The sequence below is a fragment of the Anaerobiospirillum sp. NML120449 genome (assembly GCF_023051105.1).
Taxonomy (GTDB): Bacteria; Pseudomonadota; Gammaproteobacteria; order Enterobacterales; family Succinivibrionaceae; genus Anaerobiospirillum.
The window spans coordinates 1-57,671 of the sequence record NZ_JALKIL010000023.1 but is presented as its reverse complement, the minus strand read 5'-3'; the positions used below and the strand labels follow the sequence as shown (position 1 = coordinate 57,671).

Sequence of the window (57,671 nt, the reverse complement as noted above, 5' to 3'; positions counted from 1 at the left end):
GCATGGCGAATCTACTGCATTACCGCATAATGAATGCATGACTGAATACCAGTATTCCAGGGAGCTGCTCAACGCAGTACAGAGTACTGGAAACCAGATGAGGTGCAGGCCGGACCAGGAATCTGAACCTCGCCCGTGTACGGCAGCATGGTCACAAGCATATAAGGATTTAACTGCATCATAGTCAGCCATGCAGTTCAATAAGAATTTACGTCAAGCCGGCCCGTGAGAACAGAAAATCAGGCACGGCGCTGCCGCACCCGAACAATAACAGACCAGAGGCTGCACTCTTGAGGCGACAATCCATCCATCAGGAGTCCTCCTGCAAGGAAGCACCACTCGACCGCTGCAAACGAACCAGACCGTCCCGGACAATTCCCGTTTTACCCAATGTCATTCCATCAACTGTCATGCCCGTCACTGCCAGTGGCCTTGAGCATCGATATGGCATGCCATGCAATGAGCTCAGACAAGTCCCCCGATTTCAGGGCACAGGTCCCAGACGGCATGGCAACAGCACTGACTGCATGACAAATGTCACATGGCACAGCTCCTTTGGTCGCTCGTCCCGTTCACTGTGTCCTGAGGTGAAGAGCCGGATTGAACCTGCTGATTATGGTCCCTGGGCGGACTGATGCGCTGTGGTCTGATTTTTTAAGTTTAATATTTCTCTATTTGATGAGCCGACCGGGCAGCCTGAGCTGCACCGGACGACAGTCGGCCGCATATGAAGCTGATGCCCTTTTGATGGGTCCAGGCAGTTGCGGAGCTGGCTTATATCCCATGACACGGCCTCTGACTGGATGTCAGCATGTGCCCGTGTTACGGATATGCAGATTTTTCAGCCGTCCCTGAGGCTGCCCCCTGTCTGGTCATGATGACAACAAGGCAGGGCACAAAGCGCTCCGGGGCCGGGCCAACCTAGAACTTGGTATGTTGCATGTTTACTCTTAAACCTAAACCAGGTGCAGCTTCGCTTCTGCGTACACGTACCCGTAAGGCCAAGAAACTGATTCTGTCTTACGGCACCATACTTTTCATGATCTTCTCAGTATTTCTGATCGCGTCCTTATATCTGATGCGTCAGAACATTCTGTCCAATTCCAATACTGTAGGTTATGAAGTTGCGCAGCGTCTGGATGCCTCCTTACAGGTAGAGTTCCAGAAGCAGAAGCAGTTTGTCGAGTTCATTGCCCACTATGCTGATATCTTCCTGCAGGATCATGCCGATGACCCTGATGGTGGCCGTGCTGCATTCGATCTGTGGATGAAGCAGACCGAGGCTGAGCTGCAGTCCAAGCAAAAAGACTTGCGCATTGATATCTACGCCTCCATTGACGGTCAGATAGTCTCCCCTACCTACTGGGACGGAGACGCTTTCCTCATTACCGAAGCCCGCCCATGGTACAAAGCTGCCATGAAGGCCGAGCCTGGCAAAGCCGCCATTCTCGACCCTTATACCGATATCTTTACCAACACCGTAATTACCACTGTTTCTGCCCGTATTGGCAATACCAACAACGTTTTTGCCATTGACCTCTATCTGGAGAGCGCCTCCCAGTCATCATCCTTTGCCTATCTGGTATCTGAAAACTACTGTTTCTACCTTGTAGACAGCAAGGGTACGGTCATTCTCTACTACACTCCTTTCAACGCCAACTACTCCCAGATTCAGCGCTACGTGTCCTCATTCTTTGAGACCAATGTAAAGAATCACGTACCGGGAACAGAGGAGCCTATTACCGATCTCATGGGTGACAAGCGCAATGTCTTTGCCACCTACAATCCGGAGACTGGCTGGTACACCATTGCCACAACGCTGTACTCGGACATACTGTTCAACTACCACATGATTTCCAATCTCTTCCTGCTGATGGTAGTGATCTTCATCATTATCGAAGTATGGATGGTATGGCGTGAGTATCATCTCTCATCTCAGATTGAGACCACCAATGAAGCTCTCAAGGTACTGGGCAATTCCTACCAGGTAATTCTGCGTGTCAACTTCAAGATGGGCACCTTTACCACGCTCAAGGCGCCTGATCACATGCGCCTGCGCCTTGCTACCCGCAACAGCTTTGATGATCTGCTGTCCGTATTCTCAGACATGGTCATTCCTGAGAGCTGGAACAATTTCTACAAGAATTTCTCCCTGAACCACCTGCGCAATCTGGCTTCGCTGTCCATTCGCGACTTCGGTCATGACTATCAGCTCAAGCTCAACAACGATAATCACTACAAGTGGTTCAATGCCCGTATTCTCTTTGATGAGTCTCTGGACCTTGATGAGTCCATCATCTGCTTCAAGCTCATCGACGAGGAAAAGATTACTGAAATCGAAGAGCACCAGCTGCTGGCTGACGCCCTTGAGCAGGCCAAGAAGAACGAAGAGTCCAAGAATGTCTTCTTTGCCAACATGTCCCATGACATGCGTACTCCGCTCAACGGCATCATAGGTCTGTGCCAGATTGGTATTAACCATCTCAAGCAGAGTGATGTCAACAGCCTGCCAGATGTCTTCAAGAAGATGACCACAGCCTCTCATCAGCTGCTGGCTCTGGTGGACGACATTCTGGAAGTTGCCCGACCTCAGATGGAAAGCAAGCTGACCCTTGAGCCTTTTGACATTGTTCACGCCGTGCAGGAAAACATCGATGTGTTCAAGGTCAACGCTCTGTCTCAGGGCAAGCAGGTCAACCTTACCTGTGACGTCAAGCACAAGGTGGTTATTGGCGATTCAGCCAAGCTCCGTCAGATCCTCAACAATCTGGTATCCAACTCCCTGAAGTACTCTCACAGGGGCTGTGTGGTCAATATCAGCATCCGCGAGATTCTGCACCTGCACAAGCCATCATTCATGATTGAAGTTTCTGATACCGGTATTGGCATGGAAAAGACCTTCCTTGCCAAGCTCTTTGCCCCTTACGCCCGTGAGCTGCGCCTCAACTCCGTTCAGGGTACCGGCCTTGGCATGTCCATTGTGAAAAATGTGGTTACCATCATGGGTGGTGATATCAAGGTCAAATCAGCCGTTGATGTCGGTACTACCTTTACCATCAATATTCCATTCCGTCTTGCTGATGACGAAACCACAGCCCGCATCGAAAAGGATACTGAAAAGAGTGCCATGCGCAGTGACGAGCTTGAGGCCCGTGGCTCCCGCGTGGTTGAGGACAAGGCTCAGGACAGCAAGCCAGCCGTTAAGAGTACTGACAGTATCGAAGACCCGCTGGTCAAGAACTTCATCGACAATTTCAGCCTGTCCAATCTCAATATCCTCATTGTTGAAGACAATCAGCTCAATATGGAGATTGCCTGCGACATTCTGGGCATGAAGGGCGTAAACCTGACCTCTGCCTGGGACGGTGTCCAGGCCGTGGAGACCTTCACCAGCAATCCGGCCTTTACCTTTGACGCTATCCTTATGGATATGCGCATGCCTAATATGGATGGCTGTGAGGCTTCCTCACATATTCGTGCCAGCTCAAATAAGGACGCTGCAACTGTCCCTATTATTGCCTGTACCGCCAATGCTTTCACCGAAGACATTGCCGCCACTCAGAATGCCGGCATGAACGCCCACGTTTCCAAGCCGCTGGACTTCACCGTTCTGGAGCATGTCCTGGCCAAGGTTATCTCCAGCCGTCCTGACCTCAAGGAACTGTTACAGGTCCACGCAAGCCGCAAGGACGCTGCCCCGGCCCCTGCCGCACCTGCTTCCCCTGCCGCAGCTGCTGCACCTGCCGCAGCTCCAGCGGCTGCCCCGGCATCGGACGCAGCTGTCGCTGCTGCTGATGCACTCAGCGCTGAGCAGCCAGCTGCTCTGCCAGAGCAGGCCAGTGCATCCCCAGATGTCTCTGAGTCTGCCGGGGCAGCACAGGACGCTGCTCATGACGACTTGCCTGCAGCCGCACCGGCTGACTCAAATGATGCAGCACCTGCTGACCTGGCTGCAGCACCAGCTGACTCAACTGCAGCCGTACCGTCAGCCCCAGCTGCAACAGCATCGGCTGCTGAAACCGGTTCTGCCAGCGGGCTGACCAGTAACGCCGCCAGCAATGTTGAGTTCAATGAAATTGTTATCACCAGCTCCGACATGGTTCATGAGGAACACAGTCAGCGCAGTGGCAAAAACGGCGAGCCTGCAAGCCGCTATGGCCGTCTTACCAGTGAGCAGTCCGTAATCAGCAATATGGAAAAGCCACCGGTAGTGCCAAAGACCGATATCAAAAAGGTTGAAGCTGACATCCCTGAAGCATCCTCTGCTGATGACAGCGAAGGACTGACCCACGAGCAGCTGCGAGAGCAGGAAAAGCGTGAGGCTCAGGCCCTTCTTGCAGGCGAAGCATCAGGCAATGACAGCTCAGCCTCCTTACTGCCCGGAGGACCTGAACACTCTCCCAGTCAATTCCGGCCGCCGGTAGCTCCAAAGCACCCGCTCAAGATGGTGACTGATGGCCGCAACGATCTTGAGTATGACTCAGACACAACTCTGGCTCTGGACAGCGGCAGCGTCAACAGCATTACTGCTGAAGAAGAGTCCCATGCCAGCTATGAGAAGGAGAAAAAAGTCCGACTCAGTCTGGGACCGGTGCTTAAATCCTTAAGCGCCAAGGCCAGCCGCTCCAGCCGGAGTGTCAAGATGCACACCAATATCGAAAATCGCAGCCTTGATTACTCTCACCTGGGTGAGAGCACTCACTACACCAGTATCAAGCGCCGCAGCGGCGACAGGATCGATATCCGCAGCCAGCTCAACCGCAGTGATGCCAAATCTCAAGGCAGCATCACCGACACTGATAACAAATAATCCCGGCCCGGCTTCCCTGCCGGACCTTATATGCGCGCGGCCGCCTCCTGCACCTGCAGCAGCGTCTGAGGATGCAGCCGAGTACGATGCGTGCAGCCGCTGAGCAGCAGGTCCCGACTGGACCTGCTGCTATTCCGTACCTGGGAGTAATACTCCAGGCCTGAGCCAGGGCGCAGACGCTATGATAAGGTGACTGAGCTCTGGACATATTCAATATGCCATGTTGCAGAGGCAGTACGTCATGCCACTGATGCAGGTATGGCAGCGTGGTTTGTGGTCCCTGCGATATTATTTGGCGACCTGCAGTCGCGATATCCGGCCACCGGCCCTGCGGGCGTTATAATTACTGGACAAATTCATTTTTTCTTAGTCTGCTCACCGAGGGGTAAAAATGACTTTACAAGAGTTACGCAATGTCATCGACATTGATGTGGACGGTTCTCTGGCCCGTTTTGCCAATATGGAGGCCATGTATCTGAAGTACTTAAAGCGCTTCAATACTGAACCTACTCTGGACAGCCTTGATGCTGCCGTCGCTGCCAGCGACTTTGGCGCTCTTGAGACCACAGCCCACACCCTCAAGGGTATCTGTGGCAACCTGGGCCTCAATACCCTGTTCAACGGCTACAACGACATTGTCAAAGCCGTTCGTGAGCAGCGTAACGACGATGCCCTCAAGCTCGTAGAGGCCATCAAAGCCGAGGTCAGCAAGACCCGCGACGCCATCGCCCAGCTGGACTGATAAACACAGCCCCCTGCTCTCTGTCGGCAAGTGTGCGGCCGCAAGGGCGCAGCCTGCTGTAACAGCGGCGGCCTTGCCGACGGCCATGCCTGGCCGAGCCGTCCCGGACGGCTGAGCTGACTTGCTCATCCATGGCTTAGCTGACCTGCCCAGGGGCACTTATCATACAGGTAGCCGCCTGGACCCTGGTGCTGTGAACTTTGGGAGCACAGACCGGCAAATTGTCATGGCAAGCCCATAGTTAATGGCACTGGCTGAAAAGGCATCCGTCCATTTTCATATTGATAAATGACGTCTTTTTTCTAAAATTTGCTACATATGTAGTCATATCTAGGAAAAAGACTTAAAATGTCAGTTACAAGGGATTTAGACGGGATAACTGTGCCCTGATGCAAGGCAAAGATCTGAATTGTCAGATCATCGCAAAGGGGACAGAGCTTTTGTGAGCTCTGGGCCAGAACATCACCGGTTTGCGGCCATGCTGACCGGACAGCTGTCATATTGTCAAAGCAGCGCTGTTCCGGCTGGCAACATCAAAGGCTCTACGACCAGGACAAGTTTATTCACCGTTGCCGGGCGCAAGTAACATCGGCCCGGAATCAGCCGCAACCAGCCGCCCATCGGCATATGCCGGTGCCAGCCGGTTACAGACCGGTAACGGGCAGCTGCGGCACTGGCAGCAAAATTGTGCTGCCTCAATACCTGCGGGCTGACGCCTGCAGGATAATGCGAACCTTTTCTTTTACCGGTACAGGCCATGGCCTGCTGCTTTTGCAGCCCAGCCTGAGGGCGGGTACCGGAACAAGGCGGACCTGCAGAGCTGATAACTCGGCCGCTCCCGGGACGGGGAGTATGCCAGGTCCATAAATGACTCATCTGGAGGGGTGATGGACATTCAAGATCAGAAAGACACCATTCTTATCGTGGATGACATCGAGATGAATCGCGAGATTCTCGACTGTATTTTCACTAAGGACTACCACACACCACAGTTTGGTAATGGTCTGGATGCTTTTAACTATACCAGGGACCATGCTGACGAGATTGTGGCCGTACTGCTTGATATCACCATGCCGGTGATGGATGGCTATGGCTATCTGGAGAAGATCCGCGAACACAATCTGCTCAATGGTGTGCCTATCTTCCTCATTACTGCAGAAGACCGTGATGAGCAGCTTGATGCTTTCCAGTATCAGATCTCTGACATTATTGAAAAGCCATTCAATCCTGCTTTCCTGCTCAAGCGTGTGACCTCTCAGATTGAGCTGTACAAGATTCACCGCTCTCTTGAGTACAAGAATCTGCTGCAGGAACGTGAGATTGCCCGTAAGAACAAGGAATTCTCCGAAGTTAACGTACGCGTTATCTCCACCCTGGCTCTGGCCATTGAATTCCGCTCCGGTGAAACCGGCAAACACGTTCTTTCTATCCGCAACATAACTTTCCGTCTGTTAAGAAAGCTGCGTGATCTGGGCTTTGAGGGCTGTGCTCAGCTGACTGATGAGGACATCAGCAATATTGCCTATGCCTCAATTCTCCATGACATAGGCAAGATCGCCATCCCTGATGCCATTCTCAACAAGCCAGGCAGACTTACCCCAGAGGAGTTTGATGTCATCAAGACTCACACCGTTCGCGGTGCCGAGCTCATCAGCAAGATTGGCGTTGAGACCTCTGACATCCTCAAATATGCCTATGACATCTGTCTGCACCACCATGAGCGCTATGATGGCCGTGGCTATCCAGAAGGTCTCAAGGGTGACGAGCAGAGCGTATGCTCTCAGGTAGTAGGACTTGCTGACGTGTACGACGCCCTTACTCAGGAGCGCTGCTACAAGAAGGCTTTCAGCCACGAAACAGCCATGGAGATGATTTGCTCCAACCAGTGCGGCATCTTCAATCCTGATCTCATCGACGTCTTCAAGCGCGTTATCGGTGACATCCTGCGCGATGACATCCACAAACAGGATCTGCCAGGCCTGGCAATTAATTCCTAAAACTTTTATAACAGCGTTAAGCCCCATATCCGACCAGTTCAGCCGGAAGCGAGCTCAAGCTCAAGCACAACCTTAACGCTGTTGCCTATCCTGCAGCTGCCCGGCCCTGCTGGCACCGCTGCAGCCCCCAGGCCCGTTCTGGAGCGACATTCTCCTCTGTCATGGCGGCGCCGTCCCTGCCAGCCATCAAGCTCCAGCTATCAGCCCGCTGCCCTCAAGGCAGCGGGCTTTGCTCTTTATGGCCCCCTGACATTCAACTGTCCGCCCATCCAGGCCCAGGACCTCATGCCCATGCCTGCAGCCCTGCCGGCCGCACGGTCGTCCTGCGGGCATGGGCTGCTGACCTGGCGGCCCCGGCAAGCCGCATGGCAGGCCTTGCGGCCATGCAGACCGTGCCGGCTGCCCCAATGTTGTGCCCTGGGCGGCAAGTACGTATAAGTCGTACTTTTACAGGGATAGCGCGCCCTGATATGGACCATGAGGCGCGCTGGGCATGCCTATGAAAGGATAAATGCGTAATCAGGGACATTTTTTCTTTAAGTACGGGTTCATGGTTGCTAAAATAGCGCTGTTTTTTATCGGGGACATCCTTTGATAAAGCTGACTGATTCAGTCATTTATGCAGTGGGAGGCGCTCCAGGCTGAGCCTTATTGGTTTTGTGGCTTTTGGTCCAGGCGGCCAAAGGGCATGGAACGTCCAACCATCTTTTTTAGAAAACCACATTTTGGGGGAAACGACCAATGCGTTTCAAACAAATTGCTGCCTGCTGCAGCGGCCTTGCCTGTGCTGCCCTGGTGAGCGTCAGCTCCACCGCCTTCGCCGCCGAGAAGAAAGTTAATATCTGGAACTGGAGTGACTACATGGCAGAAAACACTGTCAGTGAGTTCACCAAAGACACAGGTATTGCAGCCAACTACGTAACTTTCGACTCCAATGAACTGGTAGAGGCACGCCTGCTTTCCGGCAACACCGGCTTTGATGCCATTATGATGACCTCTTACTATGTTCCACGTCTGGCTGCTGCCGGCGCTCTGGAGAAGATAGACAAGAGCAAAATCTCCAACTACAGTGACCTCGATAAAAAGCGCATGGAGCTGCTGGCTACTATCGATCCGGACAACGCCTACGCTATTCCATATACTGAGATTTCCCTTGGTATTGGCTACAACACCAAAAAGATCGAAGAGATCTTTGGCAAGGGCACCAAAATCGACAGCTGGGACTTCATTCTCAATGAGGAAAATGCCTCCAAACTTGAAAAGTGCGGTATTGCTGTTCTGGACTCCCCTGTTGAGGTAATCTCCAGCATCCAGCACTATCTCAAGAAAGATCCGGCCTCTGAAAAGCGCTCTGACTATGAAGACGCCCAGGAAGTGCTGACCCGCTTTGCCCGTCACGTAGCCTACTTCCACTCCAGCCGTTACATCAATGATCTGGCCTCTGGTGATATCTGCCTTGCTATCGGCTACTCAGGAGACATCCTCCAGGCCAATGACCGTGCCGTTGCCGCCAAGCGTGATTACAACATCAATTATGTCTTCCCTAAGGAGGGCTCACTGCTGTGGTTTGACTGCTGGATCTTGCCTAAGAACTCTGCCAATGCCGCCAATGGCCTGCAGTGGATCGACTATCTGATGCGCCCTGAGGTAGCTTCACAGATCTCAAACGAGATTCGCTACATCCTGCCTCTGAACAAGGCCATTGCCAATATTGATCCAGATCTGTCAGCCAATCCAAGCATTAACCTGACTCCTGAGCTGCTTGAAGTAGCCTACTTCCCTAAGGCCCCTTCAGCCCGTCTGTCCAAGATTCACAACCAGATCTGGAACTCAATGAAGCTCAATTCCACCAAGGAAGAAGAGGGCTCAGGCTGGGAATAACAGCCAGCAGCTCAAGGAGCCACTGGCCCACGGCATCCAGCTTCCGGCAACCACCGCCGGGCACCTGCCCACGGCATCCAGCTTCCGGCACCTGCCTACGGCACCAGACTCTGGCAACCACCGCCGGCCAGTGGCCCCAACCAGCAAAGGCATGGCATGACCATGCACGCACAGCGCTCCGGCGCTGTGCTCCCAGGGCAGGAGCAACACTCCTGCCCTGGCTTTTTTTTACCCTGTCCATTCCTACGCAGCCACCTCGCGGCCCATCGCGGGCATGTGGCCATCTCCACATCACAGCACTCTCTGCACGCAGCCGCAGTCACCTCTGGCCATAGCGCCTGCTCATGCCCACTTCGGCTCAGGCCTACCCCTGTACGACTCATCCAACCAACTGCCATTCCGCCTCAGTCATCCACCTGCAAGCCCTACAGCCGACAGCCATTCCGACTCAGTCAACTCTTCTCATAGCATTACATCAATTCATGTACTCAAACCAGGCAAAATTACAGTCGACTCTTAACTTAATTGTTAATTTTACCTTATTGCTAAAACAACAATATGTTATATAAACGCTGCAAACACACTTAGTATATACCTGAATTACTGATATTTATGAGGTTCTTGCCCACTGCCATGATAGGAGCATCAGGACTGAAAATGTCCCTGCCTGCTTTAAATCCATAAATCGGCGCTGTCCAGTGCAGTCATCGGACGCAGGTCATCGACTGGACAGTGGTCAGCATTCAGGGACTGCAGTTCAAAATGGAGTTTCAAGGTTCTTAAGGCTGGCTTTATGGCAGCTGAAAGCGGCTCTGAATTGTAGCTGCTCCAGATGGCCAGAGCACTCTCCAGGGGCCGTACAGCATGCAATGCGCAGGGGTGTGCAGTTCGCGAAGTTGTGCGGTGCTCGGGGGTGTGCAGTTTGCAAAGCCGTTTGGTGCTCTGGGCGTGCTGTGCCGACAGTGCTGTGCAGCTGGAGTGGATGGGGGCCCGGGTGCGTCCTGTACGGATTGGAACCTGATGGGGATTTGGGCGGCGCAGGCAGCACCAGTAATTGTGGCCGGCAGGCCGCTGGGCGGCGCCGGTATTGGGGGAATTGTGTGGGGGAGGTCGGCGCGCAGGCGCGCCGGAGATGAGTTTAGCGGACGATCTTCATGGCCACCAGGTATTCCATGGCCTTGAGTTCAGCCTGCTCGTGCAGGTAGATAAGACGCAGATCGTTGAGCTTGTACTTCTGAGCCACACCACGAATGTTCTGGAAGTGCAGAGTATCGATACTGTCGCCCAGAATGATGAGATCCTGCAGCACGCGCAGGAAGCTGCAGCGTGGCTTGATGAGATCCTGGGTGATCTTGAAGACCTTGTCCGGACGATGCACGATCATTGGATCGAGGCCGTGGAAGATTACGAACTCGAAAATGAGATCGCGGCAAGGAGCAAAGTAAGGATACAGCTTGCACACTGACTCAATGAAAATGGCACGGGTAATCAGACGCTTGAAGTAATCCAGCTGCTGATCGCCATTTAAATTGGTAGCGCGGTTGTACAGATCGTACTGAATCTGGGCAATTACCAGAGCTATGAGGTTACGGGCACCGTGACCGCCAAAGTGCTTGACTATGTCTTCCATGGAACGGAAAGAGGAGAACACGGTATTATCAATAGCCTTGGCCAGCACGTTAAAGGTCTGCCACATCTTGAAAGAAGTGCGCAGCAGCATATTGATCTGCTGGATATTAGGCTTAGGAGCGCACATAAAGCTCATCAGCAGACACAGCTGACGCTGCTCAAGGAAGAGTTCCTTGGTGTTGGAGTTATATGGCGGCTTGATAAGGCATGGAGGCAGAGGATTGTACTTGCCCTTGCCGGTAACCAGATGAGCACCCAGAGAGAAGGCAACCTTCATTTCCTTCTGGCTCTGGATATTGGAGAACAGCATCTTCAGACGTGGCTGAATCTGCTTTAAGCTCTGTACTGCAATAATGTCCTTGGCTATGTTAGGAGAGTGCATGTCGAGCACAACATAGTCAAAACGAGGAATCTGTTCGAGCCACTTTTCACGAATGATGGTTTCCAGATCGGTGGCGAAAGACATGCCAAAGGAACTCATCTCGCGCATCTGCTGTACCAGGGTCTGATTGACCGGCTGATTGGATGGCAGACGCACCAGCATGCGTGAATAGTTGATGTCGTGACGGAATTCGAGGAAAGTTGAGGAGAACTGAACGTTAATAGCTACGCCAGCCTTAGGGCCGACGTATTTGTCCAGCTGTGACTGCACGAGGTAACGGCGCAGGACTTCGGCTGTGTTATCAGGAGTAACTCGGGTTTTACGGTCCTGGGTAACAAAGCTGAGCTCATAATAGAAAGCCTGACTTTGAGAGTTCCAATATGGCACTGTACTCATCATCATGGTTTTGACTGGCTCAGGTTTTTTCTCCTGCTCTCCAGCTTGACTTGTATCAGACACCGTATATCTCTCCTAGAATTGGGAAGTGGATACTGCTAAACCATCGCACTGCAGATAGTCACTGAAGTGGAGTTGCCCGGCATGGTGGAAAAGCTTTGAGGAAAATACCGCAAAAACATTCACTGGCCCGGCGCAGCGTTGGTATGCACAGACATCCCAACTCCAACCGTGCACACAGTCCGTCCTCTCATAAGATCAGAGTGACCGTGCATTAACTGATGTTAAGGCAGGCAGCACTGCAAGCTTCAGGCACAGCAGGTCCTGAAATAGCTCCGGCCCGACCGGAGACATATGCCACACAGAGTGCTGTCAGGGCACTTAACGTTAAGACGAGGCAAAGCCTCTGGAAACTTGTCATTACCGCAGGCTGCAAGGTCAGTCCTGTCAGTAAATCTAACTAAACGGCAGATATTTCACTATAACGTGCTGTATTTCCTCTCCATGGAATAGAGCACTACGCCGACCGGGGCAAAGCAGTTGACTGGCTGAAAATCCTGTCAGTACGCCCGCACCTGGGAATAGTTCAGCCCAAAGTATAGCAATTAGGCCCGACAATTACAAAGCTGCCTTTGATGAAAAATGCAAATTTGTCGGGACAGTTCGCCCTTTTGACGCGCGCTGGAGCAAAATTTCTGTCGCATTGGATCAAGACTGTGCTCTCGATCTTCTGTTCAGTAATATACGTACTCCACATTTACCTATGGAGCGTTACTGCACAGATCTCGACACCACAAATGTCTATCATTTCTGCAAAGCAACATTCAGGCCATTACATGGGAGGCAAAGGCCTGAGCTCCATGCTTCGCGCTGCCCTGGCCCTGCTTTTTATCCATGAGCGCACTCTCGGCTTAAGAGGCACCTGGCAGAAAGCCATGCTCCTGCCTGCAGCCGCCTGCAGTCCCAAAGCGCCTCGCAACCCGGCACTCACACACTTGCGAGCCTCGCCCCTGATTGCCATATTTCTACCGCCCGATGCCTCTGCAGGCAAAGCCCCAGCGCAGCTTCCCCACAGCGCCTCCATCCGGGACGCCACTGCAGGCAAAGCCAATGCAGGCAAAGCCCCAGCGCAGCTTCCCCACAGCGCCTCCATCCCGGACGTCACTGCAGGCAAATCCAATGCAGGCAAAGCCCCTGCCCAGTGCCGGAAAGCGCTTCCGGTCCGGCTGCCAGGGACGCGCTGCCCAGGTCTTATTGCCAATGGACCAGCTGGCTCATGGCCCCGGAGGTGTTATGTCCTGTGGGCGCATGGTGCACAGGGCTGCCCCACAACGAATGATGCCCGCAGTGCAGCACTGCGGGCATCATTCTTATCCGGGTTCTCAGGATCAGCCTGAGAGACTTGCTGTCAGCAACAGTTGGCTACTTTGCCTCACTGTCCTTGCCATCAGCAGCTGGCTGAACAGCCGGAGCGTCGGCTGGCCGAGCAGCTGGTGCCTCGGAGGCAGCCGGGGCTTGAGCGGCAGCTGGAGCGGCTGCAGGTACAGCTGGTGGCAGGTTGTCGCCCTCGCCAATGATTTCGCGGGTGGCGTCAGCTGCGGTGGCCGCAGCGGCGGCAGCTTCTCTGGAACCGGCCAGAGAGGCAGCGGCGGCAGCAGCCTCAAGGCTCTTCTGACGCAGGATAGCTTCGGCCTTCTTCATGGCGTTACGGGCCAGGGACTCCTGAGTCTTAAGAGAGTAAATGTCACGGCTGCCCTTGATGGCCTCATCGGCAAGACGCTCGGCCTCTATGGCCTGTTCACGGGACAGTTCACCCCAGTGACGCATGGAAATCTCGTAGTTACGTTCGAGAATAACCTTTGGATGCTTGGCTGAAATAATGGTGCGGTTGGACTTGTCATAGGTGAAGTATGACCAGGCCCAGTCCATTACTGTAGACATCTTGTTCTTTACGCCCAGGATAGACATCAGGTGCACAATCATCCACAGAACCCAGGCGGTAAAACCGGTCATGTTCATGCCGAAGATATCGGCTACGGCCTTGTTACGGCCGATTGTTGCCATAGAGCCCAGATCCTTGTAGGTAAAGGCCTCCAGAGGCTCATTGCGTGACAAGTGGGTAAAGTTGCGGGCCAGATTCCTGCCCTGCTGAAGAGCAGCCTGAGCCATCTGAGGGTGTCCCTTCGGGCAGTCCTCTGTGGTCATGATGCAGCAGTCACCTACGGCATAGACACCGTCAAGTCCGGTAACCTGATTGAAGCTGTCAACGGTCAGACGGTTGCCCGGACCATAGAATTTGTCATCAATGCCCTGAATACGGCGTCCGGTAACACCACACACCCAGATAATGGTCTGAGACTTGAAAGAGCGGCCGTCGCGCAGAATAACCTCATGATCACGATAATCATGCACATAGGCCTTAAGCTGCACGTCAACACCCATCCTGGTCAGGTACTCCAGTGAGGTCTTGGAGGCCTTTTCTGACATGGCAGGCAGCAGACGGGCACCGCCCTGAACAAGGTGAATCTTGAACAGAGAGGTATCGAGATCCGGATAGTCACGTGGCAGCACGTGCTCACGCATTTCTGCCAGAGCACCGGCAATTTCCACACCGGTAGGACCGCCGCCTACTACCACAACGTTGAGCAGCTCAGCGCGCTCTTCTTCTGTGGAGCAGGTATTGGCACGCTCAAAGGTATTGAGCAGAGCATTACGCAGACCCATGGCCTCGTTGATGGTCTTCATAGGCATGGACTCTTCCTGCAGACGGCTGTTACCAAAGTAATTGGTAGTAGTGCCGGTAGCAAGGACAAGATAGTCGTAGTCGAGCTTGCCAATGGAGGTCTGAATTACCTTGTCCTCAGGATATACGGCACGCAGCTCACACATTCTGTAGAACACATTCTTGCTGCCGGCAAACATCTTGCGGAAAGGGAAGGCAATGGAGCTTACCTGCAGACCGGAAGTGGCAATCTGGTAAATGAGCGGCGGGAACTGATGGAAATTGTTCTTGTCGATAAGAACAATCTGATAATCAGTATTTTTGGCAAGAGCAGTACACAGCTTAAGACCGCCAAAACCGCCACCTACGATAACTACGCGTTTTTTGGGCGCATCAGGGATATTAAAGCTCATTAAACCAGACCTCACATTGTACCGGGCAGCCATGTTTGAGCATCGTCCGGCATTTTCTAACGTTCAGACCACATCCTGCCCCGGACCAGCACACAGGCGTGCGCTATCCGTAACTGCCGACAGGCAGTAATGACAGGACATGGAGGAATTAAAAGGACAGGCAGCCTGTACAAATCAGGCGCCGGAAAAGAATTTCTGGCCGGCTTGCGTTTCAGTAACATGAAGCTGAAACATGGGGGATAAACACCAGGCGGCGGCCACGCCTGCGGAAACCACAATAAGAGGATAAAGCGGACAGCCCCGGAGTAATTCAGACTCAGGCTCAGGCTCAGGCTCATTGCGGTCGCAGCTGCCGCATAAGGCCAGTTAACAGCACATCTGAAGACAGGGCATAATCTGCTATTTGCTAACCTGATTAATTAAATAGATTTCCTGGACATGATAAAAATGCCACTCTCTTTTGCGATCACAAGTGCTAACTTTAGCGCAAATCTGAAAAAATGATAGCTCAAAAGGCAAAACAAATCACATTTTTTTCTCATAAACTGTGCTAATCCATTAGCAAAATTAATGGATCTGTCAGTCAGTGAGCAGACCCCAGCACCAGGTACCATGACAAGGCCGCATGTCCATGGGCTTTGCCCCGTTGACCGGGCCCGGGCACCGGGGCAAAGCATGGGGCTGGTCCGGGAGCGACCTGGCCTGTGATGGACGGCCCCGCTGCCGCAAAATAAAGAGCCCCGCTGATGCGGGGCTTTGTTTTATGGTCATTGCAGAGCCTAAGGCCGGGCTGCGCCTTCAAGCGCTGCCTGTGCCTGAGCCGGAGCCGGCTGCACTTTCTGGTAGAGCTCAATACCGGTATTGGCAAGGTCCTCACCAAGGTCGCGCAGCAGCGCGCCCAGACCACGAATCTTGTAGCAGCTCTGACGGGCGCGGGCTATGTCCTCCTGATGGGCATAGTAGGACTTTACGGCCGGGGCATCACGGGGAACATTGTCCTCGGTTACCACATCAAGGCGTATCGGCGAGCCATGGACCTCGGAGAGCCTTTGCTCAATCTTCGGCAAAATGGCCTCACCCAGAGTAGAGAACTCGTCATTGCGCGAAATGACCATATGCCACAGGGACGGATCACTGCTGTCAATGCGTCGGGCCGAGCGTACCAGAGTTGAGTACTCAAGGCCATGCTGGGGATAGGCTTTGACAATAAGGGCATACCACTCATCATCACGGCCAATGACATCAAGATAGTCATCATCCACACTGCGACGCCAGCCTGGCAGCTCACCTGATCCGGCCATGCCCACAGCGGTACTGATTACGGTATCGGTACCCTCTACAGGAACAGCCTGAACAAACTCAGGATCCTGATTTAAGGCCATATCAGCAGCAAGGTTGCTGCCCTGACTCATATAGCCGTCATAGCCCTCGCCATCATCAAAGCTGCCATAGTCCATCATGACATCAGGTGGCGGGGCATAGCCTTCATCTTCATACCTGTCTTCAAAATGACTGACGAAATCAGCTGGCGGCTCCATGACCCTGCCACCAGGACCACGGCCTGGGCCACCCTGTTGTCCACCCTGTGGTCCACCCTGAGGCCTGCCTGCAGGAGGCATGGCAGCCGGATGCCCCGCAGGAGGCATGCCCACAGGTGGCTGACCTGACGGGCGGCCCACAGGTGGCATACCGGCTGGCATGGCCATGGCCCGAGCCTGGGCCGGTGGCTGGCCCATGGCCGGTGCCTGGCCCATGGCCTGGGCCGGACGAGCCGCAGGCGCTCCCTGTGGCGGCATGCCTGCAGGCGCTCCCTGTGGCGGCATGCCTGCAGGGGCAGCCTGTGGCATCTGGCCGGCACCTGGCTGCGCGGCTGCCGGGACAGGCGCAGCAGGCTGTTCGGCCGCGCAGCGGCGCTGATAAATCTCATTGAGGGCGGCGCTGGTGCCGGACATCAGGCGCAGCAGACTGAGCGGCATGAGCTCAGGGTCAGAGGTGGCCTCAATGCTTCTGCCGGTGCTGGCAATGCGGGCAGCAAAATCCTTAAAGGCCTGAGCAGAAAGCTCCTTGCGGGCTTTGGCTTCCTGGATTTTAGCCATCATTACAGCCATCAGGGCTGTGGTGCCCTCATCAGGCAGAGTCTTGCCCCAGGCATTTACCAGTGTGCCCTTGAAAATGCAGCTCTCTGCTGACTCTTCGCTCTTTTCGCCTCCTGCCATGAGGAAGTTGTTATCACTCATGCGGGTAAGCTTTTCAAGCTTTGGCCTGTGCACCTTGATCTCAGTGTCATCAATGGCAATTACCTGGCTGCGGCCTATCAGCTCCCATGGAGATGGACCGGTATTGGCGCCGGTAAGTTCTATGTTTTTGGCGATTTTGGCCTCAAGGAAGCCAAGGGTATCAAGAGCTGCCTTGCCCATGGACTGAGCCAGAGCCTGCTGCTCTTCTTTGTTGTGAGTATGACTGGCCCTGGCAGCAAGGCTGCTGAGCAGAGCAGCGGACTGCTGAGCTCTGGCATCCTCAGCTGAAACATCAGCCTTGCCATCGGCGCGCAGTACGCCACTTTCAGGATTAACAATGCTCTTATCCTGAGCCTGAGCTGCGATGTCCATGGAGGCGCCTGACTGCTGCGCCACTGCGGTATCAAAGCCGCTGCTGCCGCCCTCGGCATGATCATGGCCACCAGCCCCGTCTGTCAGATCACCAGCGGCATCAGCCATGGCGTCCGCTGCCGGAGTGATATCCGCTGCGGCTGCAGCGGCATCTTGAGCACCAGGTGCTGGAGCGGATGCGCTCACTACTGGCGCAGGCATCAGGTCGTCGCCATAGTCAGCAGCCTCGGCTGCTGCGGCCGCAAGGCTCAGAGAAACAGGCTTAACCTCGGCCATAACCTCAGCTGACAGCGCACTGCCACCGGACAGATCAGCTGACGGACGGGTGCTCTTGCCCTCTTGTGCCGCTGCCGCTATGGCAGCGCTCTTTTGCCATGCGTTCTGATCCTTAAGCAGAGTACGGCTGTCCGAATCACCCATGTGCCATGGTGGCAAGTCGCTGTCAGGTACGGTGGCAGCTGCCCCCTGCACGCCTGCTGATGCAGCTGCTGCAGCGGCGACATCAGTCACAGCCTGTAAGACAGCCTGCTTATCTGATTTTGCCGCTGCACTCAGGGCGCCGCCGTCGTCAGCGTCGGAGGCTGTCCAATGGAGCGCAGCGCCCTCAGCATTTGGAGCAATTTCCGGTGCTGATGATGCCGGAGTAATCTCACCTAATTGAGCTGCTGGTGGCTCACTGATGCTCAGGTCAGAAAAGCTGGTACCCATAATGTCATCGACAGAGGAGTCCAGCTCATCAAAGCCCTCATCGTCAGCAAGATTCGAAGCTATGCCCTTAAGGGCCTTGCGGGCATTATCGGTACGGGCAACAGTGCGCTTTGCCTTAACCTCAGGAGCTGCAGCTGCAGCAGCCTGGTTGTCCTCAGCCCCTGAGGACAGAGATACAGGGGTAAAGCCGGCCGCGATCTCCAGGGTAGCCCCGGAAGCGGAACCACTGTCAGCTGCTGCAGTGACCACCTCATCACCATGAGGCTGCTCCTCAGCCTCAGAGCGGGCAGCTTCCTTGGACGATCCGGAATCTTCGCCCCCTGCAGCTGCAGGTGCAACACTGTATGCAACTGTGCTGGCAGCATCTGCAGAAGCATCAGCAGCGGCGCCATCACCCTCTGCCAGAGCGGCATCAGCGCCGGCATCTGCCTGAGTGGCTTCACTGCCGACCTCAGCCTGAGCTTCAGCTGCAGCTTCAGCTGCAGATGCAGACTCACTGCTGTGCACCTGGGCATCAGCAATTGACTGCCCGGCAGCCTGAGCATCCTGAACAGCCTCAGCTGGCTGTGCCTGACCGGCTGCGGCGGCCTGGTCCTGATCCTCAGTGGCGTCAGTGACCGGGGCCGGGACGGCAGCAGCGGCGATGTCGGCGTCTGTTGCCTGGGCCGGAGCTGGGGCCGGGGCCGGACCGGATGGGAGCTCTTCTATGGAACCAAGGTTGCTGGCGTCATTGTTTTCAAGAGATACGGATCCGGCAAACTGAGCGCCCAGATGGTGCTCACTGCCTACCTGATAACCATGGTGGTCTACCTGATCAAATACAAAATCGTCAGCGTCATCGGCGCTGCTGTCAGCGGCCGCTGTGGCAGCGGCGGTGCCGGCTGCGGCCGGGCTTATGGACAGGTCACTGCCTGAGGCGCCCTGTGCTGCCGGGGTACTCTGAGGCAGGCCCGTGCCTGGTGGCAGGCCGTTGGCCCTGTTTTCATTAATGGTGTTAAAGCCGCTGATGACATTGCTGAGGTTGAGCAGCTCGGCATTGGTGTCCTTGACGCGGCTGTTTTTAATGGCTGTCTGGTTGCTGCGCTCATGGGAGCTGTCCAGCACAACAAAGTAATCGAGCACGCGGGCGGCCATCTCGGTATAGTGGCGGCGCTCCTCCATTTCCTGCTGGACCCTGGCCGGATCCTCAGCATGAGCATTGAGCTCAAGATAACGGGTATTAAATCCTACTCCGCCCTTGTGTATAGTCTCCAGATCACGGGCCTGATCGCTGTAATCAAAGCGTGAAGTGGTATCGATTTTCTTGCGGCCGTCAAAGCTGCCGGCCATGGCCTTACCGCCAGGCTGGCCGGTGCCGCCCTTACCATCATGGTCATCATAGTCATCAGCGCCATGATCAAGAGAGGCAAGAGCCTCGCTGTCATCGGCTGCGTCGCCGGCGGCGGCGCCGGCGGAAGCAGCGGCAGCTGCCTGCTCCATGGCAAGGCGGGTATTGGAGGCTATCAGGGCGGCACGCTGAGCCGGAGTTGGCAGGGTATGACCTTCACCCAGGCTGCCCTCGGCCCCCTGGCCCTCGTGGTAATAGCCGATATTACTGCCTATGTCCTTGCGCGGCTGGCTGGAGTTTTTATCGGGGTCTATTCCAAGGCTGTGCTGCAGCTGCTCAAGATTGCGCTTCTGATTGCTGTTATTACGCTGCCCCTGACTTAAGGAAGCACGGGCTGAGGCCACGACGGCCTGACTGGCACTGAGAGTCTGGGCCAGACGGATGATTTCCTCGCGCTGCTGAGCATTAAAGCCCAGCTGAGCGCTCAGGCTGTCAATGCAGCGCTCGCACTCCTGAGGACCTTTGGTAATAGCCTGCAGCAACATGCGGGTATCGCCCTGACCAAGAGGGCGAATGGACGGGGCCGGGGCAGCAGCGCCGGCTGCGCCAGCAGCGGCGCCAGCGGCTGCAGCGGCAGCCGGGCTGGCGGGGCCCTGGGCATTGATGGCAGCGGCCTCCTGATGAAGGGCGGCAATAGCGGCAGCTGAGGCATTTCTGGCAGAGCCGGGCATCAGACCGCCCAGTTCGCTTGCCAGCATGGAAGTGGGATCGAAAGGCGCAGCTGAGCTGCCGGTCAGGCCTTGAGCCCCCAGAGCTGCTGAAGAGATAAGGGATGAGACAGAAGGGGTGGCTACTGTGTTTAATTCACCGCGCCAGAGTTTTTTTTTTCAGGGGTAAAGGCCAGCAGACGCAGCAGTGTCATCTCAAAAGCACTGCGACCATCGGTGGCATACTGATACTCCTGAACGCCCTCAAGCACAATCTGATAGTAAAGCTGAATCTGCTGAGGGGTAAATACAGGGGCATACTGCTCAAGCAGCTGACGGTTGATGGAAAATACTTCCAGATCGGTGCGGCCAATGAGCTGATAGAGGGCCAGGTCATGAAAGGCAATGACCAGCTCATCAAGCAGTGAGCGGTAATTTGGAGCCTTCTGGCGCAGCTCTTCGAGCAAAGTGGCAAAGGTCATGTTCACGGCTGCAGCAGCATTGTCAGCCGGGGCAGCCTCGCCGCCTGCGGCAGCGTCTGCGGCAGTACTGGCTGCAGCGGCCTGAGACGGAGCGCACAGCATCTGCAGTATGGCACCGGTAAAGGAATCACCGGCTGTGCCCAGCATGGAGTAGACAGTGGCGGTCTCAAGTTTGCCATTGCCCAGGGCAACAGCCTGGTCGCAAAGAGACAGGGCGTCACGCATGGAGCCACGGGCGGCTCGGGCAATGGCCAGCACGGCCTCGGCCTCAAAAGGAATGTTTTCCTTGCCGCAGACAGATCTGATCTGACCCTGAATCTGATCCATGTTCAGAGCACGCAGCTGGAACTGCAGACAGCGTGAGAGCACGGTGGTAGGAATCTTGTGCGGATCAGTGGTAGCCAGAATGAATTTGACGTAGGCAGGCGGCTCCTCAAGGGTCTTGAGCAGAGCATTGAAGCTGCTGGTAGTGAGCATGTGCACTTCGTCAATGATGTAAATCTTGTAGCGGGCGTGAATAGGCGGGTACTGGGTATTCTCCAGCAGCTGACGGGTATCGTCCACCTTGGTCTGGGAGGCGGCGTCGATTTCGATAACATCAGGGAAAACGCCGGCGGTAATACCCTCACAGGCCTCACACTTGCCGCATGGGTGAGAGCTTACGCCCTCCTGACACTGCAGAGCTTTGGCAAAGATTCGGGCAATGGTGGTCTTGCCGATACCACGGGTACCAGTAAACACATAGGCATGGTGGGTCTTGCCACTGTCAATAGAGTGAGCCAGGGCCTTTAAGACGTGCTCCTGTCCTACCACATCCTCAAAATTCTGAGGGCGGTATTTACGGGCCAGGGCCAGGTACTCAACTTCTGATTGCATTGCCATAGAAATCCTTGGTGATAAAAGTCAGAAAAACCCAAGCCCCAAACAGCAGATTAAGACTGTTTCGGGCTTGGGGTCTCATTATGTCAGGCCCTGCCCGGCGCATATTCTGCGCCATGGGCAGGGCTTAATTGCACCGGTACAGGCGATTCTTGCCACCCGGCCGCCGCCCTGGTTTATGCCAGGGCATCGGGGCCATCCGGGGTGGCCACGGTAGCCATGGCGGCCTGGGCGGCCGAAGCCTGGTGGCGCTGACGGGGACTAGTGGCCTGGGAAATCAAGCAGGCCAAAGCTGTCTACGCCGCATTCGGCCTTGATTTTATCACAGCCCCCCAGATCGACCAAGTCGATAACAAAAGCGGCTCCTACTACCTCAGCGCCGGCTCGCTGGGCCAGTTTGATGGTGGCAATAATGGTACCGCCGGTGGCCAGCAGATCGTCTACGCACAGCACGCGCTCGCCTTCCTTGACTGAATCAACATGCATGTGCAGCTCATTGGTGCCGTACTCAAGCTGATACTCTTCTTTCATGGTCTCACGTGGCAGCTTGCCTGGCTTGCGTACCATGACAAAGCCGGCACCCAGACGGGCAGCCAGAGGAGCGCCAAAGACAAAGCCACGGGCCTCTGAGGACAGCACCTTGTCAATTTTGACATCCTTAAAGGCCTCATAGAGCATGTCAATGGTCAGACCAAAGGCGCGGGCATCTTCACACAGGGTGGTAATGTCACGAAAGAGGATGCCTGGAACAGGGTAATCCTGGATGCTGGTAATGGTCGACTTCATGTACTCAATCTTATTGTCAAAATCGCTGATACGACCACGCAGAATATTATGCATCTTTAACTCAAACCTCGTAATGTGACAGACGCCGTTGTTAAAACCACTCAGGCCTGCAGGGCACAGCAACATGACAGTCACCGCAGCCCCTGCCAGGGCAACCTCTCAGGCCGTCAGGGCGACCTCTGAGACTGCCCTGACAGCAGCCCCATCACAGGCACAGCTGCTGTGTTGCCGGCAAATAAACCTGATAAAACCGGGAAAGTGCTCTTTTCAGAGCGCAAAACACGATTATACCCCTACCATGGTCCTTTTAGAACAGTAAGCATGGCCCTCAGTCTCATATTGACGGGCCACATAGATACTTTTCCCGGGGCTGCAACCATGGCACTGCCCGGCACTGCCCCGACTGATTTGCCGGTCCATGGCGCCAGCGCCCGCACCTGCTCAAGGAGCTGTCCCTGCGCCTGCAACTTCGGCAGTCCATACGCCAGCGCCCGCACCTGCTCATGAAGCTGCCCCTGCGCCTGCAACTTCGGCAGTCCATACGACAGCGCCCGCACCTGCTCATAGAGCTGCCTCTGCGTCTGACACTGTGCAGGTACGGGCAGCTGACCTTGAGTCTGAGCTTGCACGTTCCCCGAGTGCACGGACAGGGTAAGGCCTGCGGCAGGCTCTGGGGCACGCTGGTGCGTTGAGTACCTGCCGGCTGCTGTATGACATCCCAAGGGACTTAAGGCAGAGAGCTGCATGACCGTATGCAGGCTGATAGCGGCTGCGCGCATGAGGCTGGTACCAATAAAGTCTTGTTATGGGACGCAATATTTGTCACAATCAGCCTGAGCGCCGTGACCGGTAACGTAACCGGCGGCAGACTCACTTAGCAGAGCCTTGGTTAATGGCCGGGAACAGCTCAGGAGGCCGGAAAAGCATTTCCGGATGGCCTGGGCTTTTTTCAGCTCTGAAACAGGGAAAGCCGGCTCTGGCTTGTATTTATTGATACTGCAGTTACACACTGCTGCTACCTGAGCTCAGATCTTTTTTGCACCTCGCATTCTTATCACCTCCCCTTGAGCCCGCGCTCAGAGACCATGAGAATCTTGTGAATCTGGTCCTGGGCCACACGGGGCTGCCTGCTCAGCCTGTCCTGCATGTGCTGCCTGTTCAGCCTGGCGGGCCGGCGGGTGCATGACAAGGGCCGGGGCCTTATGGCCTGTGGCTCCTGGGCTCAAGTCCTGTGGCCACGCAGGCCGCAGCCTGGTGGGCCGGGAATGGTTGAGGTGAGCCGCCAGGGGCAGCGGTGCTGAGACTGTGGATTGATTACAGGATTTTTGGCATGAGCGTATTTAATGTGGACTGGTGGGGCAATGGCTACTTTGAGGTTAATGAAAAGGGCCATGTCGAGGTCTGTCCTGATCCTGATGTCCCTGAGGCACGTGTAGACCTTGCTGAACTGGTAGCCTCACGTGAAAAGAGCGGCCAGCGTCTGCCGGCCCTGTTCTGCTTTCCGCAGATTCTCCCGCACCGCGTGCGTTCCATTAACCGCGCCTTCCGTCAGGCCCGTGACAATTATGGCTACAAGGGCGATTACTTTCTGGTTTTCCCTATCAAGGTCAATCAGCACCGCCGTGTAATTGAAAGCCTTACCCAGTCAGGTGAGCCCCTTGGCCTTGAGGCCGGATCCAAGGCTGAGCTCATGGTGGTACTGGCCCATGCCGGCCGCACCCGCAGCGTAATTGTCTGTAATGGCTACAAGGATCGTGAGTATATACGTATGGCTCTCAATGGCGAAAAGATGGGCCATAAGGTTTATATCGTTATCGAAAAACTCTCCGAGCTGCGCCTTGCCCTTGAGGAAGCCGAGCGTCTTGGTGTTACCCCGCGTCTTGGTGTCCGTGCCCGTCTGGCCTCTCAGGGTTCAGGCAAGTGGCAGGCATCAGGTGGTGAAAAGTCCAAGTTCGGACTGAGCGCCACTCAGGTACTCGACCTGGTAAAAGAGCTCAAGGATGCTGACAAACTCAACTCCCTGCAGCTTATCCACTTCCACCTTGGCTCCCAGATGTCCAATATCCGTGATATTGCCAATGGTGTACGTGAGTCAGCCCGTTTTTATGTGGAGCTGGTCAAGCTCGGCGCCCCTATTGACTGCTTTGACGTGGGCGGCGGCCTTGGTGTGGACTATGAAGGCACCCGCTCCCAGTCTGACGCCTCGGTCAACTATGGCCTTTGTGAGTACGCCAACAACATTATCTGGGCCATTGGTGATGCCTGTAAGGAACACAACATTCCTCAGCCTACAGTAATCACCGAGTCAGGCCGTGCCCTTACAGCCTATCACACCGTGCTGGTATCCAATGTCATTGGTGTGGAGCGTATCTGCCAGCTGCCAGATGTGGTGGAGCCTGCTGCCGATGCCCCAAGACCACTGCGTTCCATGTGGAATACCTGGAATCTCATGCACGAGAGCAAGCAGCACCGCTCCCTGCGTGAGTGGCTGCATGACAGTCAGCTTGATCTCAATGACGTGCACCATGGCTTTGTGGTGGGTGACTACTCCCTTGAGGATCGTTCCTATGCTGAGCAGATGTACCTTTCTATCTGCTCTGAGCTCAGGAAAATGCTCGATCCGCTTAACAAATCGCACCGCATTCTCATTGATGAGCTTGAAGAGCGCATGGCTGACAAGCTTTATGTCAACTTCTCGCTTTTCCAGTCCCTGCCTGATGCCTGGGGTATTGATCAGCTCTTCCCTGTCATGCCGCTTGAATTTCTCAATCAGCCTATGACCCGCCGTGCCGTACTGCTTGATATCACCTGTGACTCAGACGGTGCCATCAAGCACTATATGGACGGAGATGATGTGGCCAACACCATGCCATTTCCTGAGTATGACTCGGACAATCCGCCATATATAGGCTTTTTCATGGTAGGAGCCTATCAGGAGATTCTGGGCAATATGCACAATCTCTTTGGCGATACCGAGGCTGTTGATGTTTACGTCAATGAAGATGGCAGAGTGCGCCTGCGCCTCAGTGACGAGGGCGATACCGTAGCTGACATGCTGCAGTATGTTCAGCTCGATCCGTCAAAGCTGCTCAACGAATTTACCCGCGAAGTACGCGACAGTGGTCTTGATGAGAAACTGCAGCGTCAGTTCATCAATGACTTTAAGACCGGCCTGTATGGCTATACCTACCTTGAGGAGGATCAGATTTCATGAGTCAGTGCCAGCAGACTTTCCAGACCCTTGGCAATAAGGAAGACACCTCTCTGGTAGCCAACAGCTTTGGCTACCTGCGCAGCCCTCTGGTCTTTAATCCTTATGAGGCCACTGCTGACGTGGCCATTACCGGCGTACCTTTTGATATTGCCACTTCAGGCCGCTCAGGATCACGCTTTGGACCTCAGGCAATACGTGCCATTTCCACCCAGCTTGACTGGGAACACTGCCGCTATCCATGGGATTTCTGTCTCAAGGACCGTCTGAACATCATCGACTGTGGTGATCTTGTCTATTCCTTTGGTGATGCCCGCTCCATGGCCAGCGCTCTTGAGACCCACACCTTAAAGCTTCTGCAAAGCGGCAAGACCTGCCTTACTTTCGGCGGTGACCACTTTGTGACCCTGCCACTGCTGCGTGCCCATCACAGACATTTCTGCAAGGACGGCGGCAAGCTCTCCCTGCTGCACTTTGATGCCCACTCTGACACCTACTCCAACGGTTCAGATGCCGACCACGGCACCATGTTCTACCACGCACCAATGGAAGGTCTTATCGACCCTGAGCATTCAGTACAGGTAGGCATACGTACCGAGTATGACAAGTCCCTGGGCTTTAACGTACTGCACGGCGCCCTCGCCAACGACATGAGCGTTGAGGATATTGTGGCCTCCATCGAAAAGACTGTAGGCTCCAACCCTGTCTATCTGACCTTTGACATTGACTGCCTTGACCCGGCCTTTGCCCCTGGCACCGGCACTCCAGTGTGTGGTGGTCTGTCCACCGACAGGATTCTCAAGATCATCCGTGGTCTTAAGAACATCAACATTGTAGGCTACGATGTCATGGAGGTCGCCCCTGTCTACGACCACGGCGAAATCACCTCCCTGGCCGCCGCCACCCTGGCCCTGGACATGCTGTATCTGCACGCCTCAAAGCGCGCCTGATAAGCCCGCAGCCCGTCACGGCAAGGGCGCGTCCCCGGCTCCGGGGCACTGCTCAGGGCCATGGCCCTGAGGCAAGGCCCATGGCCATGGCGGGCCTCCCGTCCGGCAGCAGCCATTGACTATGGCATGGCTGCGCCGGGCGCCTCCCTTTTTGTGTCTGTCTTTGTTTTCACCTGTTGATCAAGAGCCCGTAAAGTGACTGACAAAACCATTCCCTGCCTGCACCCGCGTGCTGTAATCTTTGACCTCGATGGCACTCTGCTGGACACAGCTCCGGACATTATTGGCGCCTGTAATGCCACTCTGGAACACTTTGGCTATAAGAGCCTTGATGAAGAGCTGGCCCGCACCAGAGTAACTGCAGGCATGCGTGAAATGCTCAAGCTGGGCATACCTGAGGATGAGCACGCCAGTGCTGACATTTCAGGAGCCATGCGCTCTTACTTTGCCCAGTACTACATGGACCATATCAACGATCGCACCACAGCTTTTGAGGGCATGACCGCCCTGCTCGATGACATGAAGAAGGCAAATATCAAAATAGCCGTGGTTACCAACAAATACATTGAAATGGCCGAGAAGCTGCTCAAAAACTACAGCTTTTACAGTGATTTGAGCGTGGTTCTGGGCTGCGACAGCGTAGCGAACAGCAAGCCTCACCCTGAGCCGGTCTTAAAGGCCCTCAACATGATGAATATCGGCCCTTACGATGCTGTCTATATTGGCGATCACCTCAATGACATCATAGCGGCCAACCGGGCCCGTACCCGCTCAGCTGCAGCCCTGTGGGGTTATGGAGCCCGCGAGTGCGGCCATCCTGAAAACTGGTTTGCCCACTTCATGCTCAGGGACACAGCTGACCTGCGCGCCCTGTGCCTCAAGGACTGACGCCGTCAGCAACCGTCACCTGGGCCATGAGCATTGCCCGGGCCTGACGTGCCATGACGAGACCTACATGGCCGGACGTGCCATGGCCGGACGTGCCATGCCCGCCGGCATGGCTCCAGATACGGCGGCAAAGCACATAAGTACGCTCGAATCTGGCTGACAGTTTCAGTCGCGCGTGCTTTTTGGGGCATGGCCCTTAAATTATGGCCAATTTATTTATGCTGTGACATAATGTGACAGACTGCACAGCATCTGCATCTGATAACCGGGAGAAAGTTGGGATAGTTTTTCTTCTCAGATGCAGGCAAAAAAGCCATGATCAGCCCTGGTCTGCCCGGAGCTGAGTCTTGCTGCAGCCATATAGTTGTTGGCAGCTCCCTGTTTTTCAGGCTGCAGGTCCATTCAGAGTATTTATATGCGCTTTTCATCACTGACAGCATGTGTGCCTGGTTTATCCGTCTCCAAATGTCTTGCCACAGTTGCAGCCACTGCTGTCACCGCTTCACTTCTTTCCCCTGCCCAGGCAGCCCGTGTCTATGATCAGGAAAATGTCTCCCTTGATCTCTTTGGTCACGTCCGCACCATGGTCGTAAACGATGGTGCATGGTACGACCTTACCGGCAACAGCTTCAATGAAACCACCTCATACAGCTCCGCCCGCCTGGGTCTTGGTGCCCGCAGCAGCATTGCCACCGGTCTTGATGCCATTATGATGGCCCAGTGGGAAACCGGTGTTGATGCCAATGGCAATGAAGGCGCCCTTAACGATACTGAATATCTGTTTGCCGGTCTTGATGCCTGGCAGTACGGTACTTTAATGGCCGGTCGCGGCGATGGTGCCTACTATAATGTGGTCGGTGCTACAGACATTTTCACTGTACTGGACACAAGCGCTTCAGACTACTATATGCTCGGTAATCAGCGTCCTGCCCAGATCATGTATTCTCTGCGTGGCCTGAGCTGGGATCTCAAGTTCTCCTGGCTCTTTGCCAGCGAGCCTCTTGGTCATACTCCCATGACCATTGACCATGGTCTGGCCGCCTCCATCTCCACCAAATTTGGTGACAAGGTAACCCTTTCCTACGGTATTGACTACTACAAGTTCAAATACACTCAGGCTGTAACCCCGGCCTCTCATGATTTCTTTGCCACCATGATGCAGGCTGACGGCTATGATGCTGCCACAGCTGCCGAACGTGCCGCTCATACTTCCCCTGGAGGCAAAAAGGAATACGGTGCCTCTCTGTCATACGGCAGCCTTGGTCAGGGACTTTATGCTGCAGCCGTCTTAAGTGCCACTGCTTACGACTATCTGCATCACCACATTTATACCGTGGATACGGCAGTTAATTACAGCTTTGAAAACGGTGTCTGGCTGAGCCTTGGTTATGGACACAAGCAATATGAGTCTGTAAAAGTACTGTCAGCTCTGACCCTAGGCATGGGCTGGAATATCACCCCGGCCGTAAAGGTCTTTGCTGAAGCTCAGTTTGACCTTGACAGTGAAACTGCCCAGTTCTACGGAGCAGACCTTGCCCGCACCCTTAACTGGAATGAGGACAAGGTGGCAGCGGGCCTGCAGTATTCATTCTGACGGATGTTGCCCGATTTGCTGTCAGTATCCCTGTATGAGGACGTACTGTCTGTCCATGGGCCAGATGCCGTCCATGGACCAGATACCGTACATGGAGCAAATGCCGTCCATGGACCAAGTGCCGTCCAAGGACAGAGCCATCCATGCCATGGTATGCCTGGCTGATATCACTGTCCTCAGACATCCTCAGATAAGGCAGTGAGACCTTCCTGGACCAGATACCGTCCATGAAATGGTGTGCACACCCGGATGTCAGGTCGCGGCACAAAAGCTTTTAATACACACACGGCGCCAGAAACCACCGTATTTTAGCCATCTTAATCAGGCACTATCCTATTTGCCTTAGAACTGTGGTATCATTTCCGCGCTAAACATTAACTTTTTAGAGAACTTCAACATGTCCAAACTGGGTGCTTTACTTAAAGTCAGCGCATTAGCTGGTGCCTTAGCTTTAGCTTCAGGCGCTTATGCTGCATCATTTAAGGTTCCTGTGAATTATTCTGTAGAGCTGGTAGATGGCCAGAAGTCTGACTTCGGTTACAACCGCTTCAGCCGTACCATTACTCTCAGCCCAGGTCGTCACCAGATTGTGATGTTGTTTGAAGGCACTTTTGGCAACGCCCGTGACTCCCGTCTTTACCAGGCTGCCAATCCAATCGTTGTAGATATTGCCAACATTCCTGACAACGCCGAATACACCTTTACCTACAATATGCCACGCGACAATCGCGAGGCTGAGGCTTACACCCGCTCCCAGAAGATCAACCTGATCAATGCCAGTACCAAAGCTGCCCTGTCCCCAGAGGAGGCCAGCTACTACATCCTGACTTCTGATTCCGGTTTTGCCATCTTACGTGACTACCGTGAGGATCTGGCCTCCGTAGGCCGTCTGTACGCTCCGGCCAGGGTCTTTGCTGAAATGGCCAACGATGACCGCACCGGTGTAACCGCTGAAAACGTTCCTACCGTCAAGGCCCGCGAGGGTGGATCAGCCGCTGCCATTGCTGCAGGTGCTGCCGCTGCCGCTCCTACAGTTCAGGCCACCTCAAAGAAGGCCAACACAGCTACAGTAATGAACGCTGAATTTGACCAGCTGGTTCAGCTCTACGAGGCAGCTGACGACGCCACCAAGCTCAAGTTCGTAAAGTACATCATGTCCCACTGATAAGCACCCTGCGGACATGATTACAGCGCTGACGCGCACAGGCCCTCCCCCGGAGGGCCTTATCATTTGCGCCCCTCCGCAATCCCCCACGCACCAGCTCCCCATCGGATGCCCCTGTCATCCCGGCTATCCCGCTCATCCCGGCTATCCCGCTCATCCCGCTCATCCCGGACATCGGCTGTCATGGCCAAAAGCGCAAGCCATTCCAGCATCATCGACCGTCAGGCCGTCAATCATCCCTGCCATCAGGACAGCCATAACAGCCGCCCCGGATCTCAGTCAACGATTCTGGCTCCCCTCAATCGTCAGGAACGCAGGCTTATCAGTACCACCACGCCTCGCCCTGTTGCCACCGCTGCATCCTGCTGAACCGGCAGCCCTGTTGACCGCATCTGTACCCATCATTTTGGGCCCTGTACAGCAATTGCTTCCCAAAATTTACTACCAGAGAATTATTCCTGAATTGCCCCATATTGCACACGTTTGCAGCAAAATCATCCACATGAGCTCTGAGAGGGCATTTAATCACAGGATTATTTGAGCAAATAATTCACTTCCAGGTACTTTACCAGGCGCTCGCAGACCCCCAGGCCAATGGCAACGTTTGCCTTACAGCCAGGATACTATGCCAGCTATAGGGGGCGTTACCTCTGCCTCTATGTGGTTGCTGCCATACCATACAGCCCCCTGCATGCCGGGCTATTGCACAATGCTGCAGCTCATGAGGCAAGGAGACCAGGTAGAACATTGAGCTTGCAGCACTGTCAATGCTGGGATTAAGTCATTTGGGCCTGCAGTCATTAATCCGCTGTCTCAGCGCAGCTGAAATAAAAACTGGCTAAGGCTGCCACAGGATTCAGATCTGATGAATGCAGCGTAAACTGCTGTTCTTTGCTCTGTCGCTCCTGCCCTGTCCCTGTTCTTGCCTTTGCCGCTGTCCCTGTTCTTGCCCAGACACTGCCCCTGCTATTGGCACTGCCACAGCTCTTTCACATGCTCTTACCCTTGTTTTGCTCTTGCTCTTGCCTCTGTTATACCCCTGTTTTTGCCCTCATGGTGCTTTAGATGCGCAATAACGACTGTCCTGAGACGCCTTCTTTCAGGCAAAAGAAAGGCGGGGACCAGCCCCGCCTTGAAATAATTCGTTAAGCAAATTCTGTATTTTACTGGCCCTGACTAAGGAGGCTCAGAGCAATGGTAGGACGCTGATTGGCCTGTGCCAGAACAGTCTGGGAAGCCTGCTGAATAATGTTATTGGCAGTCAGGGCTGCGGTCTCTTCGGCAAAATCTGTGTCTCTGATTCTGCTGCGGGCATCAGCCTCATTTTCAGAGATGGAAGCCTGGTTGCGAATAGTACTTTCCATACGATTTTGGAGAGCACCCAGCTCAGCACGCTTGGTATCAACAGCCTGAATGGCCTTGTCGATATTGGCCAGAGTGTTGGTAGCAGTCTGAGCGGTAGATACGGACCATCTTACAACACTGCCGCCGGCGCCATCAGGAATGTAAAGACCATTGCCAGCATTCTTATTACCTGCAGTCAGACCGGCCTGAGCGGCAATGCCTGACATGGAGAAGCCTTTATCCCACACCAGTGACAGCACGTCACCGGCATTGGCACCTACCTGGAAAACAATCTTAGCTGCCTGGTTATTAGCACGGCTTGGAATTAAGCTGTTTGGGTTCTTGAGGTGATCCTTATTGTTGTTTGGATCACGTGGGCCGTTAAGAACGGTCTGGCCGGCAAAGGTGGTCTGACGGGCAATACGGGTGATTTCATCAGACAGCTGGGTCACTTCTTCCTGCAGAGCCTTACGGTCTGACTCGGAATTGGTGCCGTTGGCTGCCTGTACGGCCAGCACACGAATGCGCTGGAGCATACTGGTGGTTTCGTCCAGAGCACCTTCGATGGTCTGGGCCAGAGCAATGCCGTCGTTGGTGTTGCGGTTGCCCTGATTGAGGCCGTTAATCTGAGAGGTAAGGCGGTCGGAAATCTGCAGACCGGCGGCATCGTCCTTGGCAGAATTGATTCTCAGACCTGAGGAGAGACGCTGGTAGCTGGTGTTTAAAGCCAGGGTGGAGTTCGACAATTTGCGCTGGGCATTGATGGAACTGACATTGGTATTAACGTAAAGTGCCATTTGTTTCTCACTTAGTCAGGGAACTAAGGGGAGCAAAACCACATAATCCTGACTTCCAATTTCACAATCAGAAGATTAATTCTTCTCTCATTACCCCCGTAAGAGCACCAATTGTGCCAACATCATAAAATTACATTACGCCTTGCCTTTTTACGCCTTTTTTTCATCACAGCGTGCCCTCGCCGCGCTGCTTTGCCTCTTATAAAGTGTCAGTTTTTCGCACATAAAGTACCAGTCTCCCATCTCACCAGATAATAAAGGCGGGTCATCCCCGCCTGATGCGCACGGCTGTGAGCGCCATATGCTTTCTAAAACCAGCCTGGCAGCACCTGGTAAAACCAGGAAGTTTCGGCCATAACCTGCAGCTGCCCTGCCTGTGTCATAACAATACAGCAAGGGCACTGTGTATCCCCTTTAGTAAAGTGCCCCTGCATGGAGCCCCACCTGCGTCGGCAACAGCATCATGCCCCTCATGCTTATGAGTGCTTTGCACTTATGTAAAGCCTGTCAGGCTGAGACTTATAACCACAGGTGCAGCAGCGCCTGCACACCTGGACGTTCTTAAGGCCAGCATATGCCTGATAGCCCGGCAGCGCAGGCATGGCACTGATAAAGGGGCGGCCGGCCTGGCAACCAGAAAGCAGTTTAACGCTGCTTACCGGTCTGTCGTGGCCCGGCGCCGGTGGCTTCATACCTGGAAGCGGCACAGTGCCGGTGCCGGGCGCAGTGCAGGCGTCAGGCCTGCGCTGCGCAGAGCGCTTACGTCAGCCGTGCAGCTCGTTGTAGATATGCTCGGCCATTTTGGGGCTGATGCCCGGGACCTTGCACAGCTCTTCGACACTGGCGCGCATCACCTCCTGCATGCCGCCCAGGTGCTTGAGCAGAGCCTGGCGGCGCTTTGGACCAATGCCGCTTACAGACTCGAGCTTTGAGGTGCGGCGGGCTTTGGCGCGACGGTTACGGTGACCGGTGATGGCAAAGCGATGCGATTCATCACGGATATGGATTACCAGCTGCAAGGCAGGTGAGTTTAGTCCCAGATTAATGCGCTCATGGGTAAAGGCCCTGATTAAGGTCTCAAGGCCCTCCTTACGGCCCTCACCCTTGGCAACAGCCACAATCACAGGCATGGGGGTGCTGGCATCGGCAAAGGCAGCGCTCAGCACCTCTTCGGCCTGCGCCAGCTGTCCCGGGCCACCGTCAATAAAGACCAGCTGCGGGCACTCACTGCCATCAGGGTCACGGAAGCGACGGGTGAGCACCTGATGCATGGCCGCAAAGTCATCACCCGGGGTAATGCCCTCAATGTTATAGCGCCGGTAGCGGGAGCTGTCCGGCCCCTCACGGTTAAAGACCACGCATGACCCTACGGTCAGCTCACCCATGGTATGGGAGATGTCATAGCACTCCATACGCTCAATACCGCTGATGCCAAGCAGTCTTTCCAGGTCCTCAATACGCCTGTGAGCTGTGGCACTGGAGGCCATTTTGGAGTCGAGCGATACCAGGGCATTGGTCATGGCAAGATGCAGGAACTTGCGCCTTGCGCCCCTGCTGCCCCGGTTAAAGCGCAGCGTCTTGCCAAAGCGCGCCTTAATGGCCGCGCCTATGAGCTCAAGCTCGCTCTTAGCGCTGCCGGCAGCGCCCTCAGCACCTTCTTGCGCACCTACGTCCTGAGCGCTGTCCATCTCACCTGTCAGCTCAGAAACAGGATCAGCGCTGTCAGCTGCGCCCGCACCGCCATTTTCATCAGCAGCGCCGGCCTTTTCAGCCGCTCTTTCATCAGCAACGCCGGCCTTTTCAGCCGCGCTGTCAGCAGCTGCTCCATCCGGAACCGCAGCTTTCTTCTTATGGCCACGGCGTGACCTGACAGCACCTGAGCTGTCTGCGCTGTCCGCGCTCAGCTCTGGTGTATCAGAGCCCTGCTTACTGTCGTCGGCTGCTGCAGCTGCAGAGGCTGGGCTGAGAGCATCATAGTCGTAAGCGTCTTCAGCGCAGGCGTGGCTGTCGGCCTCGTAATCGTCTGTGAGGGCGCAGTCTGCGCCGTCAGCCTCATTGCCCGGCTCAAGCTCCATCGATCTGATGCGGTCGATAAACTCACGGGCCTCGCTAAAGTCGCTATCCTTGCTGACCGGGCGTTCATAAATCCTGTGGTCAGGGCCACTGCTCTGCCCAAAGTCATTTACTGTTATGCCCCGGGCTGCACTGTCGACATCAGCATTGTCAGCATCCTGCGTATCTGAGTCTGCCGGGGAGGACAGGCCGCCTGCTGATTCATCCGGTGAGTCAGCGGCAACGGCTGAGCCTGTGCGGGCGGCGCCTGCACTGGCGGCGGCCGGGGCGGCTGGCGTCTGGTCGTAGTTGAGATCGAGCACTACCTCATCAGGGATAAGGTTAGGATGCTCATCGTTGAGGTAAAACTGGCCCACAAAGGAGAGCACCAGGTCACGGCTGCTGCGTGCCTGGTCGGACAGACGCGGGTAGAAGGAGCGGCTGCCAAAGACACGGCCATTGCGGATAAAGAGCACGTGAATACAGCCCATGCCGCCGGCCATGGCATAACCGATAATGTCTACGGGATGCTCAATGCCTGACACAATGCTGTTGCTTTCCTGAACGCGGCGTAAGGTGGTCAGCTGGTCGCGCAGTACGGCAGCCTGCTCAAACTCCATGTTCAGGGCATGCTCTTCCATCTTTTTGACCATGGTGGTGAGCAGCTCCTGATTGCGTCCCTGTAAGAACAGACGGATAAGCTCAACCTGCTCATGGTACTGACGGGTCTTTTCCTCACTCATGGGCACGCACGGTGCCAGACATTTGCCTATCTGGGCCATGAGGCAGGGACGGGAGCGGTGAGCATAGACTGTATCTTCACACTGGCGGATAGGAAAGAGACGCTGCATAAGGCGCAGACTGTCCTTGACGGCTGTTGAGTCCGGGAAAGGTCCGAAATAATCACCCTTTTTGCGGCGGGCACCACGGTGAAAGTAAATGCCCGGATGCTCATGAGCTGTGGTCAGCAGGATAAAAGGATAGGACTTGTCATCGCGCAGCAGGATATTGTAGTGAGGCTGATATTTCTTGATGAGCTCATTTTCCAGAATGAGAGCCTCGGTCTCGGAAAAGGTAACGGTAAACTCAATGCTGGCAATATGAGATACCAGAGCTGAGGTCTTAATGGTCTGATCTTTAAGAAAGTAGGAGCTCAGACGGTTTTTAAGATTACGGGCCTTACCTACGTAGATAACCTCACCCTTGCTGTTGTACATGCGGTAACAGCCCGGCAGTCCCGGCACAGTTTTCAAAAAGTCACGGTAATCAAAGGCTGCAGCCGCCTGCGCCTCATCAGCGCCCGCCCCGTCAGCACAGCTCTCCTCTGCTGCGGCACCACCGGCGGCAGCAGCCGCTGCTGCAGCTGCCGCCTCCTTAGCTGCCAGAACCACAGCGGCACTGGCATTTAAGGCCGAACCAAAGCCGTCACAGGCCTCAGAGCCTGCCACAGTGCCTGCGCTGGCACCTGTAGCTGCATCAGCTACTGCCCCGGTGGCACTACTGGAAGCAGCCGCTCCGGCAGCATTGCCGGTGGCACCTGCGCTGCGGGCCGCCTTACCCTTTTTAAGCGCACTGAGGTCAGTGGTGCGGCTGCGCGAGCGCCGGGCCGCACCGCTCAATGGCGATAAGGGACGGCTGACATCCATGGACTCAATAAAACTGTCATCACTAAGGCCATCATCATCGTCGAGCATTTCTGCATCATCAGCAGCACGGCTCCTGCGGGCACCAGGTACCCGGCCCGGCCTCTGATCACCTGAGCTTTGGACTGAACCTGCTCCATGGGCTGAACCTGTTGCACGGGCTGCCCCTGCACCACGGGCAGCTTCAGAGCCCTGGCCGGCACCTGCGGTCCTGCCAGCAGAAAGATGATTGTCATCAGCAAGAGCACAGTCAACACCATGATCAGAGGCCAGGTCATGACAGTGATCACTGTCCCTGACATGGGCCTGGTCCCTTGCCATGGCCTCATCATGTGAATCAGGCTGAATATGAGCCTCACCTTCAGGCGCAGCACCGGCACTGCCTGAATCACTGTCACTGTCCTGAGCCAGCTGCGCTGCCCTGCGGCGTTTTTGACCGGCTTTGGCCAGTGATGCCAGCTGCACTTCCTGCCTGAAGGTTCTCATCTTGTCGCTCCAATAAAGGGCCTGAGCCCGCTGATGGTAATAATCGGCAAGTTTAACAGGACAGGCCCTGACAGTGAGCCCCGGCGCGCCATTTTTTCATCGCAGCTAAAGTCTGCCGCCCCCTGCCCCCTGCTTACCTGCTCACTTCCTCAGTTATTAAGAGCTCTGCTCTGTGCTTTAGATATTAAGAGCTCTGCTCTGTGCTTTAGATATTAAGAGCTCTGCTCTGTGCTTTAGTGCTGCCCCAGGGGCTGAGGACAGTATCTCAGAGGCCTGAGCTACGTACCTCAGGTGCTGGATGGGTACAATCAGAGGGATTTTTTGGCCGGGCCAAAATGCAGTAAGGGCAGGCCGGTTACCCGGTCTGCCCTTTAGCCAGAAAGCACTCCTGATCTCTTATCCCTTCCGTATAGCCGCCGGAGGGGCAGTCAGGAGAAGCTCAGTGCAGCCTTTTAGTCCATCAGGTGGATAGCCGCCACCTGTGTGATGGTCTGTCAGGCTGTGAGCACTGTTTTTTCAGAATTACTTCTTGTCCTGACCTGCAACTGGAACTACTGCACCGTTGTACTTTTTGGTGATGAACTTTGCAGTCTCAGCTGAAGAAAGCTCATCAATCAGAACCTTGAGATCAGGGTTCTTGGCGCTCTTGGAGTTGGCCACGAGGATGTTTACATAAGGGGAGTCGGCATCTTCAATGAAGATAGCGTCCTTTAATGGATTTAAACCGGCTGGCAGAGCGTAGTTGGTGTTAATAACAGCAAAGTCCACATCAGGCAGAGCACGTGGCAGCTGGGCAGCCTCAAGCTCCTGGAACTTTAATTTCTTAGGGTTCTCAACTACATCAAGAACAGTAACGGTTACATCATCAGGGTTGGCAACCTTGATAAGACCGGCCTTGGCCAGTAATAACAGAGCACGGCCGCCATTGGTAGGGTCATTAGGGATACCAACGGAAGCACCTTCCTTAATGTCCTTAAGCTTCTTGATGCCCTTGGAGTAAATGCCCATTGGCTCAATGTGAACACCGGCAACGTTTACCAGATCAGAGCCGTGGTCCTTAACGAATACGTCGAGGTATGGCTGGTGCTGGAAGAAATTAGCGTCGAGCTCACCGTCAGATACGGCCAGGTTTGGCTGAACGTAATCATTGAACTCGGTGATCTTGAGCTCTACGCCCTTCTTGGCCAGAGCTGGCTGAACGTGCTCGAGAATCTCAGCATGAGGAACTGGAGTGGCACCCACCTTGAGAACACCGGCGTTGGCTGCAGAAAGACCGCCAAATAAGGCAGCGGCAAGAGAAACGGCTAATAAAGTATGCTTCATGACTAAATATTGCGCAGTTAACTGCGCCTCCTGAAAAAGTGAAATTCTGATTCCGCATCACTGCGGGTTGCAAAAACTATAGCACCCCAAAATAAACAAAAACAAGCCAGCCCCTGAGTACCTCATACCCGTAACGCCTGTTATCCCCAAAATGACGCACATCTCAGCCCCTGCATCAGGACGCATGCAGCTGAGCACCCGACATGTGCCCTGCAGCCCGGATAGCCCATAGAAATGGCCTGACAGCCCTGCCCTGCAGCCAGCAATACAGTCATGACAAGCATACCCGGACAGGGACTTCACTCCGGGATTGCGTCATAGATCACAAATATGCACCAAAAACGATCAACCCCCCACTCAGCCCCCATAGAACCATAACTGTCAATGCAGATGCCACGGTTAAGCCCGCCCACCACGACCTCGCCCCTTGTACAGGGAGTCAAAAAAATCGACCAGAGACAGTTATCTCTCTGGTCATTTCATAGCATATCCGGGCGTATATGTTCGGCTGCAGTCCTGATCGTATCCTCGCATATCCGGGCGTATATGTTCGGCTGCAGTCCTGATCGTATCCTCGCATATCCGGGCGTATATGTTCGGCTGCATTCCTGATTGTTTCCTCGCATATCCGGGCGTATAAACCTGTCTGCTGTCACAGCTGGCACTCTCAGCTCCGTGATGACCTGACGCCAGCATGAACAGCAAATAAGGGCCCTCATGACTTTCATCCTGCTGCCCCTGTACCTCACAACAGACAGTGAGCTGTAAACCTCCTGCCTGATTACCTCCAGCTGCTCAGGCCTGGGCAGTCAGATGCCTCACTCACTCCTTTCCACCTGACAGGCAGCGTGACAGCTTCCTTGGCCTTACAGGTGCCAGCCTAACCTGCTCCCGACTGTCAGTAAAAGTCGATAAGGTCTGACTTAGAGAGCTTTGAGCACTGTCAGGCTCAGATAAGGGAGGTATACCTGTATGCAGCGGTACTGCCTGCTGCTCTCTGGTACTTACCCACTGGCCCGGTTGCCTGAGATTCAGCTGCATGTGCTGGCGCAGCTGCTTTGTCGTGAGCAGCTGGCCCGGTTGCCTTGATTCAGCTGCTGGTACCGGGATTAGGCCTATGGCTTTGCTGCTGGTGCTGGAGCAGCTGTTTCAGACTTTGTGGCTGCCTCAGTTTTTGCTGCCGGTGCAGGAGCTGGGGCCTCAGGCCTGGTAGCCGGAGCGGCGGAGGGAGCGGCTGCTGGTGCAGAGTCAGCTGCAGCGGCAGCAGCTGCAGTGGCGGGGGCAGCTGCAGTGGCGGGGGCAGCTGGTGAGGCTGGCCTGTGCTGGCCTGCTGTGATCTGGTCTCTTACTTTGGTGATGAAGTCAGCAAGGGGCAGGGTCCAGGCAACCTTGACCTTTGTGTCTACTGGCACCAGAAATTCGCTGACACCGTACTCACAGCTGCCATTATGGCCATCGGCACGCACGGCATGCAGCCAGTCGTAGGTGTAGCCAAGGCGGGTCCATGGATATTCCTTTTGTGAGAAGTAGGAGGCAATAATGCGGGAGTTAAACCAGTTCTCAAAGATTATCGGGTCATGCATGCTGCCATGCAGGCCGGCGGCTACGGCTGTCTTGTCGGCCTTTTTCTGACTTTCAAGCTCGGCATGTACGGTGGCAAAGGAATCAGCCGGACGGGAATTATGAACATCTGAGCGATAGGCAGGACGGATAACGTCATCAGGATTTACCCACATGGCAGTGACATGGGTACTGTGGCGATCAGCAGGCATGCCCAGCATCTGATTGACGCGCACACTCCAGTCAGACACATCATGGTCATTTACGGCAAACCAGGCGGCAAATTCCTTATCGGTAAAGGTCCAGCACTGAAACTGCAGCTTCATGTCCCTGTCCTGAGGATAGGAATCAGGAAAAGCGTGGACGGTGAGCAGCAGCACCCGGCCCTGTTCGTCAAAGGTGACCATGGGATCACCACGATTAAGGCTTACAAGGGGCAACAGCTCCTCAGGCTCTACTGTAAGGGCATCTTTAACTGCATTGCGGTACAGGGTCTGATTGCTCATCTGCTCATCCTGAGAGCTGGCCTTAAGTGCGGCACAGGAGGTACGTATTAGCCTGCCCTGAGCATCACTGGACCAGAGCTGGGAAGGTACTGAAAGTGAGGTACTCTGAGCACCTGTGGTACTGGACTGACATCCGGTCATAACCAGAGCCAGACCTCCGGCAATGGCCAGAGCTGCAGTACGGCTGCAAAGTTTTTTCGTAGTCATGTAAATCTCCTCTGGTCCTGATCATATCTGAACCATACCCGGAGATCTGTGCGCGCGCCCCCACAACAGCCATGGCCGGTGTGCAGTCCCGGCAAAAAGCCCCACCATATTGCTCTAAAGCCATCTGACCCGGGCTTCTGCTGCGCGTGGTTAAGTCTCACTCCATGGGAGCACTGTCCTGAAAGCGGCATGCCTGGCTGTCCTGACGTCCGGTCATGACTGTTTACATTGCCATTCCGTCCTGATTGCAGAGCTCAGAAAAAGGACAGGCCCCTGTTACCTTAAGCCAGAGGCTGGGTACAGGGGCCTGTGGTGCCGTTACTGTGCAGCTGTAAGCTGAGCGTGCAGCCTGTCAGAGCTGAGCTCTGATGGCGGGCTATGCCGGAGGCATGGCGCTGATACAGCCGGGCTGGCTGGCAGTGCGGGCGCTGTGGCTGCCGGTGCGGGCGTTGGCGGCACGGGCGCGGGCGCTGCCTGCGCTGCAACGCCTGAGCGAGCGGCGGCCGGCTGGGCCGGACCGGCAGGTGCCTGATGGCGCCAGTGGGTCGGCCATGGCTGCCGGGGCGGGACTTGTGCTTTAGCCTGAAACGGGCTTCATGAAGGACAGGGCGCTGCTTTCAAAGCGGGCAATGTCCGCGTCGTGCTCCAGGGTCAGGTCGATGCTGTCCAGGCCGTTTAACATGCAGTTGCGGTAGAAGTCATCAAGCTCAAAGCTGTAGCTTTTGCCATTGCACAGTACTGTCATGTCCTCGAGGCTGATGGTGATTTTTTCACCTGGGCACTTTTCAAGGAAGGTGATGATTTCATTGACCTCATCGCCTGTGAGTTTGACTGTCAGCAGGCCGTTACCCAGAGCGTTGTTATTGAAGATACTGGCAAAGGACGGAGCGATTACGGCACGGAAGCCAAAATCGGTAAGGGCCCATGGGGCGTGCTCACGTGAGGAGCCGTTGCCAAAATTATCCTGAGCTACCAGCACTGAGGCGCCCTGATATTCAGGCTTGTTGAGGTTGAAGTCAGGATTTAACTGAGTTTCAGCATCATCAAGATAGCGCCAGTCGTGGAAAGCATGCTTTCCAAAACCTTTTCTGGTAGTGGCCAGCAGAAACTGCTTGGGTATGATCTGATCGGTATCGATATTGGCTGAGTTTAAAGGTACAGCCACACCTGTATGGACGGTAAACTTTTCCATGAGAACCTCTTTGACCTTCTCAGCTGTTATTTCTGCTCAATAAACTCGCGCACATCGCACAGCTGGCCCTTGATGGCACAGGCGGCTACTGAAGCCGGGCTCATCAGATGGGTGCGGGCGCCCTTGCCCTGACGGCCTACGAAGTTACGGTTGGAGGTGGAGGCTACGCGCTGACCTGCCTGAGCACGATCGTCATTCATGGCAAGGCACATGGAGCAGCCTGGCAGACGCCATTCAAAGCCGGCTTCGATAAAGATTTTATCAAGGCCCTCTTTTTCAGCCTGTGCTCTTACCCAGGCAGATCCCGGAACGGCCAGAGCACGTACCCCAGGGGCAATCTTATGTCCCTTTAAAATCTGAGCAGCGGCACGGAAGTCCTCAATACGGCCATTGGTGCATGAGCCTATGAAGGCCACATCGACACGGGCGCCGGTGAGCTTCTGCCCCTCCTTAAGGTCAATATACTCAAGGGCATCCACAAGGCTCTTGCGCACTACTGGATCACTTTGCTCTGCAGCCGATGGAATGGCCTGAGAGACACCTGTTACCTGACCTGGGTTGGTACCCCAGGTAATCTGAGGTTCGATATCATCGACATTGATATCAACCACCTTGTCAAAGACGGCATCCTCGTCGCTGTAAAGAGTCTTCCAGTGCTCTACGGCACGGTCAAAGTCCTCACCCTGAGGGGCCATCATACGGCCGCTCAGATATTCAAAGGTAGTCTCATCAGGGGCAATCATGCCTACAGGAGCACCAAATTCAATGGCCATATTGGACAGGGTCATACGGCCCTCCATGGACAGAGCGCTGATGGCCGGACCGCAGAACTCTACGGCATAGCCGGTACCGCCTGCCGTGGTGAGTTTTCCGATAATGTATAAAATCAGATCCTTGGCATACACACCAGGGCGCATGGTGCCATGGCAGTAAATCTTCATGGTCTTAAGACGGCCCTTTTTGAGTGTCTGGGTGGCCATGACGTGCTCTACCTCGGAAGTACCAATACCAAAGGCCAGAGCGCCAAAGGCACCGTGAGTGGCAGTATGACTGTCACCACAGACAAGGGTAGTACCTGGCAGAGTAAAGCCGGTCTGAGGTCCGATAATGTGGACAATACCCTGATTAGGGTCACCAAGTCCAAAGAGTTTGACACCGAACTTTTCAGTATTGCTTATAAGGGTACGAATCTGATCCTGAGCCATAGGCGAGCAGGCCTCGATAGAGCTTTCCTGAGTGGAAACATCGTGGTCCATGGTTGCCAGGGTAAGGTCAGGACGGCGCATCCTGCGATGAGCTATCTCAAGGCCGGAGAAAGCCTGAGGGGAGGTCACTTCATGTACGAGGTGACGGTCAATATACAAGGTAGGTAACTCACCTTCAGCCTGATAGACAATATGGCTGTCGTAAACCTTCTGATAAAGCGTTTTGCCCATTTGTAAAACCTGTAATTTCCAATGGTGTGCTGCACAGGCACTTCATAAGCCCAAAGGCCATGCGGCCGGCTCAGCCTGCCATGCCTGACTCTGACTCTGACTTGCCCCGCCCAGCTCTGCCCGGTCCAGGGCATTGGCCCTGGCCTGGCCGGGCCAGGAGCCTGCATGGACTGGCAGGTCCTGTCGCTGTGGACGGGACGGGATGTCCGGGCCGCCCTTACTGTAGGGGTTGGCCTTGCTGTTTGGGCTGTCCTTATGGCAAAGGCCTCGAGTGCTCCGGCCGGGCGGCCAGACATCAGCAAGGTTCCAGGTCATGATCCCCATAGTGCTGAGCAGCTCATGGGTATCCTGTAATGTCAGAGCATGGTCATGGCCTTGGCCATGGAGGCATGCTATCTGCCAAGAGACAGAGTGTGGGACCTGTGGACTGCTCATGCAGAGTCCTGACTGAAAGGTCAGGCAAAACCGGTGCAGCCAAGGCACCTCCAGTACGGCTGTAAAGCTGATAAGAACCAGGACAGTGTGCAAAAACAAAGATATTACATGGCCCTGGGTTCAATGCTCAGGGCTCAGGACTGACCTATGTCAGCTGGCCTGTTTCAGGCACTGTCTGTGTAGCTGGTGCGTCCTGATGTCAGCGGTCCGTGAGCCTTGCGGCACTGGGGTGCGTATTTCCCTCTTTAAGGGGAGTAATAACAATAGCGTTGATACCTGAAAAGATGATTTCAGGTCAGTGGTCCGAGCGTGAACCTGATGTGTCGTCTGCCCCGATAAGGGCATGATCAAAAAGACGGGCCGGTAAGCCCTGTGAGCACAGCTGCAAGTGTACTGTCCGGGGCGCTGCCCGGGCAGATACAGTGGCTGTGATCCTGCTCTCAGGTGCTGCCTGAGGGCGACCAGGCACTGCGGCCCGGGTCATCATGGTCGGTAGACCTGAATTGATGCCCACTGATTAAGGGGCCGGACGGGCTGGTAAGCCCTTCTGCCATACAGTCTGGCTTTACAGACTGATCTGGCACAGTGTGCTGGCAGACTGGTATGGCAGGTCTGTTGGGGCACAGTGTGCTGGCAGACTGACCTGGCAGTCTGCAGGGTCACAGTGTGCTGGCCGACTGGTATGGCTGGTCTGGTTAGCAGCCCTTGTTAATGGCCTCGACAATGGCATCGCCCATCTGGGCAGTGGACAGGAATGGTTCGCCCTTCTTTACCAGATCACAGGTGTAGCGGCCAGAGGACATGACGGCGCTGACGGCGTTTTCGATATCCTTTGCGGCCTGCTCCTGCTTTAAGGAGTAGCGCAGCATTAAGGCTGCACTTAAGATCTGGGCAACAGGGTTGGCAATGCCCTTGCCGGCGATGTCAGGGGCAGAGCCGCCTGCTGGCTCGTACAGACCAAAGCTGGTCTCATTGAGGCTGGCAGAGGAGAGCATGCCCATGGAGCCTGAGATCATGGCAATCTCGTCAGAAAGAATGTCACCGAACATGTTGTTGCATAAGACCACGTCAAACTGTGATGGATCCTTTACCATCTGCATGGTGGCATTGTCGATGTACATGTGGTTGAGAGCTACATCTGGATAGTCAGCGGCAACTTCCTCAACTACCTTGCGCCATAATACTGAGCTGGACAGAACATTGGCCTTGTCGATGGAGGTAACCCGCTTTGAGCGCAGACGGGCAGCATCAAAGGCTACACGGGCAATACGCTCAATCTCGTAGCGGTGATAAATCTCGGTGTCAAAGGCGTTTTCCTCGGCACCCTCTCCTGCCATGCCCTTTGGCTGACCAAAGTAGATACCGCCGGTGAGCTCACGGACACACAGAATGTCAAAGCCACGGGCAGAGATGTCAGCACGTAATGGGCTTAAGTGCTCCAGGCCCTGGAAGATGCGGGCTGGACGGAAGTTACAGAAGAGCTTGAAGTGCTTGCGCAGTGGCAGCAGTGCAGCACGCTCAGGCTGCTCCTGAACTGGAAGGGATTCCCACTTTGGACCGCCAACGGAACCAAAGAGAACAGCATCGGCCTTTTCACAGGCAGCCAGGGTTTCAGCCGGTAAGGCCTTACCATGGGCATCAATTGCAGCGCCGCCTACATCCTTGAAATCATATTTAAGGGTAAAGCCGGCACGGGCGCTGACACAGTCAAGCACCTTGATGGCCTCTTTCATAACTTCAGGGCCAATACCATCACCTGGTAATACTGCAATCTGATATTCCATACTTTTATCCTTTTGTTTGAAAGGTCCTGGGGGACCGGCTGCCCTCAGATACGGGCCTGAAAGTCTTTTGCCATGAGCGTTCCATTACCATGGAGGCAGGTCTGCCCTGTCACCATGGAAAGGGTCATGGGTCAGGCGCGGCCTCTGCTGCTGCGCTGCAGGTGCTGCCTGCACAGCAGCTTACGCTGCCGCTGCAGCTGATGGTACCACTGCACTGCATAGGCACTGCAGCCTGCCTTTATGCTCAGGTACGCCCGGAAAACTGTTCTCTACGGGGCCTGTACCTTATGGAGCTGCCGTCATACCTGATGCATGGCAATGCTCCTTTGAAAAAGACTGTCCTTTTACTGCCCCACTTTCAGTACCTTGACCTGTATCTGTGTATTGTTCAGTGCACGGCCTCGCGCCGTGCGTGGTTATGAGCCTGCAGCTGATATGCTGTGCTCATGCTCAATAAAGTGCCTGGTGTCACACCACTGTCTGTCTTACTGCCGGACATTTGTCAGCAGCTGTGGCTGACATTTAGTCAGCGGCTGTGACTGACTTTACGTCTTTCGCCTGACTGACCTTACGTCTGTCCTGCTGACACCGGGCCGGCGCTTAAGGCTCGTTTAAGCTGCAGCGACCGACACAGTGTCCCGGACCTTCGCCATGCTCCTTTTCCTGTTCGATTATCTGAGCGCGGTAAATACTGTTACAGGCATTAATAAGGGCCAGGGCCGAAGACTCAATTACGTCAGTGGAAAGTCCCTTGCCGTAATACTTTCGTCCTCTGTATAACACTACTACATCCACCTGTCCCTGCGCGTTCATACCCTCACTTGTAGCCGACAGATTATAGTCAACAAGCTCACAGTCGATGCCGGTCAGTCTGGTAATGCAGTTAAATACGGCATCCACCGGACCATCGCCGATTCCGGCGTCAGTCAGACACTGATCACCAATTTTCATCTTTACAGAGGCAGTTGGAATCACTCCCCTGTCACCGCTTATGACATTTAACTTCTCAAGGATGAACTGAGTCTTCTCTTCCATGTCATGGCCAAGGAAGAGCAGAGCCTCGAGGTCGTAGTCAAATACCTTGCCCTTGCGGTCAGCAAGCTCAAGGAAGCGGCTGTAGACATCATCAAGGTTAAAGGTCTCATCGCTGTAGCCCAGAGCATTGAGGCGGGACTTAATCATGTGACGGCCGGAGCGGGCGGTCATATGCAGATTGTTCTCCTTAAAGCCTACGCTCTCAGGAGTAATGATCTCGTAGGTGCTGCGGTTCTTGAGCACACCGTCCTGATGGATACCTGAGCTGTGAGCAAAGGCGTTGGAGCCTACAATGGCCTTGTGTGGAGGTACCTTTTCATTGCAGATACCGGCTACCATCTGGGAGGCGCGGGCGATGTTTTCAGGAACAATGCCGGTGTAAAGTCCGCCAAAGAATTCCTTTCTGGTATGCAGAGCCATGGCAACTTCCTCAAGAGAGCAGTTACCGGCACGCTCACCAAGGCCATTCATACACACCTCAACCTGACGGGCACCGTTCTGTACAGCAACCAGACTGTTGCCGGTGGCCATACCAAGGTCATTGTGGCAGTGCACGGAAATAATGGCCCTGTCGATATTTGGCACTCTGTTCATCAGAGTGTTGATAATGCCGCCAAACTCGGACGGAATGGTATAGCCCACGGTATCAGGGATATTTACAGTGGTAGCACCAGCATCAATCACGGCTTCTACCATGCGGCACAGATGATCAATTGGAGTACGGCCGGCATCCTCACAGGAAAACTCAACATCACAGGTGTAGTTGCGGGCGCGTTTGACGGCTGCTACAGCCATGGCGCAGATATCATCAAAGCTCTTGCGCAGCTTGTCCTGAACATGGATGTCTGAGGTGGCAATAAAGGTATGGATACGAAAACGCTCGCAGTTTGACAGTGCATCGCGTACTGCATCAATGTCCCTGTCAACGGCACGGGACAGACCGCAAGGAACAGCGTTCCTGAGGTTTTCGCCAATGAGCTTTACCGACTGGAAATCGCCAGGAGAGGAAACAGGGAAACCGGCTTCGATTACGTCAACACCAAGCTGTTCGAGCATAAGAGCAATCTGCAGTTTCTGCTTTGCATTTAGCGACTGCTGCAGAGCCTGCTCACCATCGCGCAGTGTGGTGTCAAAGATAATCACTCGATTTTTGTCTTTGTTTTCCATAATTAAGATCCTGACTTGACGTCCCCATCAGCCCGCCCGGCTTCACCAGGCTCCCGGCCCGACCGGCCCTGCCGGCCAAGGCCTGCGCCCCTGAGCCTGTCGGCTCAGCGCCACCTGACAGGCCGCCAGTCATCAGGCCGACGCTGCCGTCTGTGGGAGCCCGGGCTCATGCTGCTGCCGCAAGGGCAGACTGATGACTCCTATGGACTTGGTTGTTTATTACAGCTGCACCGGCACTAACAGCCATATAAGGCCTGTGTCTGCCTGCCGGCCATACTGTCATGCCTGACAGGAGGTTCAGCATGTCAGGCTGATATCCGTCCTGCCTGACTGACCTGCCGGGCGGGTATTTCACCCTGCCGTACCGACCTGCCGGGCGGGTATTTCGCCCTGCCGTACCGACCTGCCGGGCGGGTATTTCGCCCTGCCGTACCGGCTGTCTGTGCGGCCAGTATGTGCAGCTGCAGATTAAAAAGGCATAAAAAAAGGACCTTGGCTTGATGCTCAGGGTCCCGATTAAGATCATCTTCGTCTGACAATTAAGAATATGGTCACACTATACCCTGGCAACTTCAGTTAATAAGTCGAAGAATCAGGGTAAGGATAAACATGAATATTGCCTCCAGTGGCGATGATCGTTGTGAGGAGCTGCCGCGACTGACGGTATGCAGTCCCTGCCAGTTACTGCTGCGTGGTGGTGGTTAAGGCAACAGGCCTTGGGCTTGTGCCCTGCAGTAACAGTAAAAACAGCTGATGTTTCGATTTGATGGTTATCAGCTTACAGGTCATTGGCAGCAAGCTCAAATATGAAAGCCCTTTTGCACCACAAAAACGCGCATTTGGGCCACTTGCACCCTTATTTTTCCCATCCAGCCCCAAAATAATGCATCCATGGTCACCATCATGCAGCACAAAACCATAAAAAAAGCAGTTTCCCGGCAAAGGAAACTGCCTTTTTCATCTGCGCCCCTTCAGACCGCCACCAGGCCCAGCCCTGAACAGCCTGGCACATTGGCTATCCCGGTCAGTCCTGCCCCGGTCAGCCGTACCACGGGACAGCCAACGAGCAGGCAGCCCCGCAGCCTGTAAGAAGGTCAGCTGGTCATGATGGGCCTGTTAGACTGTCAGGACCGGTGAGCCTTAGGCGTTGTCGTCAGCGTTCTGTGGAGCTACCAGTCTTGCCATGGAGTCATCAAGGATTTCCTTGCGGGTAACTGGACGGCCCAGCTTCTGGCTGAGGTAAATGCCCTGAGCAATGAGCATGCAGCCCTGAGCTGACTCAATGGAGTTGCGCAGGCGGACATTCATGCCATCACGCTTATTTTCAATGGCGTGAATCATTTCCTTTAACTGCTCGGCAAAGAAGTGATGGGAGAAGTTTTCAGGAGTTATGCCCTCATAATCGCTGCGGGCATAATTGGCCATGGTCTCGTCACTTTCAAGAGTGAAGACGTCATTGCATGGATGGAAGCTGCTTGGTCTGATACCGGCCTCAGCCTCAACACCGCCATGGGTCTTAATACCAAGGGTATGGCCATTGGTTCCTACAATGTGCACACAGGTGCTCTGAGCAGGATTGACGCTGTTGGAGACAATGATGGAGGCTGTTACACCTGACTCGAAAGTAACAATGGCCTGAGCGGTATCGTCCACCTCAATGTAAGGGTGGTTTACATTACGCCATATACCGTAAACAGAGGATACCTTGCCAAGGAAGTAGCAGAGCAGATCGAGCTCATGCACAGACTGGTTTACCAGCACACCGCCGCCTTCATACTCCCAGGTGCCGCGCCAGGTGTTAGAGCGGTAGTAAGCCTCATCACGCCAGGCCTGCACATTGACAATACCGAAAGCTGGAACAATGCGGCCATCATCAATAGCGTTCTTGATGCGCTCGGTAGGACGGAAGAAGCGGCTCTGAGAAATTACAGAAACCAGAGCTCCGGTGCGCTGAGCCTCTTCGAGCAGATAAGCTGACTTGGCAAGAGAAATATCCAGTGGCTTCTCAATAATGCAGTGAATACCACGGCGCACAGCCAGACAGGCAATATCCACATGAGTTATGTGAGGAGTGGTTACATAGATCAGATCAGGCTTGACTGTATCGAGCATTAAAGGAAGCTCGTCAAACACTGTGGTATAGAGCTCTGCCGGAGGAACACCCTCACGGCCACTGAAAGAGCTCAGAAACAGCATGGCCTTTTCAATGTTGTGGTTACAGACACCGACCAGTTCCTGACTGCACTCAAGAATTGCCTCAACATGCTGTCTGGCAATATTACCGGTACCTACCAGGGCAATGCGTAACTTCACCATATTAAAACCTTAAATATCAATGCCTCAGCGTCTCCACCAGGAGGAGCGGCTGTATTGGTAAACAGTTGCGTCTGTGCATATCAGAAATGGCATGGACGGCATGCAAAACCACCTGTCATCGTGGGGCAGCCAGAATTGGAGCTGCGACCCATTGCGGTCTTATGACCGCATCTACTGCAGCACCACACCGGCTGCAAATTATGCCATTTGCTTTATGCGTACCTTTTCAGGTCCTGGGCAGATCATAACTGTCAGAAATGCAGCTGAGCAGTGCTGCGCTGCGCAACGAAAATTTCGTGTACTGAAAACCTGAGCCGCTTCCCCTCAAAGCAGTTGCATACAGAGGGCAGCCTCAGAGATATGGATTAAGCCCGATATATGGCGGGCTTTGGATTATACCGCAGCATCAGGAGCTTTTTCCGCTGCAGCCAAGGCACCAGCACGAGCCTCAGGCTGCCAGCATCTACAGCACCGTCTACGGGGCCCCTCAACGCCCACTCAAGGGCCCTTAAAGGGCCATCAGGGCCTGCGTCATGCAGCAGATGCCCGGTCATGCTGATGCGTCCAGCAGCCTTTCTTACCGACAGTAACAGGCTGCAATAATACAACACATCCATCAATCTTTGTTAATCTGTTGCTATAAATAGTGGCCATACTCCACGGCCTGTGGCGTTTTTGCTTCTGCGCAAGACTCAAAAGTTAATATCTATAGCTGTTAGACAGCCCCTGGGATAATAGTTCACAGCCTCAGAGTGGTCACTTATTAAAATTGAGATCTGCCTAACGTTTTTTCCCGTTACGGTTACATTGAATTATGTGAGCTAAGGCCTGAAAAATTGACAAAAATGCTGTCTGTACGGCACAAACTTGTATCAGAACCTCAATAAATCTGTATAAGCAGGCTTTGATGATCTACAATTAAAGTTTATTCCTGGAATGAGGTCACATGCCCTTTGCGTCAGCTTTTCCACTGACGATACATTCCTGTCCATGTTTAGAGACATCAAAAGTTTTTGCTAATCCGCATTAATGCTGATTTCAGGAGTCTGATCTTGTCCGCAAAAGTGTCAGCCACTCTGGCCTGCAAGGCCGCTCACAGAAACTCTGTTCTTCCGGCCCTAAATTTACCTGGCAAATCACTGCTGCCATCGGTCACACTGCTCAGTCGTGCTCTGAGAAGTGCTGTCGGTATGGCTTTCTGCTCATGCGTGCTTCTGAGCAACCCTGCCAGCGCTTATACCATCCAGGGACCGCGCTACAGCTCCCCACCTCAGCAACAGCAGCCTGAAAAGGCCGACCAGCCTGTCAATCCAGGCGCTCAGCTGTCACCTGAAGAGCAGAAAATTGCCAAAGAACAGGCAGATTTTCATAAGAAGATCCAGTTCAGCATTACCCCTAATCCTGAGCTTGAGAACAAGGAAATCAAGAACATAGTTGAGGCAGGTGAAGTGCCTCTGCTGCTCTATGGAAATACTCAGCTCAACCAGTTCCTGGGCTGTATCAACTGCTCGCCACGCTTTAACATCTCTATCTGGAACATGAAGGGCCCTTATGGCTCTAATCGTGGTGACTTCAGTATGTGGAACACTCACTTTGAATTTGGCAATGTCCAGTCAAAGGTTTGCCCATGGAACCGCTTTGCCTCCAATCCACCTGCTGTTGTTGATCCTTCAGGCAGGTTTTACGGCTTCCTGACTACCAACAACAGCATCAATAACCACTTCCAGAACAACTTCTCAGCTACTCTGTTCATGGATCATGCTGCCATTGGTCTTACCCCTCAGTCATGGTTTGAAAGAACCTATGAGGCCCATCTTCGTGATGGTCAGGCCACGGTGCCACTGGCAGAGCTCATTGCCATTGCCAGGCCTGTAGCAAAGCAGGATCGACTGCTGCCAGCCTCAGCCAGCCAGTTCCCGGGAGAGGCAGATCCTGCCTTTGGTCAGCCTGTCTATGAGGCTAATAGAGATATTGCTCCTGCCTTTAACGACACAGCCTATGACCACTCTCAGGCTCAGGCTAATGCCCCGGCAGAGGCCTTCCCTGCTCAGAGCTTCAGTCAGCAGCTGCCTGATCCTCAACAGCCTGAGCAGCTGCAGATGCAGCCACAGCCACAACCTGAGCAGCCAAATCAGGTTCAGCCTCAGCCAGCCGTGCCAATGCAGGAAGAGATGCTTGCCACCCAGCCGCAGCCAGCTCCTCAACCATTAGAGCCGGCTGATGCCCAGCAACAGGATATTCACCTGCTGCAACAGCAACAAATCAGGCAAATGCAGCAGATGCAGGCCATGCAGGCCCAGCAGCCCCTGCAGGCCCATGCTCCCCAGCAAATAGAGCAGCATGCAGCCCAGCAGGCCGCTGCCCAGACCAGTCAGGACCAGCAACAGCAGTTGCAATTACAGCAGATGCAGCAGCTTCAGGCCATGCAGGCTCAGCAGGAACTGCAAGCCCAACAGGCTCTCCAGGCCCAGCAAGCTCAACAGGCTCTCCAGGCTCAGCAAGCTCAACAGGCTCTCCAGGCTCAGCAAGCTCAACAGGCTCAACAGGCCATGCAGGCCCAGCAGGCAGCCCAGCAAGCTCAAAACTATAACCAGCCAGTTGAGCAGTACCAGGGCTATGGCGCACCTGCTCAGCCGTCAAACGTTCCTACAGAGACTGTTCCGCCAGAAGAGTCTGATTACAATGGCCCATTTAAGTTTCCTTAGGCCGGTTAATCACTGAAATGACATAGCAGTGCCATAGCGGATGCAAGTCAATGGCGGATGCAAGTCCGCACCTGAATACAAAGGGCTGACCTCAGGGTCAGCCCTTTGTATTTACGCTACTCATAAATCGTAAAATGACCGGACCACATCGGTTTACATTAAACTGATTCATATACATATATGGGTGACAGAATAAATACTAAGAAGACACACATTGATAAAGGCAATCGGCAAAAAAATGCCATTTAGCCTCCTGCCTGTGTGTTTTACTGAAAGCAATCAATACAAGGTATCCAAATACCATTTAAGCAGGACAATATGAGCACTGATCTGATAATGCACTAAACTGTAATTACATGGGCTTTGGAAAGCATTGTAAAAGACTCATAAATATGTTCATGAGTAATTTTGGCCTGCATGTTGCTGAACGCTCTTTAACAATATGTAGAAAGCTCTGCTCAATATTTCCATTGCATAGATGCATGGAACAGAGACGACCCTGATAAAAAGGTCGCTCTTTCTACCCAGATAAGGAGAAAAGAAATGGCCCTGTACGTTAATACGAATGTGTCGTCCATCAATGCTCAGCGCAAGCTGAGTAATGCAACTCTGAGCTTAAACACCTCATACCAGCGCCTCTCATCAGGCCTGAGAATCAACTCCGCCAAGGATGACGCAGCCGGTCTTCAGATTTCAGATCGTCTCACAACTCAGATTAATGGTTTAAATCAGGGTAACCGTAATACCAACGACGGCATTGCACTTGCTCAGACTATCGAAGGTGCCCTGGACGAAACTACCAACATGCTGCAGCGTATCCGTGTGCTGGCTGTACAGTCTGCCAACGGCACCAACTCTGCTGCAGACCGTAAGGCTCTGCAGGAAGAGGTAGTCCAGCTGTCCCAGGAAATCAGCCGTATTGCCAAGCAAACTACTTTTGCCGGTCAGGCAATTCTTGATGGAGCCAAAGTTGGTCTTATTCCATCTAATGGTCAGCTTAAATTCCAGGTAGGCGCAAATGCAGGCAACACACTGTCACTTAACTGGTCATTAGCTTTTCATCTTACTGGAATTGCATGTCAGGCTGGTGTAAAAGCTGAAATGAAGAAAGGCTTCACCACTGTTAAGGTAGACAACAAAAATGTGGCTGTATTCACTGTAGAAACAGCCTCAAAAGCTACCTATGTCCTGGAGAATATCGACAAGCTTATCCAGGCTGTAGACTCCAAGCGCGCCGGCCTTGGTGCTTTACAAAATCGAATGGAAAGCACTATCCGTAATCAGGCTAATATTTCAGAAAACCAGTCCGATGCCCGCAGCCGCATAAGAGACACAGACTTTGCCTCTGAGACAGCCGCTCTGACTCAGAACAACATCATCCAGCAGGCTTCTCAGAGCGTTCTGGCCCAGGCCAACCAGCGTCCTACTATTGCTCTGAGCCTCTTAGGTCAGTAATACAAAACCAGAAACATAATCTTTCTCTCTTTTCATCTAGGCGGACCATGGTCCGCCTTTTTGCTGCCTGTTATCCATGAGGAGAGACGAATAACCTTGGACAGGCAAAAAACACGACAATCTACCAGGGGCTATCAATATCATATCAAGGCGCAACACACATGGCATGATGGATAAAAGATAAAAATTAAGGCAACCAGCCGTCCTTAAATACTATAAACACGGCGCTTATCAGCATACTTTTCCTTATTGCAATGTTTCTATACGTATGTTATGGCCTGCATGTTGCAAAAATCGCCCTCAACAGAAACACAACGATCTGCAGACATTTAAGTGCAGACATAAACAGTAATCAGAGCCTGATGGCACTCAATGTATATGTTTCTGTACGATAAAGGAGAAAAATATGGCCTTATACGTTAATACGAACGTCTCTTCCATCAATGATGGGGCGGCCCCCTATGGTACAATAAATAGGCCGGGGGCAAGCGCAGCTTGACCCCGGCCTGATTACAGGGGATAAACATGGCCACCAAGGAAACCTCCGTTGAGGGTATTCTCACCAGGGAACAATGTGATAAGTTTTTGGAGCTTGTCAGGGAGCACAAGACGGTTTTTGAGATTGCTCAGGAACTTCATTACAGCAAGGCTCGAATCCAGGATTTCATTACCTGGCTGAAAATCAATGGACCAGAACGGTTCATTGATGCTTTCGTGCATGACAGGTTTAAGAAATACACGCCTTATGAGATGGCCTGCATTGTTGAAACGAAGATCGCCTTCAACCTGACGATCAGTCAGGTATGCGCCGCATTCCAGACCAAAGAGTATTTCATCCAGAAAATGCTCAATGAGCGCAAAGCCAAAGGCCATCCACTTCTTTCAGCAATCCCTCTTGAGCTGCCGCAAACTCAACGCCACGAATTCACTGGAACATACCAAAGAAACAACTGGAAGCGTATCGCTGATCATGCTTCACTTGGTTATGACCCGGAAAGGCTTGACTGTCAGAACCTGCCCCTGGACTTCAAAGGCAGGCCGGACCTTGCTGCTGATGATGACTCGCTTGATGCCGGAGTCTCATACACCCTGCCTGCTGAAAGAAACACAATGCCTTCAGACAGCAGAGAAATCACCGGCATTGAAAGAAACGACGAAGGATATAACTCAAAGGGCGAGTTTGTAGGTAAATCAACTCTGCGCTTTCAGCATTGCCGTGGTCAGCGCAGGCGCGGCCATGAGTCAAACAAGGATGATGCCCGCCCGGCCTCAGCAGACTTCAATGCTGAGGAGTACCGTATTTCTCAGCTTTGTAAGGGAATCTCCATTGATGACAAGGATGCACTCGAGCATGCCATCGATGAAGTCTGCGGCATTATGCACGCAAGAGGTGAACGCGATGCTGCAGAGCTGAATGATCAGGCAGCTGCTGCACTGCAGGACGCAATTGAAGCAAGCGAGAGATGTCTGAAAGATGTCATGGAACGTCAGAAGGGAATATCTGCTGCAGAAGTAGATGTTAATGCATGGGACAACGTTGGACGCAAACCGGACATCAATGTCAACTCAGATGGCTTTGACGACCTTCCTGTGCGTATACAGCTTGAAGCTTACAAAACGGCTTACAGGCGTATGACGCATCAGGTTGCTGTCAAAGACATGCTTATCCAGGAGCTTGAAAAAAAAAATCTCCAAGGAAGAGAGGCAGAGCTGACTAATGAAGAGCGCTACATCATTGCCAGCGCATACATCAGAGTCACTGAGCAGCCAGTAAGTGATGTTGCCTGCTCGGCCGGACTGTCCAGACGTCAGTACTATCACTATCAGGAGGTTATGACTGACGGCAAAAGAGCAGATCACAAGCATGACCGCATCAAAGCCTCAATCAGAGTTCTTTTTGAAGTCTCCGGAGGAACCATAGGCCCGGGACGAATCACTTACAATCTTCCTGATTACTGCAATGTAGCCCCCGGCTATGACCTTGTAGTAAGACTCATGAAAGAGATGAATCTTTCCCCTGGAAAAACAAGGCGCAAAACCAAGATCAACACCTATTCAGGAGAGAGTTCTACTGCCGCAAAAAACATCACTCATAGAGCCAGCAAGGCTGATTCTCCAGCTACTCTTGTGGCTGGTGATATTACTCAGATTGATGTTGTTGTTAATCGCCACAAGGTCAAGCTGTTTGCCAGCGCTTTCAAGGATTTTGGCACCGAAAAAGTCCTCTCTTACAGCATCAGCTCTCGCACCCCTGTTTCTTTCGTATCAAACCATTACAAGGACATGGTAGATGAGCACTTCCAGCATTGCGGTACCAAGATTGTTCATACCGACAGGGGTGTTCACTACATGTCAGAGCCGTTCGCAAACATAAGCGAAGACAGTGGTGTAACAAGAAGCATGTCCAATAAGGGCAGCTCACTTGATAATGGCAAGCTTGAGCAGCTCTGGGCTGCCATGAAGAAAACAGCTCTTTATGGCCGGTTCTTTGACAACATCGAAAGCGTGCTCACATCCCTTGCTTCCTACTTTGAAATGGTAAATTCCGGTTTCTTCAGACCAGTAAAGTCTGTTTACGGTACCGATTATCCAAGGCCTGTTCTTAAAAAGAGCCAGTCTGTAGAAGACTTCCAAAAGGAGATGGACAGGTGGAAGCGTGGAAACAAGGTTGTTCACATGATTTCCAAAGGGCATGGCGCTGACAATGTAAGGTGCCCTCCATCCAAAAACCACCTTTTTTGCCAGGTGGTTGATGAGATTATGGAGAAAAATCTCGATCTGATGCCTTCAAAGGCATTTGAGTATGCCAGAGCAAGATATAACGAACTTGCTGCCAGTTACGACAAGCAGATTAAAAAAGAGAGAAAGAGAATGCAGAAAGGTGGGTAACCAGCTTTCTGCGTCCCCGCTGCAGAATTTTCCAGGGGAAACTCCTTCTTAATTCGTCTGTCTTTTCAATTGTTCCACGACTCTACAGTGATTATTTTACCGCTTAAAATAGAGCTTTCAGCTTATGCGGTTCCATACATTGCTCACTGCCTGAGGCATTGTTCCACGGCTTTCATAACGCCGTGGAACAACTGTTGAAAAATGTTCCACGACCTGTTTTGAGCTCCGTAGAACATTTTCACTTAATTGTTCCACACCACAATTTTGCCCATGTGGAACATTTGTGCTGAATTGTTCCACGGCAATTTTACCCTCACGTGGAACATTTTTGCTTAATTGTTCCACGGCAATTTTACCCTCACGTGGAACATTTTTGCTTAATTGTTCCACGAGCGTTTTCGCCTCTGTGGAACATTTCTTTACGATTGTTCCACGGTATCTTTTAACCGCATATAACATCTTGTCACCTGCCGAGAGCATAACGCGTGTTTTTCAGATGCTCTTGTGCTCCATGCAACTTCTGATATTTAACAGAAGTCAGGCACGCAGGGCCAGCCTGGCGGCTCAGTAAGCGGCACGGCGCATCAGGGCATGTCAGCCCTCCAGAGGCTGCTTGATAGGCTCAGGGTGCAGCACAGCGCATCCGGTCCAGTCATCCCCACAAAGCACGCTGAAAGGCTCAGATAGCGAGCTCAGAGCATCCTGACCAGTCATCCCCACAAAGCACGCTGAAAGGCTCAGATAGCGAGCTCAGAGCATCCTGACCAGTCATCCCCGCACATAGCATGCTGAAAGGCTGTGGAAGCCAACCAGGCACATCAGAACCGCTCATTCCCCATAGCCTCAGCTGGGACTCTCAGGAAACAGCACTATCGGAGCTGCTGCTGTCAGACAAGCATCTGATACAGCGTAAATCGTTACCCAACAAGAGCTTCATGAGCACAGGTTATTCGTACGGTCTGCAGGCGGGAGAGGGAGAGTCTTTTAAAGCACGGTATTCCGCCCTGTCAGATTTCTGTCAATAATTTTGCATGGTAATCATAAGATTTTCAGAGCTATGG

Annotated in this window: 27 protein-coding genes; 12 read left to right on the top strand and 15 right to left on the bottom strand. The window is 53.8% G+C overall.

The genetic code is table 11. The features are described 5' to 3' along the window. Positions 1-940: 940 nt before the first annotated feature. From MXE41_RS07820 to MXE41_RS07805, 4 genes are all read left to right on the top strand, one after another. On the top strand, positions 941-4,810 hold the full coding sequence (locus tag MXE41_RS07820) for a hybrid sensor histidine kinase/response regulator (protein WP_247100097.1): 3,870 nt from the start codon (positions 941-943) through the stop codon (positions 4,808-4,810). 391 nt (positions 4,811-5,201) lie between these two features. Next, complete coding sequence (locus tag MXE41_RS07815) at positions 5,202-5,552, top strand: Hpt domain-containing protein (protein ID WP_247100096.1); 351 nt, start codon at positions 5,202-5,204, stop codon at positions 5,550-5,552. 887 nt (positions 5,553-6,439) lie between these two features. Continuing rightward, positions 6,440-7,549 (top strand): HD domain-containing phosphohydrolase, encoded by a 1,110-nt coding sequence (locus tag MXE41_RS07810; protein ID WP_246977107.1) that lies wholly within the window; start codon positions 6,440-6,442, stop codon positions 7,547-7,549. A gap of 741 nt (positions 7,550-8,290) precedes the next feature. Next, positions 8,291-9,430, top strand: a complete 1,140-nt coding sequence (locus MXE41_RS07805) for a polyamine ABC transporter substrate-binding protein (protein ID WP_247100095.1) — start codon at positions 8,291-8,293, stop codon at positions 9,428-9,430. A gap of 1,138 nt (positions 9,431-10,568) precedes the next feature. Here MXE41_RS07805 and MXE41_RS07800 read toward each other — a convergent pair. The 5 genes from MXE41_RS07800 to apt all read right to left on the bottom strand — a co-directional run bounded on the left by MXE41_RS07800 (position 10,569) and on the right by apt (position 22,524). Further along, positions 10,569-11,900 (bottom strand): hypothetical protein, encoded by a 1,332-nt coding sequence (locus MXE41_RS07800; protein WP_246977110.1) that lies wholly within the window; start codon positions 11,898-11,900, stop codon positions 10,569-10,571. A 1,359-nt stretch (positions 11,901-13,259) separates the two neighbouring features. Further along, positions 13,260-14,972: an NAD(P)/FAD-dependent oxidoreductase gene (locus MXE41_RS07795; RefSeq protein WP_247100094.1), complete on the bottom strand. Its 1,713-nt coding sequence runs from the start codon at positions 14,970-14,972 to the stop codon at positions 13,260-13,262. A 779-nt stretch (positions 14,973-15,751) separates the two neighbouring features. Continuing rightward, the gene (locus MXE41_RS07790) at positions 15,752-20,374 is read right to left on the bottom strand and encodes a hypothetical protein (RefSeq protein WP_247100103.1); all 4,623 of its coding nucleotides are present in this window, start codon (positions 20,372-20,374) and stop codon (positions 15,752-15,754) included. Between the two features lie 101 nt (positions 20,375-20,475). After that, entirely contained in the window at positions 20,476-21,687 is a 1,212-nt protein-coding gene (gene dnaX, locus MXE41_RS07785; RefSeq protein WP_247100093.1) for a DNA polymerase III subunit gamma/tau, read from the bottom strand. Between the two features lie 258 nt (positions 21,688-21,945). Beyond that, positions 21,946-22,524: an adenine phosphoribosyltransferase gene (gene apt, locus MXE41_RS07780; RefSeq protein WP_247100092.1), complete on the bottom strand. Its 579-nt coding sequence runs from the start codon at positions 22,522-22,524 to the stop codon at positions 21,946-21,948. Positions 22,525-23,800: 1,276 nt separating this feature from the next. Here apt and speA point away from each other — a divergent pair. From speA to MXE41_RS07750, 5 genes are all read left to right on the top strand, one after another. Further along, the gene (gene speA / locus MXE41_RS07770) at positions 23,801-25,684 is read left to right on the top strand and encodes a biosynthetic arginine decarboxylase (protein ID WP_247100091.1); all 1,884 of its coding nucleotides are present in this window, start codon (positions 23,801-23,803) and stop codon (positions 25,682-25,684) included. Further along, positions 25,681-26,631, top strand: a complete 951-nt coding sequence (gene speB, locus MXE41_RS07765; RefSeq protein ID WP_247100090.1) for an agmatinase — start codon at positions 25,681-25,683, stop codon at positions 26,629-26,631. The genes speA and speB overlap by 4 nt, the downstream gene beginning before the upstream one ends. A 195-nt stretch (positions 26,632-26,826) precedes the next feature. Then, positions 26,827-27,519, top strand: a complete 693-nt coding sequence (locus MXE41_RS07760) for an HAD family hydrolase (RefSeq protein ID WP_246977116.1) — start codon at positions 26,827-26,829, stop codon at positions 27,517-27,519. 442 nt (positions 27,520-27,961) lie between these two features. After that, entirely contained in the window at positions 27,962-29,113 is a 1,152-nt protein-coding gene (locus tag MXE41_RS07755) for a porin (RefSeq protein ID WP_247100089.1), read from the top strand. Between the two features lie 397 nt (positions 29,114-29,510). After that, positions 29,511-30,278 carry a DUF2057 family protein gene (locus MXE41_RS07750; RefSeq protein WP_247100088.1) on the top strand — a complete coding sequence of 256 codons (768 nt, stop codon included), beginning with the start codon at positions 29,511-29,513 and terminating at the stop codon, positions 30,276-30,278. 1,163 nt (positions 30,279-31,441) lie between these two features. Here the strand turns inward: MXE41_RS07750 and MXE41_RS07745 are convergent. The 9 genes from MXE41_RS07745 to MXE41_RS07705 all read right to left on the bottom strand — a co-directional run bounded on the left by MXE41_RS07745 (position 31,442) and on the right by MXE41_RS07705 (position 49,561). Beyond that, positions 31,442-32,419 carry a flagellin gene (locus tag MXE41_RS07745; protein ID WP_247100087.1) on the bottom strand — a complete coding sequence of 326 codons (978 nt, stop codon included), beginning with the start codon at positions 32,417-32,419 and terminating at the stop codon, positions 31,442-31,444. A 764-nt stretch (positions 32,420-33,183) separates the two neighbouring features. Then, positions 33,184-36,600: an excinuclease ABC subunit UvrC gene (gene uvrC, locus MXE41_RS07740; RefSeq protein ID WP_247100086.1), complete on the bottom strand. Its 3,417-nt coding sequence runs from the start codon at positions 36,598-36,600 to the stop codon at positions 33,184-33,186. A gap of 522 nt (positions 36,601-37,122) precedes the next feature. Continuing rightward, positions 37,123-37,923 (bottom strand): MetQ/NlpA family ABC transporter substrate-binding protein, encoded by an 801-nt coding sequence (locus MXE41_RS07735; RefSeq protein WP_247100085.1) that lies wholly within the window; start codon positions 37,921-37,923, stop codon positions 37,123-37,125. Positions 37,924-39,038: 1,115 nt separating this feature from the next. Then, positions 39,039-40,196, bottom strand: coding sequence for a hypothetical protein (locus tag MXE41_RS07730; protein WP_247100084.1), 1,158 nt, complete (start codon positions 40,194-40,196; stop codon positions 39,039-39,041). A gap of 577 nt (positions 40,197-40,773) precedes the next feature. Further along, positions 40,774-41,388: a 3-isopropylmalate dehydratase small subunit gene (gene leuD / locus MXE41_RS07725; protein ID WP_247100083.1), complete on the bottom strand. Its 615-nt coding sequence runs from the start codon at positions 41,386-41,388 to the stop codon at positions 40,774-40,776. 26 nt (positions 41,389-41,414) lie between these two features. Continuing rightward, positions 41,415-42,824: a 3-isopropylmalate dehydratase large subunit gene (leuC, locus tag MXE41_RS07720; RefSeq protein ID WP_247100082.1), complete on the bottom strand. Its 1,410-nt coding sequence runs from the start codon at positions 42,822-42,824 to the stop codon at positions 41,415-41,417. Between the two features lie 1,130 nt (positions 42,825-43,954). After that, on the bottom strand, positions 43,955-45,043 hold the full coding sequence (gene leuB, locus MXE41_RS07715) for a 3-isopropylmalate dehydrogenase (protein ID WP_247100081.1): 1,089 nt from the start codon (positions 45,041-45,043) through the stop codon (positions 43,955-43,957). Positions 45,044-45,643: 600 nt separating this feature from the next. Continuing rightward, positions 45,644-47,245, bottom strand: coding sequence for a 2-isopropylmalate synthase (leuA, locus tag MXE41_RS07710; protein ID WP_247100080.1), 1,602 nt, complete (start codon positions 47,243-47,245; stop codon positions 45,644-45,646). Between the two features lie 1,140 nt (positions 47,246-48,385). Next, positions 48,386-49,561, bottom strand: coding sequence for a Gfo/Idh/MocA family oxidoreductase (locus tag MXE41_RS07705; protein ID WP_247100079.1), 1,176 nt, complete (start codon positions 49,559-49,561; stop codon positions 48,386-48,388). Between the two features lie 1,052 nt (positions 49,562-50,613). Here MXE41_RS07705 and MXE41_RS07700 point away from each other — a divergent pair. The 3 genes from MXE41_RS07700 (at position 50,614) to MXE41_RS07690 (ending at position 56,610) form a co-directional block, all read left to right on the top strand. Beyond that, positions 50,614-52,266, top strand: coding sequence for a hypothetical protein (locus MXE41_RS07700; RefSeq protein WP_247100078.1), 1,653 nt, complete (start codon positions 50,614-50,616; stop codon positions 52,264-52,266). A gap of 543 nt (positions 52,267-52,809) precedes the next feature. Then, a complete protein-coding gene (locus MXE41_RS07695) occupies positions 52,810-53,721 on the top strand; it encodes a flagellin (RefSeq protein ID WP_247100077.1) in 912 nt (303 codons plus the stop codon). Between the two features lie 525 nt (positions 53,722-54,246). Beyond that, on the top strand, positions 54,247-56,610 hold the full coding sequence (locus tag MXE41_RS07690) for a hypothetical protein (RefSeq protein WP_247100076.1): 2,364 nt from the start codon (positions 54,247-54,249) through the stop codon (positions 56,608-56,610). Between the two features lie 117 nt (positions 56,611-56,727). Here the strand turns inward: MXE41_RS07690 and MXE41_RS07685 are convergent, their stop codons facing one another. Further along, the gene (locus MXE41_RS07685; protein ID WP_247100075.1) at positions 56,728-57,069 is read right to left on the bottom strand and encodes a hypothetical protein; all 342 of its coding nucleotides are present in this window, start codon (positions 57,067-57,069) and stop codon (positions 56,728-56,730) included. Between the last annotated feature and the right edge of the window lie 602 nt (positions 57,070-57,671).

Excerpts from the sequence above, each read along its gene's own strand:
- MXE41_RS07685 (WP_247100075.1), bottom strand. The coding sequence starts at position 57,069 with ATGTTATATGCGGTTAAAAGATACCGTGGAACAATCGTAAAGAAATGT.
- MXE41_RS07790 (WP_247100103.1), bottom strand. The coding sequence starts at position 20,374 with ATGCTGGCAAGCGAACTGGGCGGTCTGATGCCCGGCTCTGCCAGAAAT.
- MXE41_RS07735 (WP_247100085.1), bottom strand. The coding sequence starts at position 37,923 with ATGAAGCATACTTTATTAGCCGTTTCTCTTGCCGCTGCCTTATTTGGC.
- leuD (WP_247100083.1), bottom strand. The coding sequence starts at position 41,388 with ATGGAAAAGTTTACCGTCCATACAGGTGTGGCTGTACCTTTAAACTCA.
- MXE41_RS07705 (WP_247100079.1), bottom strand. The coding sequence starts at position 49,561 with ATGGTGAAGTTACGCATTGCCCTGGTAGGTACCGGTAATATTGCCAGA.
- MXE41_RS07690 (WP_247100076.1), top strand. The coding sequence starts at position 54,247 with ATGGCCACCAAGGAAACCTCCGTTGAGGGTATTCTCACCAGGGAACAA.
- speA (WP_247100091.1), top strand. The coding sequence starts at position 23,801 with ATGAGCGTATTTAATGTGGACTGGTGGGGCAATGGCTACTTTGAGGTT.
- MXE41_RS07730 (WP_247100084.1), bottom strand. The coding sequence starts at position 40,196 with ATGACTACGAAAAAACTTTGCAGCCGTACTGCAGCTCTGGCCATTGCC.
- MXE41_RS07815 (WP_247100096.1), top strand. The coding sequence starts at position 5,202 with ATGACTTTACAAGAGTTACGCAATGTCATCGACATTGATGTGGACGGT.
- leuB (WP_247100081.1), bottom strand. The coding sequence starts at position 45,043 with ATGGAATATCAGATTGCAGTATTACCAGGTGATGGTATTGGCCCTGAA.
- speB (WP_247100090.1), top strand. The coding sequence starts at position 25,681 with ATGAGTCAGTGCCAGCAGACTTTCCAGACCCTTGGCAATAAGGAAGAC.
- MXE41_RS07805 (WP_247100095.1), top strand. The coding sequence starts at position 8,291 with ATGCGTTTCAAACAAATTGCTGCCTGCTGCAGCGGCCTTGCCTGTGCT.
- MXE41_RS07750 (WP_247100088.1), top strand. The coding sequence starts at position 29,511 with ATGTCCAAACTGGGTGCTTTACTTAAAGTCAGCGCATTAGCTGGTGCC.
- MXE41_RS07795 (WP_247100094.1), bottom strand. The coding sequence starts at position 14,972 with ATGAGCTTTAATATCCCTGATGCGCCCAAAAAACGCGTAGTTATCGTA.
- uvrC (WP_247100086.1), bottom strand. The coding sequence starts at position 36,600 with ATGAGAACCTTCAGGCAGGAAGTGCAGCTGGCATCACTGGCCAAAGCC.
- MXE41_RS07745 (WP_247100087.1), bottom strand. The coding sequence starts at position 32,419 with ATGGCACTTTACGTTAATACCAATGTCAGTTCCATCAATGCCCAGCGC.
- dnaX (WP_247100093.1), bottom strand. The coding sequence starts at position 21,687 with ATGGCAATGCAATCAGAAGTTGAGTACCTGGCCCTGGCCCGTAAATAC.
- leuA (WP_247100080.1), bottom strand. The coding sequence starts at position 47,245 with ATGGAAAACAAAGACAAAAATCGAGTGATTATCTTTGACACCACACTG.
- apt (WP_247100092.1), bottom strand. The coding sequence starts at position 22,524 with ATGCATAATATTCTGCGTGGTCGTATCAGCGATTTTGACAATAAGATT.
- MXE41_RS07695 (WP_247100077.1), top strand. The coding sequence starts at position 52,810 with ATGGCCCTGTACGTTAATACGAATGTGTCGTCCATCAATGCTCAGCGC.
- leuC (WP_247100082.1), bottom strand. The coding sequence starts at position 42,824 with ATGGGCAAAACGCTTTATCAGAAGGTTTACGACAGCCATATTGTCTAT.
- MXE41_RS07810 (WP_246977107.1), top strand. The coding sequence starts at position 6,440 with ATGGACATTCAAGATCAGAAAGACACCATTCTTATCGTGGATGACATC.
- MXE41_RS07820 (WP_247100097.1), top strand. The coding sequence starts at position 941 with ATGTTTACTCTTAAACCTAAACCAGGTGCAGCTTCGCTTCTGCGTACA.